The sequence below is a fragment of the Streptomyces sp. NPDC107471 genome (assembly GCF_055582845.1).
This window is the reverse complement of the sequence record NZ_JBVJPC010000002.1, coordinates 506,652-563,132: the sequence shown is the minus strand read 5'-3', so window position 1 is coordinate 563,132 and position 56,481 is coordinate 506,652. Positions and strand designations below refer to the sequence as shown.

The following is a 56,481-nucleotide window of genomic DNA, read 5'->3' as shown; positions in this document are numbered from 1 at the left end:
TTCTTCGTGCAGTTCGTGGACCCCGGCTACGCGTACCCGGCGCTGTCCTTCGTGGTCCTCGGGGCGTTCGCCCAGGCGGCCAGTTTCCTGTACCTCACCGCGCTGATCTTCGGCGGGACGAGGCTGGCGGCCGCGTTCCGCAGGCGCCGGCGCCTGTCCGCGGGGGTGACCTCGGCGGCGGGGGCGCTGTTCCTCGGGTTCGCCGTGAAGCTGTCGCTCGCTAGCGCGTGATTCCCCGGCCGACGTAGGCCGCCAGCTCCGAGGCGTCCTCACCGGCCCAGCCCACGTAGCCGTCCGGGCGTACCAGGAACAGCCCCTTGCCGTAGTACGGCTGCTCGTCGCCGGTGACCACGCGCACCGCCTCCGGCAGTCGGGGTGCCTCGATCCCGACCGCCACCAGCGTCCAGTGCGGGCCCCGGAACGCGTCGAAGAGCCGTACGCCCGCCAGTTGCCCGTCGGGTGCCCGGTCGCCCGCGCGGAGGCCGGCCGGTGCCGTGCGGGTCTCCTCCGTGAGGGAGGAGTCCCGGTATCCGAGGCCCAGTTGGCGGGTCGCCTCGCCCCGGCGGACCTCGCCCCGGTGCACACCGGTCGAGATGCCGAGCATCTGCGCGGCGACGGGGCGGCGCTCCTCCTCGTAGGTGTCCAGCAGGGCGGCCGGGGCACCGCCGCGCAGGACCGCTCCCAGCTTCCATCCCAGGTTGTAGGCGTCCTGCACGCTGGTGTTCAGGCCTTGGCCGCCCGCGGGGGAGTGGACGTGGGCCGCGTCGCCGGCGAGGAAGACCCGGCCGGAGCGGAAGCTGTCCGCGAGGGCCGCGCGGGGCCGGAAGTCGGAGGCCCAGCGGACCTCCGTCACCGACTCGGGGGCCAGGTGGGAGCGGGCCGCGACGACCTCGCGGACGGCGGCCGGGGACAGGTCCACCCGGGTGCCCTCCGGGAACTGGGCCACGACCTGGAAGTCCTCCGTGCCGGCGAGCGGGCAGATCGAGAGGTAGCCGACTTCGCCGCGGGGCGGGAAGATGTGCCAGTTGTCCCGGTCGAGACCGGTGATCCGGACGTCCGCGACGAGCAGCGGATTGGGGTCGACCGTCTCGCCGGTCATGCCGATGCCGAGGGTGCGCCGGACCACCGAGCGGCCGCCGTCGGCGGCGACCACGTACCGGGCCCGGATCTCGGCGCCCGCCGCGCAGCGCACGGTCACGCCGTCGGCGTCGGGACCGTCCTGCTCGATCCCCACGACCTCCCGCCCGAAGGCCACCCGCCCACCCAGCTCCACCAGCCGGGCGAACAGCACCTCCTGGGTGCGCCACTGGGGCACCATCCAGGGCGCGTTGTACGGCGCGTCCTCGGTCGGCTCGGCCGGGTCGAACATCCGGTGCTCGCCGGCCCGTTCGCCGTCCTGCCAGACCATGCCGACCGGGTAGGTCCCGCCGACCGCGAGGATCGCGTCGAGCACGCCGAGGTCGTCGAAGACCTCCATGGTGCGCGGCTGGAGGCCCTTGCCGCGCGAGCCCGGGAACAGCCGGTCCGCCTTCTCCACCACCAGCGCGTCCACACCCCGCCGGGCGAGGTCGATCCCGAGGGCGAGCCCCGTGGGCCCGGCGCCGACGATCAGTACGTCCGTGTTCATACCCATTCCCCTTAACGATGTTAAGTGCCGTCGAGTCCGAGAGTGCCCTTAACGCTGTTAAGCTGTCAAGCGTGAGTACGGAGAAACGCCCGCCCCTCGACCGCGCCCGGGTCGCCGCCACCGCCCTGAAGCTCCTGAACGAGGTGGGCCTCGACGGCCTCACCCTGCGGGCCATCGCCAAGGAACTCGACGTCAAGGCGCCCGCCCTGTACTGGCACTTCAAGGACAAGCAGGCACTGCTGGACGAGATGGCGACGGAGATGTACCGGCGGATGGTCGCCGGGGCCGACCTCGACCCGTCCGACACCTGGCGGGAACGGCTCCTCAAGTCCAACCGGGGACTGCGCACCGCCCTGCTCGGCTACCGCGACGGCGCCAAGGTCTACAGCGGCTCACGCTTCACGGGCCTCGTCCACGTCGAGCAGATGGAGGAGACCCTGCGGCTGTGCACGGACGCCGGGTTCACCCTCGCCCAGGCGGTCCGGGCCATGTCCACGTCGTACCTCTACACCCTCGGCTTCGTCACGGAGGAACAGGGCGTGGAGCCCCTGCCCGGCGAGCGCCGTGACGGCTTCGACGTGGCGGAACGCGCCCGCCTGATGGCCGGCTTCCCCCTGTCCGCGGCAGCGGGCGCGGAGATCTTCCAGGACTTCGACCGGGGCTACGAGGAGGGACTGGCGCTGGTGCTGGCAGGGATCGAGCAGCGATACGGGCCTGGCGGGGCCTGACTTCGCGGCACGACGCGCGGCCGGAGAGGTACCGGCCTGGCGGGCCGTGACCCCCGGGGGCAGGGGAGGCCGGCCTAGCGGGCCGTGACCCTCGGGGGCAGGAGAGGTGCCGGCTTGGCGGGCCTGGCTTTCCGGACCGGGTGTGTGACAACGGGTGGCAGCAGCGGTGTCGGCCTAGCGGGCCCTGGCCTTCCTCACCGCGCGTGTCACCAGTGGCGGTAGTAGGTCCACCGCGATGCGGTGGGCCGGGGAACGGCGGGGCCGTGGGGCGGGGGTCGGGGTGGTCGGGGGTTCCACGTAGTGGCGGGAGCGCGGGAACGGCGGGGCCTGCATCTGCTGTGCGCGCGCCCGCACCAGCCGGTGACCGGCCGCCTCCTGCACGCTCAGGCCCACGTCCGCCCGCCCCCGCAGCATCGCCAGCAACTCCTCCTGGACCGGCTCCGGATCACCCCAGGTCGCGTACAGCTTCTGGGTGCTGAGGCAGACCGGCCGCAGGCCGCGGTTGAGCACCGCCTCCCACACGGCGACCGAGACGCCCGGGGTGTGCTCGGAGCGGAAGTCGTCCAGGACGACGATCCCGTCGGGCAGCAGGATCTCGCGGGCGGCGCCGATGTCGCCGTACACGTGCTCGTACAGGTGCGAGGCGTCGATGTGCACGAACCGGCAGGTGCCTGGCGCGACTTCACCGGGGACGACCGAGGTGGGCCCCTCGATCACCCTCGGCAGGACGTCGTGGAAGGAGAGGTAGTTCCGCTCGAAGGCCTGCCGGGTGAGAGAGGCGTACGACTTCGTGGTCTCCGCACGGTTGGCGCCGTCCGGTGCCTCGCCCCCGAACAGGTCGCAGACCGTGAACCGCTCGCCGTCCCGCAGGTGCCGCCCGAGCAGGATCGCGCTCTTGCCCAGGTACACGCCCAGTTCCAGCAGGTCACCGGGTTTCTCCTGGCGTTGCAGGAACCAGTTGAACAGCACCTGGTCCAGCGGCGGGAACCAGCCCTGGACGTCCTTGAGCTCGCCGGGAAGTTCGGGAGTCTGCTGTGTCTCTGCCATGAATCCATTTCGCTGACAACGGCCTGCCGAATATCGCCGCAGAGCAAACGTCAGGTGAACATGCCGACCCTTGGTCCACGTCAATGGGCCAGGCCGACACCGAAATCCGGGAAAACGAGGAAAACGCCGACCAGGCCCTCCTCACCGCGCCCTGTTCAGTGCCGCCCGCAACCGCGGGGTCAGTGGTTTCTCGACGAGTCGGTGCAACAGCCAGGCCAGCGCCAGCATCGAGGCGACCGTCAGGGCGAAGGTCACCGAGGACGGGACACCCAGACCCCGGTGCAGGGCGCGGACGACCACCCAGCCCAGGTGCTCGTGCACCAGGTAGAAGGGGTACGTCAGCGCGCCGGCCACCGTCAGCCAGCGCCAGTTCGCCCACCTCAGCCAGCCCAGCGCGATCGCCGCGACCGCGACGAAGCCGAAGGCGACCACCGCCACGATGCCCAGCGAGGTGCGGTGGGCGAAGGCGTTCGGGTCGGACACGTTCCACAGCGACGTGACCGCGTAGTGCTGCCCGATCAGGAAGCTGACCACCACGATGCCCCACGCGTACACGTCCCGCCGGTCGAGGTGGACGAGGTAGAGGCCGACACCGCCGATGAAGAAGGAGGCGTACTCGGGCATGAACACCACGTCGAGCAGCGGCTGATGGGCGGCCTGAGTGAGGGCCGCCGCCAGTGTCCAGCCGGCGCAGAACATGATCACCCGGCGCCGGGACGCCCCGGGCAGGACCACGCACAGCGCGAACAGCGCGTAGAAGCGGACCTCCGCCCACAGCGTCCAGCAGACACCGAGCACCCGGTCGACGCCCAACGGCATCTGAAGCATCGTCATGTTGACCAGGACGTCGCTGGGTGACAGCGCCTCGTACGCGACCGCGGGCAGCGCGAACACCGCCGTGACCAGCAGCACGGCCGCCCAATAGGCGGGCAGCAGCCGGGACGCGCGGGAGGCGAAGAACGATGTCAGGGACCGGCCCCAGCCGCTCATGCAGATCACGAACCCGCTGATCACGAAGAAGACCTGGACGCCGAGGCAGCCGTAGGAGAAATAGGTGTGCAGCGTCGGGAACTGATGTTGTGCGGAGCCTCCCCAGGACTGGGTGATCTCGCCGCCGCGGCCGCCGTAGTGGTACGCGGCCACCATCAGCGCGGCCACCAACCGCAGTCCGTCCAGGGCCCGCAGCCTGGTCTCGCGGCGGCGCGGTGCGGGCAGTGGCCCTTCCGGCCGCCGGGGCAGGTCGGGTGCCGGCCGGACGGTCATGCTGGTCACGGAAATCCCCTTCGCAAGCTCTGAAGAGCCTAAGTCACTCCTGTGGATGCGCCCCAGCACGTTAGTCCGAATCACGGTGATGTCTTACTCGCCCGACCAACGATTGGCCTTCTGGTCCCGGTGGGTTCACCTGAATGTCGTTTTGGCTTCCTAAGTTCGCCCAGAATCCCCCCACGTCGCAGTAAACCCATGAACTTGCCTTTGCTTTGGCAAGAAAACAACAGGAGTGCCATGACGACGGTCCAGAAGAGGCGTGCACGCGCGCGTGGAGGGGAGCTGGACGAGTGCCTGCGCGCCTGCGCGGCGCACAGCGGCAAGGTGGTCGGCAGCGTCGACCGTCGTCGCGTCGAACTCGCCGAACAGTTGCGCAGGCTGCTCGTCGTCTGGGGCACCACCGCCACCACCGTCCCGGCCGCGCCCGCCCCCTCCGGTGCGACCGCCCTGCTGAAGCGGGCCGTCAAGGGCGCCCAGGCCCCCGCGGCGAACATCCCGGCCGAACTGCTCGACGCCCTCCTGGCCGTCGGCAACAAGGCCCTGGAGTGCGGCTACGACGACGAGCTGAACCTCGCCCTGGTCATCAGCGACACCGTCCTCGCCCAGCGCAGGAACTCCCGCGCCGGCTGGCGGCTGCGCGCCCGGCTCCTGGAGGCACTCGGCGAGGAGGCCGAGGCGCTGGAGGCGTACGAGAAGTACCTGAGCCTCACCGACGACGACGGCTTCGGCGTCCGCGCCCGGATCGCCGGCCTGCGCATCGCGGGCGAGAAGGAGCGCGAACTCCTCGCACTCCTCGGCCGCCAGGTCCCCGGCGCCCGCGCCTTCGCCGGCCGCCCCGCCACCGACGTGTGGGCCGAGGGCCTGGCCGCGCACGCCGTCGGCGACTGGACCGAGGCCGAGCCCCGGCTGGTGGGAGCGCTCCTCGCACTGCACGCCGAGAACGCCCCGGTGCAGGAGCGGCAGGAACTGCTCAGCCAGTACCTCGACCTGCGCGCCACCGAGGACACCGACGGCCCCGCGCTCACCCGGGCCGTCGAGCTCTACGCCGAGCAGCGCCGCAACCGCATGCGCGGCCCGGTCGACGACCCCACCGTCGGCGGCGTGCAGTGGATCACCCTCGGCGAGTTCCGCAACCAGATCGCCGGCAAGTCGATCTGTCTGATCGCCAACTCCGGCCGGGTGGGCGCGAGTTCGATGGGTTCCGAGGTCGACGCGTACGACCTCGTCGTCCGCTTCAACTCCTACCGGATCGACCCGAGGCACACCGGCGCCCGGACCGACATCCACGTCACGATCCACAAGCACGGCTTCAACTGGGACCAGCAGGTCACCACCCGCCTCGTCTTCGGCGGTGTCTCCGGCGACTGGAAGCACTCGCTGCGCAACCGCCTGGTGCCCGGCGCCCAGACCTACCTCGGCGACGAGTCGCTGCGCTGGCCCCTGCGCAACATCGGCAAGGTCGGAACCGACGTCTGGTCCGGCATCCCGACCTCCGGCTTCAACATGCTGTGGCTGCTGGACTTCCTCGACGTGAGCCCGAAGCTCGACCTGATCGGCTTCGACTTCTACGAGAGCGGCGCCTACCGGGTCCAGGAAGCGATGAAGCTCGCCATCACCTCCGTGCACGAATACACCAGCGAGAAGGCATGGGTCATGGAGCGGGCCCAGAGCATGACCGACATGAGGATATCCCTGCGATGACCACCAACTCCCCGACCGGGACCGCCGCCCCCCTCGCCCCGGTGACCGACGCGCACGCGCTCACCGGCAAGCGCAGGATCGCCTTCGCCAGCTTCGTCGACGAGAACTACCTGCCCGGCTTCCTCGCCCTGCTGCGCAGCCTCGCCCTGTCCAACCCGGGCGTGTGCGAGGACTTCGTCGTCCTCTACGACGACCTGCGGCCCGGCTCGATCGCCCGGATCCGCGCGCTGCACCCGAGGATCGTCCTCCAGCGGGTCGACGCCGACCACTACGACTCGTACAAGAAGGGCGACCAGGACAACTACCTGGTCCGCAAGGCGTACTTCATCCTGGACGTCTTCCGGCTCCGCCAGTACGACACGGTCATCACGCTCGACACCGACATGGTCGTGCTCGGCGACCTCGGTGAGCTCCTCCAGTTGCGCGAGGGCCTCGCGGCCGTCCCGCAGTTCTTCTACGGGCAGCACAAGCTCAACTCCGGTCTGCTGGTCATCCAGCGCGAGTACCTGAGCGACTCCTTCTGCGCCCGGCTCGACGCGTGCGGCCGCTCCGGCGACTACGAGCTCGACAAGCACGACCAGGGCATCCTCAACGCCGTCCTGGACGGCGACTTCGTGCGCCTCGACGCCCGCTACAACTTCGTCAAGCGGCGCCTGTCGGGCGACCTTCCCGTCCCCGACGACACCGCGATCCTGCACTTCACCGGCCGCCACAAGCCCTGGCAGGGCGGCGAGGCGGGGTACAGCCGGGCCGAGGAGCGCTGGCGCGAGTTCGAGCTGTCCGACGCCGAGTTCCAGGCCGCCTACATGGCGCAGCAGGGCGGCCTCCACCACGACCTGCTCGTGCACTACGGCACCCCGCACGTGGCGCGCACCGGGGACGTCGAAGCCGCCCGCAAGGTGGCCGCCGCCCACATCTCCACCGGCGACTACCAGGACGCCGTCGACATCCTCGGCAGCGTCCGCATCCCGCTCGACGAGGCCTGGCCGCACGAGGTCCTCGGCCACGCCCTGATGAGCGTCTCCCGCTACGACGAGGCGAGGACCCAGCTCCTGCTGGCCGCCGCCGCCCCCAACCGGGCCGCCACCGCCTACGCCCGCCTCGCCCAGACGGCCTGGGTGCACGGCGACAACAGCGAGGCCCTGCGATACGCCACCGCCGGCATGTCCGTCGACCCGACCCACCGCTCCAGCCGGCTGTGGGCGCAGCGCGCGGCCGCCGTACCGCCCCAGGAACTCGGCGCCCCCGAGGACCAGTTGGCGCACGTGGCCTTCTACATGGACCGGCAGGGCAACGCCGGCGACAAGCTCCTGCCCGAGAGCGTCCGCTCCGCCTTCGGCCCCGACACCACCTCCCGCCGCTGGCACTCGGTGCACGCCCACCGCCTCTTCGACGAGAACGCCCTCCAGCGCGTCAACCGCCGCCGCGGCCTGGTCATCGGCGGCGGCGGCCTGTTCATCCCGGACACCATGCCCAACGGCAACAGCGCCTGGCAGTGGAACGTCCCGGACGAACTCCTGAAGCGCATCGACGTGCCCGTCGCGGTCTTCGCCGTCGGCTTCAACGCCTTCGACGGCCAGTCCTACCGGGCCAACCGCTTCCGCGACTCGCTCCGGCTGCTCGTCGAGCGGTCCGCCTTCTTCGGACTGCGCAACCACGGCTCCATCGAGAAGGTCCGGGCCATGGTCCCGAACCGCCTGCACGACAAGATCCGCTTCCAGCCCTGCCCCACCACGGTCACCCGCCACCTGGTGCCCGGCTGGCAGGACCCGGCCAGGCGCGACGACACGATCCTGATCAACGCCGCCTACGACCGGGCCGGCCTGCGCTTCGGCCACGACTACGGCTACTTCCTGGCCCAGATGGCCAAGGCCGTCCGTGTCCTCGGCGAGCTGGCCGAGGTCCAGTGCGTGGCGCACTCCCTGGACGACGAGAAGATCGTCTTCGACCTGCGGCGCGAGCACGGCATCTCGATGCCCGTCATCCCGATGTACGACTTCGAGAACAAGGAGATCCTCGACCTCTACGCCCGCACCAAGCTGGTCATCGGCATGCGCGGCCACGCCGGCATGATCCCCTTCGGCTGCGGCACCCCGATCATCAGCCTCATCTCGCACCCCAAGATGGCGTACTTCCTGCGGGACATCGAGCGGCCCGAGTGGGGCGTCTCGGTCCACGACCGCCACCTCGCCGACCGGCTGGTGGAGCGCTCGAAGGAACTGCTCGCCGACCACGACAGGACGGTCGCCGACGTGCACGGCCGCCAGCAGGAGCTGTGGAAGGTCACCGAGGCCAACGCGGCCGACCTGCGGGTCCTCCGCGGCGGCTGAGACCACCATGACGACCACGACGGCCGACGACCTCTCCGTACGGCCCACCGAGCACAACGGCCGCCGCTCACCCCTGTGGTGGGCGGCGGCCGCCGTGCCGTCCGCGGCGACCGTGTTGTACACGGTGCTCACCCGCGGTCTCACCGGCGACCTCCACTACGTCCTGGCCGCCCTGCGCACCGGCCGGGCGGCCGGCTGGTCCCCGTCGGAGGTCTTCACCCACCGCCCGTTCTTCTACCGGTGGTTCGTCGCGCTCCTGGACCGGCTCGCCTTCTTCGGGGGCACGGCGGTGCGCGAGGCGGTGATGAACGCGGCGGGCGTCCTGCTCGCCGCCGCCGCGGCCCACGCCCTGTACGCGGCACTGCTGCGCCGGACCACGCCCCGCGAGGCCGCGCTCACGGCCGGCGCCACCGGGCTCGCCCTGGCCCTCGCGCCCCGCAACGACTTCCTCCAGCCGGAGTGGACGGCCGTCGTCCTCACGGTGTGCGCCGTCGCCGCCGCCCTCGGTCCCCGGCGGCCCTGGCCCGCGGCCCTGTTCGCGGCGCTCCCGCTGGGCCTCGCGGTGATGATGAAGTACTCCACCGCCGCGACCGCCGCGATCGGCGTTCTCCTCGTCTACGCCGTCGACCGGGGCCGGGCGGTACGCGTCACCCTGGTCGGCATCCCGGCCGCGCTGGCGCTGTTCGGCCTGAGCGTCCTCGCGGGCACCCGCGAGTGGCAGTGGACCGAGGACATGCCGCAGATCAACCAGTCCGCACTGAGCCGGACCGGCATCCACCCGCACTTCATCCTCGACCGCACGGTGGACTTCCTGGCCGACCGCGCGGTCACCAGCCCGGTGCTGCTGCTCCTGCCCGGCGCGCTGCTGCTCGTCCTGACCCGGGTGCGGGGCCGGTGGCGCCGCACCGAACTCCTCGTGCTCGCCGCCCTGGCCGGCCTCGCCGCGCAGGCGGTCGTGGTCGTGCAGGGCAACTGGTTCCTGTACCACGGAGCCCAGATGCCCGTGCTGGCGGCGGCCGTCTGGGGCATCGCGGTGGGCGGCGCGCGCAGGTCCCCGCCGTGGTGCTTCGGGGCCGTGTCCCTCCTCTACGGCGTGCTGCCCGTGGTGTACGCCGAGCTGCCCGGCAGGTTCCAGCGGCCGTGGGAGGTCTGGACGGCCGGGCTGGCCGCGCTGCTCGCGGCCGCGGTGGACGTCCTGCGCGCGAGGCGGTCGGGGAAGCAACCTGGGAAGCGGTCGGCGGTGTGGGTCGCCCTGTCCGGGGTCGTGCTGCTGGCCGCGGGCATCTGGCCCGGCTCCCCGCACCTGGTGCTGCACGGCAAGGTCACCGTCACCGGTGCCGGTTACCTGGAGGAGCAGCGGCACACGGCCGAGGAGGTCGACCGGATCGCCGCCGAACTGCCCCCCGGCGCCCCGGTGCTGTACCTGGCCTTCGGCGAGACGGCGTACGACCTCGGCCACCCGGCCCGGTGCCGGTACCCGATCGCCACCTTCCTCCAGCGCACCCGCTACCTGCCGGACGTGGCCGAGCTGAGGTCGTTCCAGGAGAACGCCGACTGCGTCGACCACGACCCGGCCCCGTACGCGGTGCTGGAGCGGCCCTGGTTCCAGCCGGGCCGCGTCGACCCGGAGCTGTGGCGCCGGGTCACCGCGGTGTACGACTGTCCGCCCGGGAGTCCGGGCGAGCGGCTGGTGCTGTGCGTCAGGCGTTGAGCCCGAGCGCGGCAGTGACCTCGCGGGCCATCGCCACCGAGTAGCTCTGCCCCCGGTCCTGCGGGTAGATCTGCGCCATGGTGGCCAGCGTGACCCGGCTCATGGGCGTCTCGTGGGCCGGGATCAGCGCCCGGTACTCCGGCGTCACCACCGGCTGGGCGAATCCGGCCTTCGAGAAGTGCCAGTCCTTGATCCAGGACTTGTCGAAGGCCGGGTTGATCCGCCGCAGATACGGCACGAACTCCTCGAGCAGCTCACCCGGATCCGTGGTGAACCGCCGGTCCTCGCGCTCCACGTAGTTGCCGACGTAGAGGATGTGCCGGCCGCCGTAGACGGACGGGTCGATCATCTTCGTGTGCTCGACCACCGCGAGGAACGGGAAGTCCGGCTCGTTGATGTTGAGCCAGTAGTACGGGATCGCGCTGCGGTCCAGCTCCAGGACGAAGCAGGTCGCGCCCAGGTACTGGTTCCTCCACAGCGAGCTGTCGTCGGGCAGCCCGGCCGCCTTCGCGAAGGCCGGCTGCGGGGTGGTGACGATCAACCGCTCGAAGGCGTACGACGATCCGTCCGCGCAGGTCACGACGGCCTCGTCGGTCCCGTCCTGCCGGATCGACCCGACCGCCTTGCCGAACTCCACCTTCCCGCCGCGCTCCTCGATCCCGTCCTTGAGCGCCGCGTACACCCGCTCGAACCCGCCGTCCACATAGCCGAGTTCGAAGGTCCGGCAGTGGATGCGCGCCCACAGCCACGCCATCGACACCTGTTCGGCACGGTCGCCGAACTTGCCGCGCAGCAGCGGCTCCCAGACCGCGGCGGTGGCCTTCTTCCCGGCCCACCTGCGCAGCCAGGCGAGCGCGGTGAGGTCGTTGTAGCGGTCGCCCTCGCGGACCGCCTTCAGCACCGCCGACGAACCGGCGAAGCGTAGGGCGTCGACCGGGCCGAACTCCGGGAAGCGCAGCATGTCGAGGGGCGTGGTGAAGTCGATCAGCCTCCCGCCCCGGTAGATGCCGGTGGTCGGCCGGTGGAAGCGCAGCGCGTCCCCGAGCCCCAGCTCCTCGATGAGCGCGATCATCGCCTTGTCGCTGCGGAAGATGTGGTGGTAGAAGCGCTCCAGCGGGACCCCGCCGACCTCCAACGACGCGGCCAGGCCGCCGAGTTCGTCGGCCGCCTCCAGGACGGTGACCTGGTGGCCGGCGCGTACGGCGTCCCAGGCGGCGGTGAGGCCGGTGGCACCCGCGCCGATGATGCCGAGGTTCATGCGAAGCTCCACTTTCTGTTGAGCACGAACTGGAGCGCCAGGACCAGCGGCAGCGAACCCGCCTTGATCAGGTCGGCGTCGATCCCCAGGCCGTCGGTGAAGGCGAGGAAGAGCAGGTTCGTCAGGGCGACGCCGGACAGGCCGACGGCGTAGAACCGCAGGAAGCGCACGAGGAGGCGGTCGCGGCGCTCGAAGGTGAACCGGGCGTTCAGCACGAAGTTGTTGACGATGCCGAGCGTGGTGCTGATCGCGTTGGCGACCTGCTCGTCCATCCCGGCCGCGTTGTGCAGCAGCAGGAAGACGACGAGGTCGAGGGCGACCCCGCTGCCGCCGATCAGGGTGTAGCTGAGCAGTTGCCGGGAGAGCCGCCGCCGGGCCGGGGCGGTCGTGGTCCCGGGCGCCGAGGTGTCAGCGCTCACCCTCGCCGCCGATCACATCGCGCACCAGGTACAGCGGGCGGCCCTGCGCCTCGCTGTGGATGCGTCCCACGTACGCGCCGATGACGCCCAGCGACAGCATCTGCGTGCCGCCCAGGAACAGCACCACGCACATCAGCATCGTCCAGCCGGAGACGGTGATGTCGGGGCGGAAGAACTTCATCGCGAGCGCGTAGACGATGCCGAGCAGCGACAGCGCGAGGACCACGAAGCCGAGCCGGGTGATCATCCTGAGCGGGGCGGTGGAGAAGCTGGTCACGCCGTCGACCGCGAGGCGGGCCATCTTGCGCAGCGGGTACTTCGTCTCGCCCGCGAAGCGTTCGTCGCGGTCGAAGGCCACCTCGGTCTGCCGGTAGCCCATCGAGGCGACGATCCCGCGGACGAACCGGCTGCGCTCGCGGTACCTGCGCAGCTCGTCGGCGACCCGCCGGTCCAGCAGCCGGAAGTCCCCGGTGTCCAGCGGGATGTCCACGTCGGTGGAGGAGCGCAGGACCCGGTAGTAGAGGTGGGCGGTGGCCCGCTTGAACGCGGTGTCCTGCCGGGAGCGCCGACGGGCGTGCACGATCTCGGCACCCGCCCGCCAGGCGTCGACCAGTTCCAGGCTGACCCGCGGCGGATCCTGCAGATCGGTGTCCATCACGATCACCGCGTCGCCCCGGGCGACGTCGAGACCGGCGGTGATGGCGATCTGGTGCCCGAAGTTGCGGGCGAAGTCGACGACCCGGACCCGCCGGTCGTCGCGTGCCAGGTCCCGGAGGATCGCCAGGGAGCCGTCCCGGGAGCCGTCGTTGACGTACACCAACTCGAAGTCGAGGTCGGGGCGTTCGTCGAGGGCCGCGGTCAGCTCGGTGTGGAACGCCGCGATGCCGTCCTCCTCGTCGTAGACCGGGAGGACGTACGAGACGAGGGAGCGGCGCACGGGCTGCTGTCCCGGCGGTGTCAACCGTGCCGGGACGACATCGGGTATGCGCGGTCGGATGTCCTGCTGGGGCATCCGGAGAAGCTATGGAAGGACTGTGAACACGCGTCGAACTGGCCGTGGCCGCAAGCCGTCCGCCCTGTCTCGCTTGCCTCTCGCCCCGGCCGGCCGACGGGTCAGTCGTGCGGGGTGAACAGCAGGTTCCGCGTCCTGGCCGGCCGAGGCGCGTACCACGGGACGAGCGTGCCGTCGTGCTCGGTGACCCAGTGGCAGTCGTAGCCGAGGGGATCGAACTCGGCCAGGAGGATCTGCATGTCGGCGTCCCGCAGCGCTTCCAGCAGTACGGTCGGCCGGTCGCGCTCGAGGACCTGGCGGGCCCCCTGGAGGACCGACAGCTCGTGCCCCTCGACGTCGATCTTCACCAGGTCCAGCCGGGTCTCGGCGAACACCTCGTCGAGACGGACCAGGCGGATCCGCTTCCGCTCGGCGTCGGCGGCACCGCCCTCCAGGGTCGAGCCCGTGGACAGGAGGTTGCCCGCGAAACGGACGCTGATCTCGGCCCAGCCCGCCTCGCTGGACACGCCCGCCTGGTACAGCTTCACGTTCTGGGCGGCGTTCGACCGGACGTTCACCGACAGCCGGGCGTGGATCTGGTCCACCGGCTCGAAGGAGTGCACCTTCGCCTTCGGGTTGGCGAGGGCGGCGATCAGCGAGAAGTAGCCGACGTGCGCCCCGACGTCGGCGATCGTCGTGCTCTTCGCGGCGAGCCGGGACCAGGTGGCGAGGCTGCCGGGCTCGTAGCCGAACCGGCCGTTCCACAGCGTGTCCAGACCGACCGCGTCGTCGTTCACGCAGAACATCACGAACGGCGGGCAGTACGGGGAGTCGATCTCCACATAGCCGCGGAAGGGGAACTTCTTCCGGTGGGTGCGGATGATGTCGCTCGTGGCGACCGGCCGGACGGACGGTGCGTGCGCCAGCATGCGGGCGTTGGCTTCTTCGAGCTGGGGGATACGCATCCCGCGATCGTAGGGGCGGGCCGCGGCCTTGTCACAGCTTCCGGGAAGCAGGAAAGACCAGGTCAGAGGCCTTATGACCTGGCCCTTCCCGCAAGGTCGCCCACGGGCCTTCCGCGGTTCACCCGGTGTTCCGGCTAGCGTTTCACGGCCTTCTTCAGCGCCCGTGCCCGCCGCACCATCCGGCGCGCGGTGGCGTTGCGCGGCAGGAAGGTCAGCCGTTCCGGGATCCCGCCCGGCAGCCCCAGCGACGTCAGGCGCTTCTTGCGGAAGTAGCGGCGGGTGCGCGGGCCGAAGTGCTCGGAGAGATAGCGCTCCGCGGCCGGCCGCAGCGCCGAGTGGATCTGCGGTTGCAGGGTGAACCCGAGCGCGGTGATCAGGGGGTCGAGCATGTCCGCAGGGACGGCCTCCTGCCCGGCCCGGCCCTCCAGGTCCGGCAGCACCGCGTCGGCGAGCACCACCGGGACCCGGTTGCTGTTCTGGTACGGCGTCAGCCGCTCCAGGAGCAGCTCGGTGCCGATGCGGGCGGCAGGCAGGTCGTACAGGGCGCAGGCCGTGAACAGCGCCGTGGAGAAGCAGCCGACGACCAGCGCGGGCCGGGCCTTCTCGAACAGCACCTCGGCGAGCACCGGCGTGTCCAGCACGGTGAGGTCCACGCCGAGCTTCTCCGCCTCGGCCTCCAGGGCGCGGCTGAAGCGCGCCGGTGCGCTCGGGTGCGGCTTGAAGACGACCGTGCGGTGCCCCTGGGCGACCGCCCCCTTCAGCATCCGCACGTGCAGGTCCTCCTCCTCCGCGGGGGAGAGGATGTCCAGCGCGGAGAGGTACTGGCCGAGCAGCAGGGCCGCGTCGTCCGGCAGCGGCGGCAACTCCTCGACCGCGGCGGTCAGTTCGCCCATCGCCTTCAGGAAGGCGGAGGTTGGCACCACGACCGGCGGCACGTCGAACTCGGTCAGCAGCATCGGCGTGAGACCCGCGACCAGGTCCAGGTGGAGCAGGCGGCGCACCCGCGTGCCGACCAGCGGGTCGAGCTTGTTGCGGGTGGGGCCGTAGCTCATCAGGCCGTCGGCGTAGACGTCGACGGGGGCGCCGGTGAAGATCTGGGCGACGGTGAGGGCGGGGGCGACCTGGAGGGACTCCAGCACCAGCTCGACGCGGTCGTCGCCGAGGCCCCACAGCAGCCGCAGATAGCGCTCGAACAGGGGGATGTCGTCCGGGCGGGGCGTCCACGAGCCGGGGTGGAAGGGACGGATCGCCTCGTTCCAGGACAGCACCTCGTCGAAGTGCTCGCGCAGCGGCGCGAAGCCCGGCATCTCGTCCAGCGGCGTCGAGATCTCGGGTGTCGCCGTGTTGTTGAACACCAGCAGCACCCGGCGATCCGGCTCCTCGAACAGGTCGGAGTCGATCGCGGCGGCCAGGGTGACCGCGCCGTACAGCGTGGAGGCGCAGAAGATCTGGGTCGTACGGGAACCGGTCGAGGACATCAGGCGACCGCCTTCGCAGTGGTGACCCGCCGCCGCAGCCGCCGCAGCTTGGCGGAGCGGCGCAGGTCCATGGTGTCGAGCACGTCGCCGAGCATGTCCTGCGGCATCCGCCTGATGGCCGCCGCGCTCATCGCCCGCAACTGCCGGGCCACGGACGGCTCCCACTTGGACTCGTCGGACAGATGGTGGGCGATGATCGCGCAGTAGGTGCGCACCGCCTTGGGCAGCAGCCGGTCGGCGTCCCGGTCCGCCGACGTCTCCTCGACGACCTGGTCGAAGGCGCGGATGAAGTCGAGCTGGCGGGCGTCCCCGATCTGGGTGAGGGAGGAGGCCACCCCGCGCCGGTAGAAGACGCCCAGCAGGCTCACCACCGCGAACGACTCGGCCTCGCGGTGCAGCTTCCAGATCCACGGCCGGTCCTCGGCCGTGCGCAGCCCGTCGGTGAAGTGCAGCAGGCCCTTGTCGAGCAGCCGGCGGTGGTAGGCGCCGGCCCACGCGTACGCGTAGTCCACGGACGTCGAGCGGTCGGCCGGCAGGATCGCGTCCCGCGGGTTCATCACCTCGTTCCGCCGGCCGATCGGGACCCGGTGCACGGTCCGGGCGCGCGCCACGGTCTGCACATGGTCGGTGCGGACGAAGTCGCAGCCCAGCCCCTCGATGGCGGCGACCAGTTCCGTGAGGTATCCCGGCGCGAGCCAGTCGTCGCCGTCGAGGAAGGTCAGGTACTCGCCGCGCGCCGCGTCCAGGCCGGTGTTGCGCGCGGTGGCGAGCCCTCCGTTCGCCTCGTGGTGGATGACCCGCACCTGGGCGACGTCCGACAGTTCCTCGGCCGCACGGTCGAGAATGGCTGGGGTTTCGTCCCTTGATTTGTCGTTCACCAGCACGAACTCGAAATCTCGCCGCGCATTCATGCGAAGACTTCTGAGGGTGTCCGGGGCGTATTGCTGCACGTTGTAGAACGGCACGATGACGGAGAGCTTTGGCACCCGGAAAACGCTAGAAGGCGGTCCGGCAGCGGAACTTTCCGGCAAGGGGACTGCGGGTGAACTCCATGTGTCAGAACGGTGCATCCCGTGTACTTCCAGGTCCTCGGCGGGCCAGTTCGGCTCTCGGTGGGCTGTTGTTAACTTTTCGTTGATTCGCGGTTGGGCCGGACCTAGAAATTGCTTCCTAGCGTCGTCGTCGTGCCGCCACGTACAACGAAGTCCCTTCGAATCGCCGTCCTCGCGGACTCCGACACCCGCTGGAAATGGGGTGCGCTGACCGCCGACCGCATCGCGCCGGGCCCCTCCATGGAATCCGGACCGCGCGGCGGAGCGCAAGCAGGCCTCGCGCTGGACGGATACCTGCTGCGCGGCCGGGCCACACCCACCGCACGCCAGCTCGAAGAGGTCGGCGTGCGCTCGGACTCCCTGCGCGAGGTCACCGCCGTCGAGTTCCTGCGCGCCCTGGCCGAGACGTCGTACGACATCGTCGTGCTGGCCCTGGTCGGCGGCGGGGTGCAGGCCATGCTGCACGGCCTGGCGCGGGTCTGGGACGGCCTGGAGAAGCGACCCGTCGTCGTCACCGGCTATGTCGGCGTCGTCTACGAGAAGCTCGCCGACGGCCTGCTCCTGCGGCACGGGGCCGACCTCGTCCTCGCCAACTCCCGCCAGGACGCGGAGCGTTTCCGCGCGGTGTACGAGGGTGTGGGGGCGGACGCCTCGTCGGTCACGGAGGTGGCGCTGCCCTTCCTCGGCGGGACGCCCTACGAAGGGGAGCACGACCCGTACACCGTGGTGTTCGCGGTCCAGCCCTCGGTGCCGGACAACCGCCGGGACCGGGTGTACCTGCTGGACCGCCTCATCCGGCACGCCCGGCTGCACCCCGAGCGCGAGGTGCTGCTCAAGCTGCGCTCCAGGCCCGGCGAACACACCACGCACATCGAGGAGCTGCCGTACCAGAAGCTGGTCCAGCGGCTCGATCCGCCGGCCAACTTCCAGTTGGTGTACGGCAACATGGGCGAGGTCCTGGACCGGACCGACCTGCTGGTCACCATCAGCTCCACCGCGGCGCTGGAGTCCCTGCACCGGCGCATCCCCACGGCGGTCCTGACCGACCTGGGCATCCGCGAGGTCCTCGGCAACCACCACTTCGTGGGCTCCGGCTGCCTCGCCTCCTGGGAGCAACTGGACGCCGGACACCGGCCGTCGCCCGACGAGGAGTGGGTCGCCCGGCAGGGTGTCGTCGCCGACGGATCGTACGCGCACGCCTTCGACGCGGCCCGCGAGCGCATCGCCAAGCTGCTGGCGGCTCCCGAACGGCCCCCGCTGACCCCGTACTACACACCCGTCACCGCCCCCGGCTATCTGCCCGGCATCCTCGCCCGCCACCACCTCGGCCCCGACGGCACCCCGCTGCCCGGCGCCCCCGCCCACGACAAGGCGCCGGGCCCGGTCCGGCAGATCGTGCGCCGGGCGGCCCGGGGGGCGTACCGGCACGGCGTGCAGCGCGTGGCGCCCGTGATCCGCCGGATGGGGGAGCTGTGACCACGTATCAAGGAGAAGACGCCATGTCCCACCCGCACACCGTGCGCCGGGTGCTCGCGGTGATCCCCGCGCGCGGCGGCTCCAAGGGCGTGCCCGCGAAGAACCTCGCCCCCGTCGGGGGCGTGCCGCTGGTCGCCCGTGCCGTGCGCGAGTGCCGTGCCGCCCGGCTGGTGACGGACGTCGTGGTCTCCACCGACGACCAGGCCATCGCGGCCGCCGCCCGTGAGGCGGGCGCCGAGGTCGTGCTGCGGCCCGCCGCCATCGCCGGCGACACCGCCACCTCGGAGGCCGCCGTCCTGCACGCCATGGACGCCCACGAGGCCCTGCACGGCGCCGCCGTCGACGTGGTCGTCTTCGTGCAGTGCACCAGCCCGTTCGTGGTCCGCGAGGACATCGACGGGGTCGCCGCCGCGATCGTCGAGAACGACGCCGACACCGCCGTGACCGTCGCCCCCTTCCACGGCTTCGTCTGGCGCGACGCCGACGACGAGGCGGCCGCCGGTTCCGTCGCGGAGGCCGACGCGGCCACCGGCGGCGGCTACGGCGTCAACCACGACAAGTCCTTCCGCCCCCGCCGCCAGGACCGCCCCCAGGACCTCCTGGAGACCGGCGCCGCCTACGCGATGGACGCGGTCGGCTTCCGCAAGCACCAGCACCGCTTCTTCGGCCGTACCGACCTCGTACGGACCGACCCCGCGCGGGTGCTGGAGATCGACGACCCCCACGACCTGGCCAGGGCACGGGCGTTGGCCCCCCTGCTGGACGCGGGCACCCAGCCCTCCTTCGAGGACGTGGACGCGGTCGTCCTGGACTTCGACGGCACCCAGACCGACGACCGGGTGCTGATCGACGCCGACGGAAAGGAGTTCGTCACCGTGCACCGCGGCGACGGACTCGGCATCGCCGCCCTGCGCAAGTCGGGCCTGCGGATGCTGATCCTCTCCACGGAGCAGAACCCGGTCGTCGCCGCCCGCGCACGGAAGCTGAAGATCCCCGTGCTGCACGGCATCGACCGGAAGGACCTCGCGCTGAAGCAGTGGTGCGAGGAGCAGGGCATCGCGCCCGAGCGCGTGCTCTACGTCGGCAACGACGTCAACGACCTCCCGTGCTTCGCCCTCGTCGGCTGGCCCGTGGCGGTCGCGAGCGCCCACGACGTGGTACGCGGCGCCGCCCGTGCGGTCACCACCGTCCCCGGTGGCGACGGCGCGATCCGAGAGATCGCCCGCTGGATCCTCGGCCCCTCTCTCGACTCCCTCGACAAGTAAGGAACGTCCTCGTATGTCTTCCAACTCCCGCCTGCGCACCTTCGGCACCGAGCGCATCGCAGGCCCCGGCCAGCCCGTCTACATCTGCGGCGAGATCGGCATCAACCACAACGGCGAGCTGGAGAACGCGTTCAAGCTCATCGACGTGGCCGCCGAGGCCGGCTGCGACGCCGTGAAGTTCCAGAAGCGCACCCCCGAGATCTGCACCCCGCGCGACCAGTGGGACATCGAGCGCGACACCCCCTGGGGCCGGATGACCTACATCGACTACCGCCACCGCGTGGAGTTCGGCGAGGACGAGTACCGCCAGATCGACGAGTACTGCAAGGAGAAGGGGATCGCCTGGTTCGCCTCCCCGTGGGACACCGAGGCCGTCGCCTTCCTGGAGAAGTTCGACGTGCCCGCCCACAAGGTGGCCTCCGCCTCCCTCACCGACGACGAGCTCCTGCGCGCCCTGCGCGCCACGGGCCGTACGGTCATCCTCTCCTCCGGCATGTCCACCCCGAAGCAGATCCGCCACGCGGTCGAGGTCCTCGGCTCGGACAACATCCTTCTCTGCCACGCCACTTCGACCTACCCGGCGAAGGCCGAGGAGCTCAACCTGCGGGTGATCAACACCCTCCAGGAGGAGTACCCGAACGTCCCGATCGGCTACTCCGGCCACGAGACGGGCCTGCAGACCACCCTCGCGGCGGTCGCCCTGGGCGCCACCTTCGTCGAGCGCCACATCACCCTGGACCGCGCGATGTGGGGTTCCGACCAGGCCGCGTCGGTCGAGCCGCAGGGCCTCCAGCGCCTCGTCCGCGACATCCGCACCATCGAGGCCTCCCTCGGCGACGGCGTCAAGAAGGTCTACGACTCCGAGCTCGGCCCCATGAAGAAGCTGCGCCGCGTCACCGGCGTGGTCGCCGAGGCGGAGATCGCGGCCGCCGCGGGCGAGCCCGTCTCGGTCTGAGCCACCAGGCACCGGGTCCCCGGCCGCAGTCGGTCCGGGGGCCCGGTGTTCATCACCCGCGCCCCATGAGCGCCCTACGACGGGACGGTCGTACGTCGATGAGCCCCCGTGCCGGGAACACCGGCCCCCACACTCTCGCGTTCGTCGAGAGCCCGGTCCAGCTCCTGAACGTGCTGGAGTGGGCGCACGCGCACGCCCCCGGCGCGGAGCTCACCCTCGTCGTGCTGTCCCCGACCGACCCCATGACCCGCGGCCAGCTCCGCAGGATGGCGGAACTCGCCCGCGAGGAGGGCCACGAGGTCCGCTGGGAGGAGGCGAGGGGCGGCGCCGCGGCCCCCTTCCAGACCATCGGCGGCCTCGCGGGCATGCTCCGCAGGGCGGACCGTGTGGTCCTCGGCGACCCGTTCTCCCGCTATGTGCAGCTTCTTCTGACCATCACCCGCGCCGGCGACCTGGTCGTGGTCGACGACGGCACGGCGACGATGGAGTTCGTGTCCCAACTGGCCCGCGGTGAGCGCCTCGTGCGCTGGCACCGCAAGGGCGGCCGCCCCAGCCCCCGCGACCTCGCCTTCGCCCCGGTCTCGGCGGCGGCCCGCAAGCGCCTGACGCCGGGGGAGGGCCGGGGAGTCGAGATCTTCTCGTCGATGCCGATGGAGGAGACGCCGACGGGAGTGACGGTCTCGGTGAACTCCTTCGCCTGGACCCGCGCCCGCTTCGGCCCGCCGCGCCTCACGAAGGGCGCGGACATGGTCGGCACGTCCCTCGTCGAGACCGGCGTGGTGGACGCCGACCGCTACCTGGAGGCCGTGACCCGCCTGGCCAAGACCCATGGCGCCACCCGCTACTTCGCCCACCGCCGGGAGGCGACGGAGAAGCTGCACCGGCTGGCCGTGGAGACGGGCCTGGAGATCGTCCGCCCGGACCTCCCGCTGGAACTCATCGCCCGCCGGGGCCCGATCGGCCGCACGATCCTGAGCTTCCCCTCGACGGTCGTCCACACGCTGCCCCTGGCCCTGGCCGGCACGGAGGTCCGCGTGGCCGTGTGCGACATCGACCCGGACTGGCTCACGGCGACGGCCTCGCCGCGGGCCCAGGGCTTCCTGTCCGGGGTCACCGGGACGGCCCGGGACGTGCACCGGCTGTCGGCGGTGACGGCGGTACCGGTTGTCTGAAACCCCGGGGGCGCCGCTCAGCCGGATCGTCTAGCATCATCGTTCACTTGTGCGACGTTCGATGAGGTCTACGACGGGGGCGGCTGACGTGCGTGCCGAGGCGTTGCGGGAACGGCGGGCGGAGATCGGGGAGTTCCGGCGCCGGGAGGTGCTGGTGCCGGTGGTCGACGGCGCGTTGCTGTCGGCGGAGGCGTGCGGCATTCGCTGGCTGTTTGCGTTCACGGAACGCGCGGCGCTGGAACGGTTCGCCGAGGCACGCGGTGAGGTCGTGCCCGACTGCGTCCCGGTGTACGGGGCGCGACTGCTGGACCAGGTGGTCCCCGCCGCGGACGGCCCCACCGGCATCGCGGTGGACGCGGGCAGCCCGGGCGGCCTGGTGCTGCCTCCGGTGCCGGGGATCGTGCCGGACGCGGTGGCCGTGGCCGCCGGTCCGGAGGGGGCCGGGGCGGCGTGAGCGACGGCTACCAGGTCGATCCGGAGGCGATGGCACGGATCACCCGCGGCATCGACCAGGCGATGGACGAGCTGAAGAACTTCGGCTTCGACATCGAGGCGAACCTGGGCCGCGGCTTCGACGACCTCTCCCTGACCGGCCTGGAGGCGGGCGACGACGGCCTCCGGCAGGTGTTCGGGGACTTCTGCGACCGCTGGGGCTGGGGCGTGCGCTCCCTGATGCAGGGCGCGAACGAGTTCGCGGGCCGTCTGGGGCTGTCGGCGGGGATCTACCACGAGCAGGAGCAGTACGTCTCCGACACCCTGAAGTCGGTGTGGACGGCCGGCACGGGCAACCCGTACCTCTCCCCGGACGAGGTGAAGGAACGTTCCTGGTCGGAGACGTTGAAGGACAACCCGGTCTCGCAGGGGGCGAACGCGGACTACAGCGCGGAGTCCTTCACGTCCGGTCAGGACGAGGTGGAGGCGGCCTGGTCGCGGACGGCGGAGGACGTCTCGACCTCGACGGCGACGCCGGACGCGTTCGTCGATCCGCGCACGGACTGGCAGTGGAGCGGGCCTCCCTCCGCGGATTCCCCGGCGGGTGAGGGCTGATGGGCTTCGGGGATCTGGTCGACGACTTCGGCGACGGCCTGGAGAGCGCGGCGGACGGCCTGAACAAGGGCGTCGGCGAGGCGGTGGGCTGGGGCGCGGACAAGACGGCGGGCCTGCTGTCGGACGTCGGCGCGGACGGCGCGGCCGAGAAGGTCCGCGACTTCGGCGAGAGCGTCGACAACCGGCTGGGCGGCACGGTCGCCGAACGCGCGCTGGGCGAGAGCGACGACCCGAAGGAACTCATCCACGGCAGCGAGCCGGCCCTGCGCGAACGGGCCGGGCACCTGCGGAAGTTCGCGGCCGCCTTCGAGAACGTCGGCCAGGGCATGCGCTCGCTGGACCCCGGCGAGTGGCGGGGCCGGGCGGCGGACGAGTTCCGCGCGAAGTTCGACGTCCAGCCCAAGCAGTGGCTGACGGCGGCGGACGCGTGTACGTCGGCGGCGGGGGCGCTGGAGTCGTACGCGGACATGGTGACGTGGGCGCAGGGACAGGCCCGGCTGGCGATCGAGAAGTACCGGGCCGCCCAGGACGCCTCCCGGCGGGCGGCGGACGCGTACGACGCCCGGGTGTCGGCGTACGACCAGGCGGCCGAACGCTACAACGCGACCGTCGGGGCGGGCGGCGACCCGGGCCCGAAGCCGACGGAGCCCGGCGCCTGGGTCGACCCGGGTACCGGACTCCGCGAGGAGGCCCGGGAGATCCTGTCCGCGGCCCGCCGCCAGCGCACCGAGTTGGCCGAGGACGCCCGCCGCAGGATAGCCGCGGCCCTGGAAACGGCCCCGCCGAAGCCGGAGTTCACCGACCGCCTGGGCGCGGGCGCGGCGGACCTGTTCGTCGGGACCCAGCTCAACTCGGTCCACGTCCTGGGCGGCCTCCTGCGCGGCGGCACGGACGTCCTGAAACTGGCCCGCACGGTCAACCCCCTGGACCCGTACAACCTGACCCACCCCGGCGAGTGGTCGAAGAACTCCCAGTTGCTCCTGGCGGGCCTGGTCGGCACGGCGGCCCACCCCGAACGCCTGCCGATGTCGATCCTGGGGACGGGGTGGTCCAGGGATCCGGGGGACGCGGCGGGCTACCTGCTCTCGAACCTGATCGGCGGGAAGGGAGCTGGGGGTGTGGGGCGCGCGGCTGCGCGGGATGCCCTGCGCGGGGTCGCCAAGGACGCCGCGACGGGTGCCGCGCGCAGAAGTGTCGGCAAGGGGCTGCGGGACGTTGCCCGGGAGCTGTGGTGCAAGACGCTGGGTGGTGACCCGATTGACATGGCCACCGGGCGTATGTCCCTGCCGCAGACGGACGTGACCCTGCCCGCCCGGCTGCCCCTGGTCTTCACCCGCCAGTTCGAGTCGTCGTACCGGGCGGGCCGCTGGTTCGGCCCTTGCTGGACCTCGACGGCCGACCAGCGGCTGGAGATCGACGCTGAAGGTGTCGTCTTCGTCCGCGAGGACGGCTCCTTGCTGGCATATCCGCACCCAGCCCCCGGCGTTCCGACCCTGCCCCTGGCCGGGGAAAGCCACCCGCTGACTGTGGATGCCTACGGCGATTACACGGTCAGCGACCCGGAAACGGGGCGCGTCTGGGACTTCGCGGGCCCGGGCGGCGACGGCAACGGCATCGCCCTGCTCTCCCAGCTCATGGACCGCTCGGGGCAGTGGCTTACCTTCGAGTACGACGACGAGGGCGCCCCGACGGGGATCGTGCACTCGGCCGGCTACGACCTGCGCATCGAGCGGTCCAGGAACCGGATCACCGCCCTGCGCCTGTCCTCCGACGAGGATGTCGAGCTGGTCCGCTTCGGTTACGACACCGAGGGCCACCTGTCGACGGTCACGAAGTCCTCCGGTCTGCCGACCCGCTTCACCAACGACACCCTCGGCCGCATCATCGCCTGGACGGACACGAACAGCTCGACGTACCGCTACGCCTACGACCACCAGGATCGCTGTACCGCGCAGGGCGGCGAGAAGGGCCACCTGCGGTACGCCTACACATACAGCGATCCCGATCCGATCTCCGGCAATCGGATCGTCACAGCGGTCAACTCTCTCGGCCACAGCACGCGGTACGAGATCAACAGAGACCTGCAAGTGGCAGCGGTGACAGCCCCGGACGGCGCTACGACGTACACCACTTACGACACGGCCAACCGCCCGCTCACCATCACCGATCCGCTGGGCCGCACGCGCAGTTACGCCTACGACGAGGTGGGCCGCACGGTTCTGGCCATCCGTCCCGACGGCCGCTACACCAGCGTCGCCTACAACGACCAGGGTCTGCCCGTCACGGTGACTGGTGCCGATGGCACGCATGTCACGCAACGGTTCGACGCGCGCGGCAACTGCACGGCCGTGACGGACGAGGCCGGGGCCACCACTCACTTCGCCTACGACTACCGGGGCCACCTCGAATCCGTCACCAACGCCCTCGGGGAGGTCACACGGGTCCGCTGCAACGCCGAAGGCCTGACCCTGGAGGTCACCGACCCCTTGGGCGCCGTAACCCGCTACGAACGCGACGCCTTCGGCCGCCCGGTGAGCATCACGGATCCGACCGGAGCGGTGACTCGGCTGGAGTGGACGGTGGAGGGCCGCCTGACGCGCCGTACAGCCGCGGACGGAACAAGCGAATCGTGGACGTACGACGGCGAGGGCAACTGCACCACCCACACCGATGCCCTCGGCGCAGTTTCCCGCTATGAATACACCCACTTCGACTTGATGTCCGCCCGGACCGGCCCGGACGGCACCCGCTACACCTTCGACCACGACATGGAACTACGCCTGACCAGGGTCACCAATCCGCAGGGCCTGACGTGGAATTACACCTATGACGCAGTGGGCCGCCTGACGGCGGAGACCGACTTCGACGACCGGACACTGACCTATGGTTACGACTCGACCGGCCGACTCATAGCCTCGACCACCCTGTCGGGCACCGCCGTTCACCTTGAGCGCGACCTTCTGGGTCAGGTGATCTGCAAGGAAGTGGCAGGAACGACCACAACGTTCGAGTACGACCCGCAGGGGGCCCTGATCCGGGCCGCGGGGCCGGACGCGGTGGTGACCGTGCAGAGGGACAGCATGGGACGTGCGCTGGCCGAAACGGTCAATGGCCGAACCCTCACCTACCGGTACGACGAGTTGGGCCGCTGCGTCAGCCGCACCACGCCGGCCGGCGCCACGAGCACCTGGAGTTATGACGCGGCCGGCAACCGTACGGCCATGGTCGCGTCGGGCCGCGTTCTCACATTCACGCACGACGAGGCAGGACGTGAACTGTCCCGCAGTGTGGCCGAGTCCCTAACCCTGACCCAGGCTTTCGACTCCCTGGGGCGCCTGACGGAACAGGACGTCATGGCCCCGGCCGGCCGCCGTCTCCAGCGTCGCTTGTACACCTATCGGGCGGACGGCAACCTGACGGCCGTCGACGACCACCTGAACGGTGCCCACCACTTCGAGCTCGACGCGGTGGGCCGAGTCACCACAGTGCATGCGGCGAACTGGACGGAGACGTACGCCTACGACGCGGTAGGCAACCAGACACGGGCTGCCTGGCCGGCCACCCACCCGGGCGAGGGGGCGACGGGTGAGCGCTCTTATACCGGCACCCGTGTCACCCGCGCGGGCAATGTCCGCTACGAATACGATGCAGCAGGCCGGTTGCGCCTCCGGCAGAAGACCCGTTTGTCCCGCAGGCCGGACACGTGGCATTACGAATGGGACGCAGAGAACCGCCTGACGTCGGTCACCACACCGGACGGCAGCCACTGGCGATACACCTACGACCCCCTGGGCCGTCGCACGGCAAAGCTGCGCCTCGCAAGCGACGGCAAGACGGTCACCGAACGAGTCGACTTCGTCTGGGACGGCACCACCCTGTGCGAGCAGACCACTACCTCGGCGTCCCTGGCCAACCCTGTCACGTTGACCTGGGACCACCAGGGCCTGCACCCGATCGCTCAAACCGAACGCATCACCGCAGTCGACGCGCCCCAGCAGGAGATCGACTCCCGCTTCTTCGCCATCGTCACCGACCTTGTCGGAACTCCTCAGGAACTGGTGGACGAACGCGGTGACATCGCGTGGCGCAGGCGCTCGACCTTGTGGGGCAGGACAACCTGGCCCACCGACAGCAGCGCGTACACCCCTCTACGCTTTCCCGGGCAGTACTACGACCCCGAAACCAGCCTGCATTACAACTACTTCCGCCACTACGACCCTGAAACCGCCCGTTACGCCACCCCTGACCCGCTCGGCCTCGCCCCCGCTGACAACCCCGTCGCGTATGTCCACAACCCCCATATCTGGACCGATTCCCTAGGTCTTTCGCCGTATCGTGACCTGGGACTGCGGGAAGACGCCATGAAGGCGATCAAGAAGCTGGAAAACATCAAGAAGGATCCGATCGGGGAGATAAACTCTCAACCCAATCACAACCATTACAACGCGGCGAGGCGTGAAGCTCAAGGCGAGGTAGTGGCACGCAAGCCTGACGGCACGCCTTACGATCATATTGCGGATCTGAAGGGTGCTCGAAATGGGCTGGACAAAGTGAGGTTGGCTCTTGAGCGAGAGATTGAGAAGCCGCCCGCAGGTATAACTGAACGTGGCATGGAAATTCTGCTCAAGAAACGCAAGGAAGCCATTGCGGAGCTTGACAGGCTGAACGGCTTCCTGCACTCCATAGGTCATCGGTGACGGAGGATCCGACGATGTCCCAATCTGTCGATCGCAGTAAGTCCCTTGAACAACTGGACGGCGAACGCTGGGGAGAACCGCCTGCCGAAGCGACGTCACTGATCAGAACAGTCCACGAGTGGCGCCGACGACCCATCGGAACGCTGGAACCCGATGAGCTGGCCCGCTTGATCGGCCAGGATGTCGGTTTGCCGTGGTTGCTCCCTCTAGCGGTGCAAATTCTTCGCGACGAAGCACTGGAACAGCCTTCCGGTGGATTTATCGACGGTGACTTGCTGTATGCGGCAGTCACGAGAAACCCGGAAGTGTGGAGGGCTTATCCCGAGCTCGCGCGCGAGCTCAAAAACGCCGTAACCTTGCTATCTGATCTGTCGACCTATGAGAAGCGCGAGGTCGAGGCGTTCCTGGCATCGCTTCCCGAGGGAATGTGAACCGGGAAGGCCGCCCTCTTGTGAGCTTAGGACCACGCCCGTACTAGATCCTCCGGCCCCCAGTGGGCGGCCAGGGGCAGAGCGTCCGTCACCCCGCAGCGCGAGACCGCGACACGTGGCGTGTCGGGGGCCGTGCCAGGGACGGCGAGCATGTCGCGGACGAGGGCGTCGTAGTCGTGGGGGCCGAAGGGCTGGTTCTCGAGCCACTTGATCGACCCGACGAAGTGCACCTGCCTGGCCACCGGCTCCCGGTCCGCGCCGATGAGGTCGACCTCGGGGTTGTTCTGCCGGTTCCACCAGCCGCCCACGGCCTCCGTCTCCGGCCACTCGCCGTCGGGCAGCAGGCGTAGCAGCGAATCCCGGATCAGTGGTTCGACCGCGCGGCCACGCCACGTAGGCCAGGATCGTTCGATGCGTTCCAGTGCCACGTCACCGCGTCCCCGCTCGATCAGCGGGATCGCGCGCTGCAGGAACGCCAGCCAGAAGCGCAGGTACGGGTCGGCGATCCGGTAGCGCTTGTTCTTGCTGTCCGATTTGGCGGACAGCGGGAGATCGGCTGTCACAACCCGCTTGGCTTGCAGGGTGGCCAGGAGCGGGGAGAGGGTCCCGGACGGCAACGCTCCACCACCCCCGGCCTGAGCCGCGATCGCGCTGTACGTCCGCTCCCCACTGCCGACCGCTTCCAGCACGGCCCGTGCGAGTGACGCTTCGGGGAACTCGCCCAGGAGCGACAGTTCGCCGGCCACCAGCAGGGGAGAGAGGGGGTTGGCGACGGAAGTCCGCAGGAAGTCGATACGACTCATTCCCGGACGCCACGACTGCACGATCTCCGGGAATCCACCGGTGATCAGGTGGGCATCAACGGCGTCCGCCGCGTTCGCATCGATCATGGCCTGCACGTCGGCCAGGTTCAGGGGATGGACGGTCATCTTCGCCGCCCGGCCGAAGAACGGTCGCCCGTACGACTGCAGCGCCTCCATCACCGACACGTCGCTGCCGACGAGCAGGAGCAACACGGGCTTGGACGACAGATGGCGGTCCCAGACGGTCTGCAGTGCGCCCTCGAACTCCTGATCCTGCTCGACCAGCCAGGGAACCTCGTCGATCACCACGATGCTCGGGGAGTCGTCGGCGATCGCGAGCGCCAGCGAACGCAGGGCCTGGTTCCAGTCCTGCGGCTGGAGGCCGGCGACCAGCTCCACCTCCGGAAGCGGCGACTGGGCCAGCGTCGCGACGAATTCGGCCCGTTCCGTGACGGGGTTGCGCCCGCGGGTTGCCTGGAACACCGCGTACGGCGCTCCTGATCGGTCGCAGAACTCCTGAACCAGCCGTGACTTCCCCACCCGGCGCCGACCGGTCAGGATCACGGCTCGCCCTCGGGTGGACCCGTTGCCGTCTGTCACGGCCCTGAGCTGATCGGCCAGCAGTTCGAGATCGGCGGCCCGGCCATGGAACTCCACGAGAGCCTCCGCGCAAAGGTAGATTCATTCTTACGTAGATTGAATCTTACTTCAGTCGCTGCTGTCGTGCAGAGGGCAGTCGTCCTACGCCGGCTTCCGTGCCACGAGATACGCCCGGGCCGGCTTCTCCTCGTCGAGGGGCTCTCTGAGGACTCGGAGGATCACCTGGAAGCCTGCCTTGGTCAGGGGCTCGGCCACCGCCTCCGGGGTGCGCAGGTAGTAGTCCAGGGAGATCTTGTGGCCGAAGCGTTCGTCGAGGTGTACGTGGGTGCCGCCCGGCTCGTACTGGAAGCCGATCAGGGCGTGGGCGCCGGGGGCCAGGACGCGGTGGAACTCGGTGAAGGCCGTCGGCAGGTGGTCGTCCGGGACGTGGATGATCGAGTAGAGGGCTGTGACGCCGCCCAGGGTTTCCGACGGTAGGTCCAGCGATGTCATCGAGCCCACGTGGAAGCGGAGCTCCGGGTGGGTCCTGCGGGCCAGTTCGGCCATCCTCGGGGAGACGTCCACGCCGAAGACCCGGAGGCCGAGGTTGTGGAGCGCCACCGTGACGTGTCCCGGGCCGCTGCCGATGTCGGCCACCGGGCCCAGGCCCTGCTCCTTCACCAGCTCCGCGAAGCCGGTGATCTGGGCTCTGTCCAGCGTGGGGATGCGGGCCCAGTCGGAGAACTGTTCGGTGTAGGGCTCGGCGATCGTGTCGTACGCGGTGCGCGTGGCCCGTATGAAGTCGGGAGTCTCGGCGGTCACGGGCTGCACCCTAGTGGGGCGCCACCGGGCGGCGGGGGGAGTTTCCCCGGCCGTCATCGAGGGGCCGCTTGCGGTGGCTGAGGCGAGTCGAGGGAAGCGGGGGCGGACAGCGCCAAGTGGGTGCTGATTGGCCTAGGCGCCGGCCAACCGCCCCCCTCGGCCGAGTCGATCCCCCCGTAGCGTCAGCACCGCGTGGGTGCCGATCGGCTCACGCGCCGGCCCACCGCCCCCCGCCGGGTCGATCTCCCCCATGGCGTCCGCGGCCCTCGTAGCAGACCCCGCGACCCGCCGCCTCACCAGCGGCGCTGCCCCGTCCGGGCCCGTCCCCGCCCCGTCCCGATCCTGTTTCGACAGATGAACAGAACCGCCGGGTGCGAGCCCGGCATGGTATGTGTGGGAAAAGACGTTCCTACCCACCTCACATCACATCCATGCGTCGAGCGGCCAAATTTTCTGCCCTCTGCGGGCTGAAGTTTTGTTGATCGCGGGTCGGTTGGTCGCCCCGGCGTCCTACCCTTTAGAGGGTGAAGCAACTGATGTCACTGGAGTCCGAGGTCGAACTGCCCGGGGAAGCCGTGCTTCCCGGCGTGCTGAGCGACGCGCTGCACGCCGAGCTCGTCCACTTCCGGCGCGACCTGCACATGCACCCGGAGCTCGGGAACCAGGAGTTCCGGACCACCGCGGCGATCAAGGAGCGGCTGGAGCGGGCCGGGCTGAAGCCCCGAGTGCTCGCCGTCGGGACCGGGCTCGTGTGTGACATCGGGGAGTGGGACGGCGAGCGGCCCATGCTCGCGCTGCGCGCCGACATCGACGGCCTGCCCATCCCGGACACGAAGACCGAGTGCTCGTACCGCTCGACCGTGCCCGACCGGGCGCACGCCTGTGGACACGACGTGCACACGACCGTCGTGCTGGGGACCGGGCTCGTGCTCGCCGAGCTCGACCGGCAGGGGCTGCTGCCGCGGCCCGTACGGCTGGTCTTCCAGCCCGCTGAGGAAGTGCTGCCCGGCGGTGCCGCCGACGCCATCGACGGCGGGGTGCTGGAAGGGGTCGGCAAGATCCTCGCCGTGCACTGCGACCCGCGCGTCGACGCCGGGCGGATCGGACTGCGGACCGGTCCCATCACCTCCGCCTGCGACCGGCTGGAGATCGCGCTCGACGGACCCGGTGGGCACACCGCACGGCCGCACCTCACCACCGACCTCGTCACCGCCGCCGCCCGCGTGGTCACCGACGTGCCCGCGATCGTCGGCCGGCGTGTCGACACCCGCGCCGGGCTTGCCGTGACCTGGGGACGCATCGAGTCGGGCCACGCGCCCAACGTCATCCCGCAGCACGCCGAGCTCTCCGGCACCGTGCGCTGCCTGGACCTCGACACCTGGCGCCAGGCCCCGGACGTCGTCGTGGCCGCGATCGACGAGGTCGCCAACCTGCACGGCGCCAAGTCCGAGATCAACTACGTGCGGGGCGTGCCGCCCGTCGTCAACGACGCCGACGTCACCGAGCTGCTCCGCCGGGCGATGACCGCGCGGCGCGGCGCCGACTCCGTCGAGGACACCGAGCAGAGCCTCGGCGGCGAGGACTTCTCCTGGTACCTCCAGCACGTGCCCGGTGCCATGGCCCGCCTCGGGGTGCGCACCCCGGGCGAGCGGACCGTGCGCGACCTGCACCAGGGCGACTTCGACGCCGACGAGTCCGCGATCACCGTAGGCGTGGAGATGTTCACGGCGGCGGCCCTGCTCGACGCCGCGCAGTGACCCGAGCGTGACGGAACGGCCCCGTGAGGGCCGTTCCGCCGACCGGCGCAACATGCTCGTAAGCCAATCGTGCGCTCTTCGCAATCCTGGTGTGCCAGGCCGGTAGACCCTCAGTTCAGACGCTGTTTGCCTCGAATCGATAACGGCTTCGGAAGAGGTCTGTTTCCGACATCTACGCGCGTTACGATGCCGCGAAGCCGACGCCGCAGGGGCGTACAGGCCCGAGCACTGGCATGGTGCTCACATGAAGCGCCGACAAGGCGCTCAGGTCAGGTGAAGGAGCCTCCCGTGCGCCGGGTAGCCAAGCTTTCCGCTGCGTGTATCGCGACCGCAGCTCTCGCACTGACTGCCACCGCGTGTGGCAGCACCTCCTCCGAGAACGACAGCTCGTCCTCCTCGTCCTCGGACGGCGGCAAGGGCATCAAGATCGGCCTTGCCTACGACGTCGGCGGCCGTGGTGACCGCTCCTTCAACGACTCCGCCGCGCGCGGTGCCGACAAGGCGGAGAAGGAGTTCGGCGGTTCCATCAAGGAGCTCACCGCCAAGAGCTCCGACACCGAGGCCGACCGTGAGCAGCGCCTGACCGACCTGGCGGACGCCGGCTACAACCCGATCGTGGCCGTCGGCTTCTCCTACGCCACCTCGGTGGACAAGGTCGCCGCGAAGTTCCCGAAGGTCAGCTTCGGCCTCATCGACTCGGTCGCGACCGCCAAGAACGTCGACAGCATCACCTTCACCGAGGAGCAGGGTTCCTACCTCGCCGGTGTCGCCGCGGCGCTGAAGACCAAGAAGAGCCACGTCGGCTTCATCGGCGGTGTGGACACCCCGCTGATCAAGAAGTTCGCCGCGGGTTACGTCCAGGGCGTCAAGGACACCAAGCCCGGCGTCAAGGTCGACGTCCAGTACCTGACCCACGGCTCCGACCTGTCCGGCTTCGCCAGCCCCGACAAGGGCAAGGAAGCCGCGTCCGGCCAGCTCGACAACGGCGCCGACGTGATCTACACCGCGGCCGGCTCCTCCGGCAACGGCGCCATCGAGGCCGTCTCCGCCGTCAAGGGCGCCTGGGCCATCGGCGTGGACTCGGACCAGTACAACATCCCGGGTCTGAGCAAGTACAAGAACTCGATCCTGACCTCGATGGTCAAGAACGTGGACGTCGGCGTCTACGACTTCGTCAAGTCCGTGCACGAGGGCAAGCCGCTGACCGGCAACCAGGTCTACTCCCTCGCCAAGGGCGGTGTCGGCCTGGCCACCAGCGGTGGCTTCATCGACGACATCCAGCCGCAGCTCGACGCCGCGAAGAAGAAGATCGTCGACGGCACCGTCAAGGTCAAGACGAGCTGACCTGACGGTTCCCGCCGGAACCCGGGCTCGGCGAGGGGGCCTCGACAGACCCCCTCGTCGAGCCATAACAATGTGTCAACTCTACGCGTGTAGCATGGAGTTGCCGCGCTAGCGTCGCCGACGCCTGCCCTCCCCTACGCAGCCCCTTTTCCCCGAGGAGAGTGCGCCATCAACGCGTCCAGCCCTCCCGCTGCCGTCGAACTGCGCGGCATCACCAAGCGATTCCCCGGCGTCGTCGCCAACAAGGACATCGACATCACCGTCCGCACGGGCACCGTGCACGCCCTGTGCGGCGAGAACGGTGCCGGCAAGTCCACCCTGATGAAGATCCTCTACGGCATGCAGCAGCCGGACGAGGGCACCATCACGGTGAACGGCGAGACGGTCACCTTCCACACCCCCGCCGACGCCATCGCCCGCGGCATCGGCATGGTGCACCAGCACTTCATGCTCGCCGACAACCTCACCGTCCTCGAGAACGTCGTCCTCGGCGCGGAGAAGCTGTACGGCATCGGCGGCAAGGCCCGCGCGAAGATCCGGGAGATCTCCGACGCGTACAGCCTGAACGTCCGCCCGGACGTCCTGCTGGAGGAGCTCGGTGTCGCCGACCGCCAGCGCGTGGAGATCCTCAAGGTCCTCTACCGCGGCGCCAAGACGCTGATCCTCGACGAGCCCACCGCCGTCCTCGTGCCCCAGGAGGTCGACGCGCTCTTCGACAACCTGCGCGAGCTCAAGGCCGAGGGCCTCACCGTCATCTTCATCTCGCACAAGCTCGGCGAAGTCCTGTCCGTGGCCGACGAGATCACCGTCATCCGGCGCGGCACCACCGTCGGCACCGTCGAGCCCGAGGGCACCACGACCAAGCAGCTCGCCGAGCTGATGGTCGGCAGTGAACTGCCCACGCCGGCGACCGAGGAGTCCACGGTCACAGATGTCCCGCTGCTCAAGGTGGAGGGCCTGCGCCTGGCCCAGACCGACCTCGACGGCGTCGAGCGGACCATCCTCGACGACATCTCCTTCACCATCCACCAGGGCGAGGTCCTCGGCATCGCCGGCGTGGAGGGCAACGGCCAGTCCGAGCTGGTCGAGGCCATCATGGGCATCCGTGCCCTGAACGCCGGCACGATCGGCCTCGACGGCAAGGACATCTCCCACGTCCCCACCCGCCACCGCCGCGAGGCCGGCGTCGGCTACATCCCCGAGGACCGCCACCGCCACGGCCTGCTCCTCGAGGCCCCGCTGTGGGAGAACCGCATCCTCGGCCACGTCACCGAGAAGCCCAACTCCCGCGGCCAGCTCCTCGACATCAAGGCGGCCCGCAGCGACACCGAGCGCATCATCCAGGCGTACGACGTCCGCACCCCCGGCATCGACGTCACCGCCGCCTCCCTGTCCGGCGGCAACCAGCAGAAGCTGATCGTCGGCCGCGAGATGAGCCACGCGCCCAAACTGCTCATCGCCGCCCACCCCACCCGCGGTGTGGACGTCGGCGCGCAGGCCGCGATCTGGGACCACATCCGCGAGGCCCGCCGCGAGGGCCTGGCCGTGCTGCTGATCTCCGCCGACCTGGACGAGCTCATCGGCCTGTCCGACACCCTGCGGGTGATGTACCGCGGCCGACTGGTCGCCGACGCCGACCCCGCCACCATCACCCCCGAGGAGCTGGGCTCCGCCATGACCGGCGCGGCCACCGGCCACCTGGAGCACGCAGAGGACTCCGCAGCGGTCTCCGCCGAGGACGACGAGGACGACGCCCGATGAACAAGCTGACCCAACGCATCGACAAGGAGCGGCTGCTCCTCGGCATCGCGGCCCCGCTGCTCGCGGTCGTCGCCGCGCTCGTCGTCACCACCCTGGTGATCCTCGCCACCGGCAAGAACCCGGGCGCCGCCTTCAGCGACATGCTGACCTACGGCTCCGCGAGCGACAGCCAGGTCTACATCCTCAACAAGGCGACGACGTACTACCTGGCGGGCGTCTCGGTGGCCATCGGCTTCCGGATGAACCTGTTCAACATCGGCGTCGACGGCCAGTACCGCATCGCCGCGTTCTTCGCCGCGGTCCTCGGCGGCGCGCTGACCACGCCGGGCTGGATCTCCATCCCGCTGATCATCCTGTGCGCCATGGCGACCGGTGCCCTGTGGGCGGCCATCGCGGGTGTCCTCAAGGTGACCCGGGGCGTCAGCGAGGTCATCTCGACGATCATGCTGAACTCGATCGCCACCGCGATCATCGCCTACCTGCTCCAGCCCGGGAAGCTCGCCGAGCTCCAGGCCGGCGGCACCGTCGTCTCCACCAAGCCGCTGCCCGAGTCGTCGTACTTCTTCCAGATCGACACCGGCGCCGCGGGCGAGCTGTGGGGCTTCGTCGTCATCGCCGTGATCGTCGGCATCGCCTACTGGTTCGTGCTCGGCCGCACCCGGTTCGGCTTCGACCTGCGCACCGTCGGCCAGTCCGAGAGCGCGGCCGCCGCGAGCGGTGTGTCGGTGAAGAAGATGGTCGCCACCAGCATGGTGATCTCGGGTGCGGTGGCCGGTCTGATCGGCATGCCGACCCTGCTCAACGACAGCCACCAGTTCAGCAACGACTTCCCGACCGGCATCGGTTTCACCGGTATCGCCATCGCCCTGCTCGGCCGCAACAACCCGGTCGGCATCGCGCTGGGCGCACTGCTGTGGGGCTTCCTGGAGCGCACCACCAACCACCTGGAGTTCGAGGGCTACGACAAGGAGATCCTCGGCGTGATCCAGGGCGTCATCGTCCTGTGCGTCGTCATCGCCTACGAGGTCGTACGCCGTTACGGACTCAAGCGCCAGCAGCAGCGGGTCGGCGCCGAGCTCGCCGCCCAGGCCGCAGCCCCGACCCAGAAGCAGGAGGTGGCGTGATGACTGCCACGATGACCGACACGCCGCCGCCCGCGGCACCCAAGACGGACACCGCCACCCGGTCGGGCCGCTCGCTCGGCCAGATCCTCATGATCGTCGCCGGCGCGCTGCTGCTCGTCGCCGCGGTCCGCGTCATCTCCGGCTCCGACCAGCTCACCTCCGAGGGCCAGGTCTCCGCCGCGCTCAGCCTCGCCGTGCCGATCGGCCTGGCCGGTCTCGCCGGCCTGTGGTCCGAGCGGTCCGGTGTGGTCAACATCGGCCTCGAGGGCATGATGATCCTCGGTACCTTCGGCGCCGGCTGGATCGGCTGGCAGTCCAGCCCCTGGCTCGGACTGCTGTGCGGTGTCGGCTTCGGCGTCCTCGGCGGTCTGCTGCACGCGGTCGCGACCGTCACCTTCGGCGTCGACCACATCGTCTCCGGTGTCGCGATCAACCTGCTCGCGCTCGGCACCACCCAGTACCTCGCCAAGCTGTTCTTCGTGGACGGCAAGGCGGCGGACGCGGGCGGCAACCCCAAGCAGTCCCCGCCCGTGGACTCCCTGCCGCGCTTCGACATCCCGGGCCTGTCCAGCGGTCTGCACTCGATCGAGAAGCACCACTGGTTCCTGATCTCCGACATCGCCGGCATCCTCGGCGGCCTGGTCACCGACCTGTCCGTGGTGACCGTCCTGGCGATCGCGCTGTTCGTCGCGAGCTGGTGGCTGCTGTGGCGCACGCCGTTCGGTCTGCGACTGCGCTCCTGCGGTGAGAACCCGATCGCCGCGGAGTCCCTCGGCGTCAACGTCTACAAGTACAAGTACATGGCCGTGGCCATCTCCGGCGGCCTCGCCGGCCTCGGCGGCGCCTTCCTGGCGCTGGTCACCTCGCACACGTACCTGGAGGGCCAGACCGGCGGCCGCGGTTACATCGGTCTCGCCGCGATGATCTTCGGCAACTGGCGTCCCGGCGGCCTCGCCATGGGCGCGGGCCTGTTCGGCTACTCCGACGCGCTCCAGCTCCGCAACGGCGGCGAGACCGTCCACGCGCTGCTGCTCCTGCTGTTCGTGCTGCTGCTGGCGATGGCCGGCTGGAAGCTCTACAAGAAGGCGCACTGGCAGGGCGGCATCAGCCTCCTGGTGGCCGCGGGCGTCCTGGTCTGGTACCTGGTCACCGACGAGGTCCCGAGCGACTTCGTGGGCGCCACCCCGTACGTCGTCACCCTGCTGGTGCTGTCGCTGTCCGCGCAGCGCCTGCGGATGCCCAAGGCGGACGGCATGCGCTACCGGAAGGGCCAGGGCAAGTGACCCCGCGGTCCGACGTCGACTGGGAGTCGCTGCGCGAGCGGGCCCGGGACGCCATGTCCCGGGCGTACGCCCCGTACTCCGGCTACCCGGTCGGCGTGGCCGCCCGCGTGGACGACGGCCGCACGATCACCGGCTGCAACGTCGAGAACGCCTCCTACGGCCTCGGCCTGTGCGCCGAGTGCGGACTGGTCTCGGAGCTGCAGAACACCGGAGGCGGCCGCCTCACCCACTTCACGTGCGTGGACGGCCGGGGCGAGATCCTCGTCCCGTGCGGCCGCTGCCGCCAACTGCTGTACGAGTTCGGCGGGCCGGACCTGCTCCTGGAGACCCCGGCGGGGATCCTGCCGCTGTCCGAGATGCTCCCGCAGGCCTTCGGGCCGGAGCACCTCACCAAGTAATTCCCGGAAGGAAAGCCCTGCATGGCCATGGACGCCATCTCCGTCATCCGCACCAAGCGGGACCGCGGCGAACTCAGCGACGAGCAGATCGACTGGGTCATCGACGCGTACACCCGCGGAGAGGTAGCCGACGAGCAGATGTCCGCGCTCGCGATGGCGATCCTGCTCAACGGCATGAACCGCCGCGAGATCGCCCGCTGGACCGCGGCGATGATCGCCTCCGGCGAGCGCATGGACTTCTCGTCCCTGTCCCGCCCGACGGCCGACAAGCACTCCACGGGCGGCGTCGGCGACAAGATCACGCTGCCGCTGGCGCCCCTGGTGGCGGCCTGCGGCGCGGCCGTCCCCCAGCTCTCGGGCCGCGGCCTCGGCCACACCGGCGGCACCCTCGACAAGCTGGAGTCGATCCCCGGCTGGCGGGCGCTGCTGTCGAACGAGGAGATGCTGCACGTCCTCGACACCACCGGCGCGGTGATCTGCGCGGCGGGCGACGGCCTGGCCCCCGCGGACAAGAAGCTGTACGCCCTGCGGGACGTCACCGGCACGGTCGAGGCGATCCCGCTGATCGCCTCCTCGATCATGTCGAAGAAGATCGCGGAGGGGACCGGTTCGCTGGTCCTGGACGTCAAGGTCGGCACCGGTGCCTTCATGAAGACCATCGAGGACGCCCGCGAGCTCGCGTCCACGATGGTGGGCCTGGGCACGGACCACGGGGTGAAGACGGTCGCGCTCCTGACCGACATGTCGACCCCGCTCGGCCTCACGGCCGGCAACGCCCTCGAAGTCCGCGAGTCGGTGGAGGTCCTGGCCGGCGGCGGCCCGGCGGACGTCGTGGAGCTCACCGTGGCGCTGGCCCACGAGATGCTGGCGGCGGCGGGTATCCGCGACGCCGACCCGGCGAAGGCGCTGGCCGACGGCTCGGCGATGGACGTGTGGCGCCGGATGATCGCGGCGCAGGGCGGCGACCCGGACGCGGAGCTGCCGGTCGCCCGCGAACAGCACGTCGTCAAGGCACCCTCCGCGGGCGTCCTGACCCGCCTCGACGCCTACGACATCGGCGTCGCCGCCTGGCGTCTCGGCGCGGGACGCGCCCGCAAGGAGGACCCGGTGCAGGCGGGCGCGGGCGTGGAACTGCACGCCAAGCCCGGCGACACGGTCACCGAGGGCCAGCCCCTCCTGACCCTCCACACGGACACCCCGGAGCGCTTCGAGTACGCCCTCCAGTCGATCGAGGGTTCCTACGACGTCGCGGCGGCCGGTACGGCCTTCACCGCGTCGCCGGTGGTGCTGGAGCGCATCGCCTGACCAGCGGGTTCCTCGTACGGGTGAACGGGATCGGTGGACCACCACCGGTCCCGTTCGGCATGCTGGGATCGGTGACGACCGATTGGAGACCGCCATGAGCGCACTCGCCGCCGAGTCCGGGGCCCCTGGGGGCACGGGCTGGGACGAGATCGTCCGTGTCTGGGAGGAGACGGACGCTCCCGAGGGCAGCAAGGTGGAGATCATCGAAGGGATCGTCACCGTGTCGCCTCCGCCGTCCGAAAAGCACAACGACACCTCTGAGCTGGTTCAGCGTCGCCTGTACACAGCGATTCCAGACGACTGGGGTGTCTATCAGACACTCGGTCTCACGTGCCCGGAGACAGGTGGCCTCTTCATCCCCGACCTGTGCGTGGTGCCGAGGGCTGCCCTGCGCCGCGGAACGCGCGTGCATGCGGGCGATGCCGAACTCGTTGTTGAGGTCACGTCCAAGAGCAACGCGAACCACGACCGCATCAAGAAGGCCCATGGCTACGCTGTGGCAGGCGTACCGCTCTACCTCCTGCTGGATGCCTGGCAGTCCGGACGTCCCACGGCGACGCTCTACGGGGAACCGCAGAATGGCACATACCGAGTGCTTGATTCGGTGGAGTACGGCGAGGAGCTGACTCTGCCCGCGCCGTTCAAGTTGGTCATCGACACCGGCGCCTTTCCACTGAGCTGACCCTGTCACCCAAGAACCGCCGCCACCCCCACCAGCACCGGCACCGACAGCACCGTCGACACCAGGATCGAGTCGCGGGCCAGGCGTTCGCCCACGCCGTAGGTCGAGGCGTACGTGTAGAGGTTCTGCGCGGCCGGCAGTGCCGACGTCACCACCACGTCCAGGAGCTGGGCCCTGTGCAGGCCGAAGACCCCGGCCGCCAGCGCCCAGGCCGCCGCGGGCTGCCCCACCGACTTGAGCGCCACCGAGAGCAGCACGAGCTGCCGGTCCGGGCCCCGGCCGGGCAGGGTGCTGCCGCACAGGGAGATGCCGAAGGCGAGCAGGACCGCCGGGACCGACATGCCGCCGATGAGGGTGACGGGGTCCATCACCGCGGCCGGGACGTGCACTCCCGTGGCCGAGACCGCGACCCCGGCCAGCGAGCCGACCGCGACCGGGTTGCGCAGGGGCGTGAGCAGCCGTTGCCACAGCGGGCTCTTCCCGCCCGCGCCCGACGCCAGGTCCAGGACCGTCAGCGCCACCGGGGTCACCCCCACGAGCTGGAACAGCAGCACCGGCGCCACCAGCGAGGCGTCGCCCAGGACGTACACCGCGATCGGGATGCCGAGGTTGCCGGAGTTGACGTACGACGAGCACAGCGCGCCGATCGTCGTCCGGCCCAGCCCCCAGCCCCGTACGACGCCCACCGCCACGAAGACGCCCGCCGCCGCTGTCGTGCTGAGCGCGGTCACCAGCAGGCGGCTGGAGAAGATCACCGACAGGTCGGCCCGGGCCAGCGTGGTGAACAGCAGGGCGGGGGAGGCGACATGGAAGGCGAGCTTGGTCAGGACCTCCCGGCCCTGCTCGCCGAGGTAGCCGCGCAGACCGATGACGTAGCCGACGCCGATGACCACCGCGATGACCGCGAAACCGGTCAGCACTCCCTGCACGGGGACCCCTCAAGGGTGGGAAGGGCGTGGCGTATCCAGGGAGGTGCTGATGGGTGGCGCATACAGGCAACCCTCGGGGGCAGGCGGCACCCAGGTCAACGTGATCCTGACCGCCCGGTCGGGGCGTCGGCCGATGAGTTACGCCGCTCCGCCGGGTCTACCGATCGTGGACGCCATGACACCCGCTGTACTCGTGCTGGCCGGCCCCGTCACCCGGGACGAGGTGACGGAGCTGAGCGAACAGGTCCGGGCCCGGCTGAGGGCGACCGGCGCCGGGGTCGTGGTGTGCGATGTCGCCGGGCTCGGACCACCGGGGCTCGGCACCGTCGACCTGCTCGCCCGGCTCCAGCTCGCGGCCCGGCGCGCCGGGGGCCGGATCAGGCTGCGCGACCCCGACCCGGGGCTACATGCCCTCCTTGAGCTCGTCGGCCTCCGCTTCGAGGTGGAGGGGCAGGCCGAACAGGGGGAACCAGCGCTGGGTGTCCAGGAAGAAGTGGAACCCGGTGAGCCGGCCGTCTGAGATCTCCAGGACCTGGACCGCCCAGGGGGTGTGACCGCCCTTCTCCGGGTCCGGCTTGTACTGCGCGAACCCCGGCAGGCCGTTGACCTGCACCGGCACCAGGCGGGAGCCCTCGCAGGCGGAGCCCAGGGTCGTCATGAAGCCGGTGATGTCGTCGTGGCCCGTGAGCCACAGGTCGAACGGCGGCATCGTCATGATGGCGTCCTCGTGGAGGAGGGCCGTCAGCGCCGTCATGTCGTACCCCTCGAACGCCTTCACATAGCGCTCCAGGAGTTTCTGCTGCTCCTCGTCCAGCGGGTCGGAGACGGCCGCGTCGGCGCCGTGCTCCTCCCGCTCGGCGAGGGTGGCGCGGGCGCGCTGGAGGGCGCTGTTGACCGAGGCGACGGAGGTGTCGAGGAGCTCGGCGACCTCGCTCGCCTTCCAGGCCAGCACCTCGCGCAGGATCAGCACCGCGCGCTGCTTGGGCGGGAGTTGCTGGAGGGCGGCCATGAAGGCGAGCCGCACGGTCTCCTTGGCGACGGCCGCCTCAGCGGGGTCCTCGACGGTCGGCAGGATGCGGCTGTCCGGCATCGGCTCCAGCCAGGTGTGGTCGGGGCGGGGGGAGAGGGCGGCCTGGGCGAGGGGCGTCGACTCGGTGAGGTCCATGGGGCGGGCGCGCTTGTTGCCCGCCGTGAGCATGTCCAGACAGACGTTGGTCGCGATGCGGTACAGCCAGGAGCGGAGGCTGGAGCGGCCCTCGAACTTGTCGTAGCTCCGCCACGCCCGCACCATCGTGTCCTGCACCGCGTCCTCGGCCTCGAAGGAGGAGCCGAGCATGCGGTAGCAGTACCCCGTCAGCTCGGTGCGGTGTTTCTCGAGCCTGATGTCGAGGTCCGTCGTCGCTGTGCTGTCCGTCATCGTCCACCCACCCCTGTGGCCGTGCTGCGTCGCGCCTTTGCGCCCAGTACTCGGAAACTACCGCAGCCCACTGACAACGGCCCCTGGAGCGGACGAATACCCAGGTGGGGGGCGGTGTGAGGCAAACCCTCCGGACAGACCGATCCCCCCGGTCGACCGACCTCGACCGGGGGGAAGCAGAACGTGCGGCTCAGGCCGTCGCGAGCCGCTGCCGGGCCCTAGGGCCGGCCAGGCACATTCCCGTCTGCCGGGCGGCGTCTGGCACGCACGCTCGCCGCGTTGCCGAATCGCCCAAGTGGCTCCGCCACGAGGGCGCTCCGGCGCCTTGCGATCGCACGCACCAGACGCCGCCCGACCGGCCCTTCGGGCCGACGGCGGGAATGTGCCTGGCCGGCCCTTGCCGCACGTGTTCCGAGGGCGGTGATCGTGACCACGCCGAGCACCGCCAGGAGTCCGACCCCGACCGTTCCGGACCAGCCGCCCGCGTGGAAGGCGAGGGCGCCGACCGTGCTGCCCGCGCTGGAGCCGATGTAGTAGGCGGACTGGTAGAGGGCCGAGGCCTGGGCGCGGCCGTGGGTGGCCGTCTTGCTGACCGCCGAGGACGCCACCGCGTGGCCCGCGAAGAAGCCGCCGGTGATCAGGACCAGGCCGAGCAGGACCAGCCACAGGGAGCCGGACAGGGAGAGCAGCAGGCCCGCCGCCGTCGTGCCGCCCGCGGCGTACAGCGCGCCCCGGCGGCCCAGGCGGCCGACCAGCCGGCCCGCGAGGGACGCGGAGACCGTGCCCACCAGGTAGACCAGGAAGATCGAGCCGACGATGCCCTGGGGGAGCGAGAAGGGCGCCTCGGTCAGCCGGTAGCCGATCACCGTGTACACCCCGCCGAAGACCGTCATGAACAGCGCGCCGATGGCGTACAGGCGACGCAGGAGAGGGTCGGAGAGGTGGGTGCGGACCGTGCCCAGCAGGACGACCGGCTTCAGCGAGCCCGCCGTGAAGTGCCGCGGCGCCGGGAGCAGCAGCCGGAACGCCACCGCGCAGGCCACCGCGATCGCGCCGATCACGCCGACGGCGACCCGCCAGCCCCACTCCTGGGCCACCCAGCCCGTGATGACGCGGCCGCTCATCCCGCCGACGCTGTTGCCGGCGACGAACAGGCCGATCGCCGTGACCAGCGCCTTCGGGCGGACCTCCTCGGCGAGGTACGCCGTCGCGGAGGCCGGCAGCCCGGCGAGCGCCGCGCCCTGCACCGCCCGCAGCGCGACCAGCGCGGTCAGCGAGGGCGCGAAGGGGACCAGCAGACCGACGGTCACCGCGACCGCCAGCGAGGCCGTCATGACCGTACGGCGGCCGAAGCGCTCGGAGAGGGCGCTCATCGGCAGCACGAACAGCGCCAGACCGCCGGTCGCCGCCGCCACGGTCCAGCTCGCCTCGCTCGCCGCGACCCCGAACTCGCCCGAGATCAGCGGGAGAAGGGCCTGGGTGGAGTACAGCAGCGCGAAGGTCGCGACACCGGCGAGGAAGAGGGCGAAGCTCATCCGGCGGTAGCCGGGACCGCCCGGGGTCAGACGGGAGTCGACGGCGACGGAGGCGGGGGAGACGGCGCCCACGCGGGTGGACGCCTCGGTACTGGCAGGCATGCCTCGAAGTTACGTACGGCTTCGCTCATCCGTCCAATGCATGGATTCGCCATAATCGTTCCCATGGAGCATCAGCAGAGGTCACAGCCGCGCTTGTCACCGTCCAGTGACACAGAAGACATGGTGACGTTGCTGGCGCCACGGCTGGCCTACTTCGCCGGCGTGGCCAGTACCGAGCACGTCACCCGCGCCGCCCAGGAGATGGACGTACCCCAGTCGACGCTCTCCCGGGCGATGGTCCGCCTCGAACAGGACCTCGGCGTCGACCTGTTCGCCCGCATCGGCCGCACGGTCTCCCTCACCCCCGCCGGCCGCACCTTCCACGCCTCCGTGGAACGCGCCCTCGCCGAGATCCGGCGGGCCGCCGACGAGGTCCGTGCCGACGCCGACCCGGCCACCGGCAAGGTCGCCTTCGGCTTTCTGCACACCATGGGCTCCGAGACGGTCCCCGGCCTCATCCGGGCCTTCCGCGCCGACCACCCCCGCGTCCGGTTCAGCCTGGTCCAGAACTACGGCGAGGCGATGATCGAACGCCTGCGCGCGGGCGAGCTGGACCTGTGCCTGACCTCGCCGGTCCCGGACGCCCCCGACCTCGTCGCCCGCCGCCTCGACGAGCAGAAGCTGCGGCTCGTGGTGCCCGCCGACCACCCCCTCGCGGCCCGCAGGCGCGTCCGCCTCGCCGAGGCCGCCGAGGAGTCCTTCGTCACCCTGGAGCCCGGCTACGGCCTGCGGCGCATCACCGACGACCTCTGCCAGGAGGCCGGCTTCAAGCCCCGGATCGCCTTCGAGGGGGAGGAGGCCGAGACGTTGCGCGGGCTGGTGGCGGCGGGCCTCGGCGTGGCCCTGCTCCCGCCGCCCGCCTTCCCCCGGCCGGGGGTCTCCGAACTGACGGTCACCGCGCCGCGAGCCGCCCGCGAGATCGGTGTCGCCTGGCTCGACGGCCATCCGGACACCCCGCCGGTGGCCGCCTTCAAGAAGTTCCTGCTGTCGAGGAGGGGGAACCTGCTGCCCTGAGCTAGCGCCGGCGCCCGAACCCGGAGGCGAGCGGCATCCGCAGCCCCAGCGGCGGAGGAGCGGCCAGCGCGTCCTGCACCGGCCGGGACAGTACCCGCCCGAACAGCGCCCCCATCACGAAGTCCTCGGCCAGCGCCTGCACTTCGGCCCGGTACTGGTGCAACCCGTGCCCGTCGGAGTGCACCTCGAACCGGCACACCTCCCGGTTCGCCTTCTTCGCCCGGGTGGCCAGCCGGAACGACAACTCCGGGTCCACCCGCTGGTCGTTGGTCCCGTGCACGATCAGCACCCGCCGCCCCACGAGCTGCCTGACCGGCTCGGGCGTGGCCGCCTTGTCCTCCTCGGGCAGCCAAGGGGCCACCGCCACCACGGAGTTGACGGCCTCGTGCCCACCCGCGCGCAGTGCCGCCCGCGCGCCCATGCCGACGCCGACCAGGGCCACGGGGACGTCTCCGTAACGCCGTACGACCTCGTCGGCGGCCCAGGTCGCATCGTGCGCGAGATGTGCCTCGCCGCCGTTCCACCCGCGGTAGCGGTAGTGCACCAGGTGTGCCGCGAGCCCCTCGGCGTGCCCCGCGCGGGCGAGCCGTCGTCCCAACGCCCTTACGGGGGAGGGCAGTCGCATCGAGGCGGGTCTGCGCAGAGAGGTCTCGTCGCCGCCCGGGAGGAGCAGCACCACCCCGCTCACCGCCGCCGGCTCCGGGCCGAGGGTCCTGCCCAGTCGGGCGCTGCGCACCGGCGTCGCTTGCTGTGCCATGACAGAACAGTGTCAGAAGCCGGGGTGTACGACACGGGGCGGGGCGGTCACCGTTACGTATCGGCGGATTCGTACACCGAGCGCTCTACGCGCGTAGGAGTTACAGTGCCAGGATGACGAGCCAGACTGACCGGATGAGGAACTCCCCGAGCCCGGACCAGATCCGCCGGGCCCCCAAGGTTCTGCTGCACGATCACCTCGACGGCGGGCTGCGCCCCGGCACGGTCGTCGACCTCGCCCGGGAGACCGGGTACGCGAACCTCCCCGAGAACGACGCGGACCGGCTGGGCGTCTGGTTCCGCGAGGCCGCCGACTCCGGTTCGCTGGAACGGTACTTGGAGACCTTCTCGCACACCGTCGGCGTCATGCAGACCCGTGAGGCGCTGGTGCGGGTGGCCGCCGAGTGCGCCGAGGACCTCGCCGAGGACGGTGTCGTCTACGCCGAGGTGCGGTACGCCCCCGAGCAGCACCTGGAGAAGGGGCTGACCCTCGAAGAGGTCGTCGAGGCCGTCAACGAGGGCTTCCGGGAGGGCGAGCGCCGGGCCAGGGCGAACGGCCACCGCATCCGCGTCGGCGCGCTGCTCACCGCGATGCGGCACGCGGCCCGCGCCCTGGAGATCGCCGAACTCGCCAACCGCTACCGCGACCTGGGCGTCGTCGGGTTCGACATCGCGGGCGCGGAGGCCGGCTACCCGCCCACCCGGCACCTCGACGCCTTCGAGTACCTGAAGCGCGAGAACAACCACTTCACCATCCACGCCGGCGAGGCCTTCGGACTGCCGTCCATCTGGCAGGCCCTGCAGTGGTGCGGCGCCGACCGGCTCGGGCACGGGGTGCGCATCATCGACGACATCCAGGTCCACGAGGACGGCACGGTCAAGCTCGGCCGGCTCGCCTCCTACGTCCGGGACAAGCGGATCCCGCTGGAGCTGTGCCCCAGCTCCAACCTCCAGACCGGGGCCGCCTCCTCGTACGCCGAGCACCCGATCGGGCTCCTGCGGCGGCTGCACTTCCGGGCCACCGTGAACACCGACAACCGGCTGATGTCCGGCACCAGCATGAGCCGGGAATTCGAGCACCTTGTCGACGCGTTCGGTTATTCACTCGAGGACATGCAGTGGTTCTCCGTCAATGCGATGAAATCAGCGTTCATTCCTTTCGATGAACGACTCGCGATGATCAATGACGTCATCAAACCCGGATATGCCGAGCTGAAGTCCGAATGGCTGTTCCAGCAGACCGCCTCCACCAGCGGTTCTGTGACCGAGGAGGACTGACCGGGGAAAACCCCGGACAGGGAGTGCGGGCGGGTGTTCACAATCCGTCCGCATTTCGATGTTTGCGGCAGGTGGGTTCCCGTGTTTACGGTCGTGGACCGCTGACATCCCGTAAACCCATTTCGAGGACGCATTTCATGAAGCAGTCTGCTGCCAAGACCCTCGGTGTCGCCGCCCTCGGTGCCGCCTTCGCCGCCGCCGGCGCGGGTGCCGCGAACGCCGCTCCGGCGATGCCGGACGCCACCCAGGCGCTCGGCTCCGTCTCCCAGGGGCTCCCCACCGAGAACGTCACCAAGGCGCTGCCGGGCGCCGGTGAGGCGCTGGCGCAGGCCCAGCCGGCGGTCGGCACCGGCCTCTCGGCCGCACAGCCCGCCGTCGAGAAGGTCCTCGCCGACGGCCCGACCGGCCCCGTCGCCGGTCTCCTCGGCGGCCTGCCGGTCGGCCAGGTCCTGCCCGGCAGCGGCACCGGCCTGAACGGTCTGCCGCTCGGCTGAGACCCGCCGCTTCCGCACGCGCCGGTGGGGCGCACCCCGAGATCACGGGGTGCGCCCCACCGGCGTACGTGCACCGGGGTGTCACCAGGCGGTCTGCGCCTTGTCCTCCGAGGGGAACAGGATCCACAGGGCGATGTAGAGCAGGAACTGCGGGCCGGGCAGCAGACAGGACACCAGGAAGATCACGCGCATGGTGGTCGCGGAGGTGCCGAAGCGCCGTGCCAGCGCGGCACACACGCCGCCGATCATGCGGCCGTTGGTGGGGCGGGCGAGGCGGGACATTGCGGCTCCTTCGTGAGCGTCGACGGTCGGGTCCGGGTGACCCTTTCGAGCTGTCTTCAACGCTACGGAGACGAACGCCACAGAACGTCGCTCTACGGTGCGATCCCGACCCTGGGAATCGTCGGGGTACGACCCTGAGCCGGCTCCTCCTGGCGGACGGTCGTACGCCGGTGGCGCTCGGTCCTGCGGCGGAGCGAGCGGCGCACCGCCGGCACCACCGCGAGGTGGGCGAGCGCGACGCCCGCCGTGTTCAGGAACAGGGAGTCGATGTCGACGACCTGGCCCGGCACGCCGGTCTGGAGCAGCTCTATCCCGAGGGAGATCAGCGCCCCCGCGGCACAGGTACGGATCAGGGAGCCGAGGGGGGACGCCTCCAGGCGGCCGTGCACCATCGGGAGCAGCAGGCCGAGCGGGGCCAGCAGCGCGAGCCCTTCGCCGATCCGGCAGGCGGCCGCCCGCCCACCCAGGGCGAGGTCGGCGCGGATGCCGGCGAACGGGTGCAGGTTGGCCGGGACGACCCAGGGCACGTCCAGCGGACGCAGCGTGAACCAGGCGACGAGCGCGAGGTGTGCGACCAGGAGGGCACCTCCTGCCACACGGACGCGAAGGGCGGCACTGCCGCCGACGAAGCCTTGACGCTGCACGATCCCCTAGACGCCCCGCTCGGCACGATCGGTTCCGGAACCCCCCGAGGTACCTGGGTGAGGGCTGCGCCACACGCGGTGGACGCCCCCTCGTCAGCCGCCCGTCACCTCGCTCGACGGCGGCTGGTGGCTGCCCGGCTGGGAGCGCACCTCGTCCGTGCAGTCGTAGCGGCGCAGCGGTGCGGTCGAGGGGCCGCCGAGGATGACGGAGCCGTCGCCCTCGGCCGCGGCCGAGTCGGAGAAGGTGCACACGACCTGGGCGAGGGCGTAGGCGGAGAGCTCGCCGGGCGGGGTGCTCAGCCGGAGCGTGTCCTCGGGGTCCCCGGGACGCGGACCGCCGACGGTCGTGCCGCCGCGCACGTACGTCTGGTAGCCCGCCTCGCGCTCGGCCGTCGACGGTGTCTCGGCGAGCTGGTCGAGGAGCCCCTGCGCGACCAGCACCCGCCGCTCGGAGTCGGCGGTGCCGTCCGGGACCCGCAGGCTCCGGTCGACCGCCACCAGCGACGCCCCGCACAGCAGGAACACCTGCACGGCGAGGCCCGGCGAGGCCTGCTGCGAGACGTCCGGCTCGGACAGCGAGCACCGCACCCGGGAGGGCGCCGGACCGAAGTCGGTGGGCACCTCGGTGGGCCGGATCCCGCACCCGGCGGCCAGCAGACCGAGCAGGGGGAGCGCCAGCAGCCGCCGCGCCGTCCGTCCGGCGCGCGACGCCTGAGCCCTGCGCACCCGTCGTCCGTCCCGGTACATCACGCCTCCCCCTTCTTCGCCGCGTCGGCGTCCTTCTCGGCCTGCGTGAGCTGTTCCGCCAGCGCCGAGGCGTCCCGGGGCAGCCGCAGCGTGAAGACGGCACCCCCGTCGGGGGAGTTCGCCGCCGTGATCCCGCCCCCGTGGATGTGGGCGTTCTCCAGGGCGATCGAGAGGCCGAGGCCGCTGCCCTCGGAGCGCGGGCGGGAGGCGCTGGCCTTGTAGAAGCGGTCGAAGACGTGCGGGAGGACGTCCTCGGGGATGCCGGGGCCGTGGTCGCGGACCCCGATGACCACCTCGTCGTCCGCCGCGCGCACCGCCACCCGCACCGGCGAGCCGCCGTGCTTGAGGGCGTTGCCGATCAGGTTGGCCAGGATCACGTCGAGGCGCCGCGGGTCGAGGCGGGCGTGGATGCCGCGCTCGGCGTCCAGGTCCACCGCGTCCAGCCACGCGCGCGCGTCGATGCACGCGGTGATCTGGTCGGCCACGTCGACGTCGTCGAGGACCAGCCGGGCGGTGCCCGCGTCGAAGCGGGTGACCTCCATCAGGTTCTCGACCAGGTCGTTGAGCCTGCGGGTCTCGCTGACCACCAGCCGCACGGCCGGCTCGATCATCGGGTCCATCGAACCGGACTCGGCCTCCAGCTCCTCCTCCAGGATCTCTGTCACGGCGGTGATCGCGGTGAGCGGGGTCCGCAGTTCGTGGCTCATGTCCGCCACGAACCGCCGGGACGCGTCGTCGCGGGCGGCCATGTCCTCGACCCGTTTCTCCAGCGCCTCGGCCGCGTAGTTGAACGTCCTTGACAGGTCGGCGAGTTCGTCGGTGCCCGACACCCTGAGCCGGGTGTCCAGCCTGCCCTCGCCGAGCCGCCGGGCGGCGACCCCCAGCCGGTGCACCGGCTTCAACACGGTCGTCGCGGCGGCCTGCGCGAGCAGCGCGGAGCCGATCAGGGCGAGCCCGGTGGCGATCCCCAGCGACCAGGCGAGGGAGTTGAGGTCCTTGGCCTCGGGCTCCAGGGACTTGAGCATGTACCCGGTCGGGCCGCCGCCGATCACCCGTGTGCCGGCCACCAGGTACGGGGTGTCGTGGTCCACGGTCCGCTGCCAGTACAGGTGGTAGGCGTACTTGTTGGCGGAGTCGACGTCCTGCTTCTCGTTCACCGCCTCGCGCAGCGCCACCGGCACGTCCTGGAGGGTGAAGCCGTCCAGGGCGCCCGAATTGCCGTACACCGTGCGGCCCTTGGCGTCGGAGGCCACCAGGAGCACGCTGAAGCGCTGGCTGCTGCCCGCCATCTGCCCGGCGGCCTGCTGGAGTTCGTCCTGCGTGGGGTCCTCGGGCAGGGCGCCCGCGCGGTTCTGCATCTCCTGCTGGAAGTCCCGCAGCACCGCGTCCTGGGCGCGGGTGAGGACCGCCTCGCGGTTGAGCCAGTAGGCGATGCCGGACGCGGACACGGCGGCGGTCAGCGCCACCAGGCCGAAGACGACCACGAGACGCAGCCGCAGGCTGGTGAAACGCAGCCGGGACCACGCTCCCTTGCGCGCCGCGAACCAGCCGCGGAGCCCCCCTTGTGCTTCGGTCACTGAGGCGTGTCCAGCCGGTAGCCCACGCCGCGCACGGTACGGATCAGCGTCGGGGACGAGGGCACGTCCTCGACCTTGGCGCGCAGCCGCTGCACACAGGCGTCCACCAGGCGCGAGTCACCGAGGTAGTCGTGCTCCCACACCAGCCGCAGCAACTGCTGGCGGGACAGCGCCTGGCCCGGCCGCCGGCTCAGCTCCAGGAGCAGCCTGAGCTCGGTCGGGGTGAGCTGGAGGTCCTCGCCGTTCTTCGTCACGGTCATGGCCGCGCGGTCGATGACGAGCGAGCCGAAGGACGCCGAGTCGTTCGACTCCCGCTCCCCGCGCCGCAGCACGGCCCGGATCCGGGCGTCCAGCACCCGGCCCTGCACCGGCTTGACGACATAGTCGTCGGCACCGGACTCCAGTCCGACCACCACGTCGATGTCGTCGTTGCGCGCGGTCAGCAGGATGATCGGCAACTGGTCGGTGCGCCGGATGCGACGGCACACCTCGAACCCGTCGATGCCGGGCAGCATCACGTCCAGCACGATCAGGTCCGGCCGCTGCTCACGCAGCAGTGTGAGGCCGTCCTCACCGGTGGCAGCGGTGGCGACCCGGTGGCCCTGGCGCGTGAGGCTCAGCTCCAGGGCCGTACGGATGGCGTCGTCGTCCTCGATCAGCAACAGGGAAGGCACGGGCTCATTCTGGCCCATGGAGGGGGTGCGGTTCGACCTGTGGGGGCAGGGCAGTCCGTACGGCACTCGTCCGTGGGTCCGCTGTGCAATTCCTGGGACGGGGCCCTGTGACAGGTCTGTGACAGTCGGCGGACACGGCCATGAAGGTGCGGAGGCAAGCTTTTCGGCACGGGCAAGGCAGCACCGCCCGGGCAGACCGAACACCGGAAGTCCACGACGGGGGGCGCGAGATGAACACGCTGCACAGCACCAGCACTGGCGCAGTGATCACGCGGCTCCACGACGTGAACGGGGGCCGGGGTTCCGAGAAGTCCGGTGCCGCAAGCGGGCGGGGGTGCGCTCGCGGTACCGGACGTCAGCACACCGCGTACATGTCGGTGGTTGACACCAGCACGGGGGAATCGCACGGGGGACCGACGTACAGGGAGGACACGGGGGAGCGTCGCTCGCTGTCGGAGGCGGAGTTCACCGCCTACGTCCAGGAGCGCCGCGCCTCCCTGTACGCCACCGCCTACCACCTGACCGGTGACCGCTTCGAGGCCGAGGACCTGCTGCAGAGCGCGCTGTTCTCGACCTACCGGGCGTGGGACCGGATCAGCGACAAGGCCGCGGTCGGGGGCTACCTCCGCCGCACGATGACGAACCTGCACATCAGCGCGTGGCGCCGCCGCAAGCTGAACGAATACCCGACCGAGGAGCTGCCGGAGACGCCCGGCGACACGGACGCGATGCGCGGCACCGAGCTGCGCGCGGTCCTGTGGCAGGCGCTCGCCCGGCTCCCCGAACTCCAGCGCACGATGCTGGTCCTCCGGTACTACGAGGGCCGCACCGACCCGGAGATCGCGGAGATCCTCGACATCAGTGTCGGCACGGTGAAGTCCAGCATCTGGCGCTCGCTGCGCCGCCTGCGCGAGGACGAGGTCCTCAGCTTCGGCCGTGACGAGGAGAACGCCTTCGGGGAGCTCGTCGCCTGAGGGTGGGGGGAAAGCAAGGAAAGCGGGGGACCAGGGGTACCGGCTGGGGGGCCGGTACCCGTGGGGGGACCGACGGGGGTCACGGGGGACCACCGAGAAGCGGGACCGGAGGGCCGGGGGGTCCGTCCGGTCCCGCTTTCATGTGTGCGGTCAGCCGGCCTTCATGAACGTCGCCCCGGCTGGGGAGTCAGCGACGGCGATGGCCGCCTTGCGACGGAGAAGAGGCCGTCGGCGTTCAGGTCGCCGGGGTCGTCGCCGGGCGGCGGCCCGTTGCTGCCGCGGTGAGGCGGCCGAGGGCCTCGTCCTTGTCGCAGGGGTGGGCGCCCAGGGCGGTCTGGCGGGCGATGATCGTGCGTTCCTGGCGCATCAGGCGCCAGCCGCGGCGCAACAGGAAGGGCACCGACTTGCGGCCCTCGCGCAGGTCCCGCAGGAACCGGCGACGGAACGTGCGCACCGGGCCCCGGCTCAGGCACAGCGCGTCGGCCAGTACCCCGAGCTCCCGGCAGCGGGTGACGATCTCGGCGGCGAAGATGCCCTCCGCTATGAACAGCGGGGTCCCGTCCATCTCGACGGACTCCTCACCGGTGCGGGCGCTCAGCGAGATGTCGTAGACCGGGATCTTCGTACGGCCCGTGCGGCACAGTTCGACGATCGCCGCCACCGCGGTGTCCGCGTCCCACGAACCGGGGTGGTCCCAGTCGATGTCGGAACTCCCCGCCACCAGCGGCAGCGTCGGGTCGTCGGCCTCCTTGTAGAAGTCGTCCAGCCGGAGGACCGGAAGTCCGGCGCGGGCCGAGAGAAGGGACTTGCCGGAGCCGGAGGGGCCGCAGAGCAGCACGACTCGCGTCGACAGGGGAGGTTGGGAACTCACGGGACACCAGTGTGCGGCATTCACCTGCCGTTCATCGACCCCGCGGGTTGGCTTTGAAGCGCGCGTCACACCTCAACTACCCTTCGTGTCGACACGATTACCCAGTGCACGGAAAAGGTGGCAGAAACGATGGCCCGACAAGCGAACCCGACCGCCCAGCGCACGCTCACCGCCCTCGCCGCCGCGGGTGTCGCACTCGGCGCAGGCGCCGGGGTGGCCGCCGCGGACAGTGAGCCGCTCGTCGACGTGCTGCACACCCGGCCCACCTCGCTCGGCAACATCGACCCCCAGGCCGGCGTCCGCTCCCTCACCGGCACGGTCGGCTACGTCACCGGTCCGGTCGCGGGACTCAAGCCGAACCCGCTGGCCGGCACGGGCGTGGACCCGCTGGACAACGGACTGGGGACCCAGTTGGCCGACTTCCAGCCGCTGACCTCCCAGGCGGTGACCGGGCCGGTCGCGCAGGCGCAGTCGATCGGGAGCATGCCGGTGGTCGGCATGGTCACGGGCCTGACCGGCAACTGAGCCGGACCCGCGGCCCCTACGGCACGGAGCCGCGCCTTCCCCGGACGGGGGGAAGGCGCGGCTCCGCGGTGTCGCGACCCGGTGTCAGTACGCCGAGCCGGACGCGCCCAGCGACCCCGTCGGGTGCCAGACCGTCTTCGTCTCCAGGAAGGCCGTCAGCCGGTCGATACCCGGCGTCGCCGTCCAGTCGTCCACAGGCTGTGGACGCAGCACGCGCTTCAGGTTGTCCGCCGCCGCGATCTCCAGCTCCTTCGCGAGGACCTCGTCCGCGCCCGCCAGATCGATCGCGTTGACGTCCTGGTGGGAGGCGAGCGGGGTCGCGATCTCCGCCGTACGGCCCGAGAGGACGTTGACCACGCCGCCGGGGACGTCGGAGGTGGCCAGGACTTCGCCCAGGGAGAGGGCGGGGAGGGGAGACTCCTCCGAGGCCACCACGACCGCCGTGTTGCCCGTGGCGATCACCGGGGCGACGACGCTCACCAGGCCCAGGAACGACGACTCCTGCGGGGCCAGGACGGCCACCACGCCCGTCGGTTCGGGGGAGGACAGGTTGAAGTACGGGCCCGCGACCGGGTTGCCGCCGCCCACCACCTGGGCGATCTTGTCGGTCCAGCCCGCGTACCAGACCCAGCGGTCGATCGTCGCGTCGACCTGCTCGGCCGCCTTCGACTTCGACAGGCCCTCGGCGTCGGCCACCTCGTGGACGAACTGCGCCCTGCGGCCCTCCAGCATCTCCGCCACGCGGTAGAGGACCTGGCCCCGGTTGTACGCCGTCGCGCCGGCCCAGCCGCCGAACGCCTTGCGCGCGGCCACGACCGCGTCCCGGGCGTCCTTGCGGCTCGACTGCGGTGCGTTCGCCAGCCACTTGCCCTTCGAGTCCGTCACCTCGTACACCCGGCCGCTCTCGGAACGCGGGAACTTCCCGCCGACGTACAGCTTGTAGGTCTTGAAGACAGACAGACGCTGCTGCTCGGACTTATCGGACATCGAGGTACGCCTCCAGGCCGTGGCGGCCGCCCTCGCGGCCGAAGCCCGACTCCTTGTACCCGCCGAACGGCGAGGTCGGGTCGAACTTGTTGAACGTGTTGGACCAGACGACACCGGCCCGGAGCTTGTTGGCCACGGCCAGGATCCGCGAGCCCTTCTCCGTCCAGATGCCCGCCGACAGGCCGTACTGCGTGTTGTTGGCCTTGGCGACCGCCTCGTCCGGCGTGCGGAAGGTCAGGACCGACAGCACCGGGCCGAAGATCTCGTCCCTCGCGATGGTGTGCGCCTGGGTGACGTTCGTGAAGAGCGTCGGGGCGAACCAGTAGCCGGAGGAGGGGAGTTCGCACTCCGGGGACCAGGGCTCGGCGCCCTCGGCCGCGCCCCTGTCGACGAGCGAGGTGATCCGCGCGAGCTGCTCGGCGGAGTTGATCGCGCCGATGTCGGTGTTCTTGTCGAGCGGGTCGCCGAGCCGCAGGGTGGACAGCCGGCGCTTGAGCGAGTCCAGCAGCTCGTCCTGGATCGACTCCTGGACGAGGAGGCGGGAGCCCGCGCAGCAGACCTGGCCCTGGTTGAAGAAGATGCCGTTGACGATCCCCTCGACGGCCTGGTCGATCGGGGCGTCGTCGAAGACGATGTTGGCGCCCTTGCCGCCCAGTTCGAGGGTGAGCTTCTTCCGCGACCCCGCGACCGTGCGCGCGATCTCCTTGCCGACGGCCGTCGAGCCGGTGAAGGCCACCTTGTTGACGTCCGGGTGCGCGACCAGCGCCGCACCCGTGTCGCCGTAGCCCGGGAGGATGTTGACGACACCCCTGGGCAGGCCGGCCTGGCGGCAGACGTCGGCGAAGAACAGGGCGGACAGGGGGGTCGTCTCGGCGGGCTTGAGCACCACCGTGTTGCCGGTCGCGAGCGCCGGGGCGATCTTCCACGCCAGCATCAGCAGCGGGAAGTTCCACGGGATGACCTGGCCGGCCACGCCGAGCGGCCGCGGGCTCGCGCCGAACCCGGCGTGCTCCAGCTTGTCGGCCCAGCCCGCGTAGTAGAAGAAGTGCGCGGCGACCAGGGGGAGGTCCGCGTCGCGGGTCTCCTTGATCGGCTTGCCGTTGTCCAGGGTCTCCAGGACGGCCAGCTCACGGCTGCGCTCCTGGATGATCCGGGCAATCCGGAACAGGTACTTGGCGCGCTCGGAGCCGGGCAGCGCCGACCACTTCTCGAAGGCCCGGCGCGCGGCCTTCACCGCGCGGTCGACGTCCGCCTCGCCCGCCTGGGCGATCTCGGACAGGACCTCCTCGGTGGACGGCGAGACGGTCTTGAAGACCTTGCCCTCGGCCGCCTCCACGAACTCGCCGTCGATGAACAGCCCGTAGGAGGGGGCGATGTCGACGACCGAGCGGGACTCGGGTGCCGGTGCGTACTCGAATGCGGATGCAGATGCCATGGTGATCAGTCCACCGTCACGTAGTCGGGGCCGGAGTAGCGGCCGGTGGCCAGCTTCTGACGCTGCATCAGCAGGTCGTTCAGGAGCGAGGAGGCGCCGAAGCGGAACCAGTGGTTGTCCAGCCAGTCCTCGCCGGCGGTCTCGTTGACCAGGACGAGAAACTTGATCGCGTCCTTGGACGTACGGATGCCGCCCGCGGGCTTCACACCCACCTGGACGCCGGTCTGCGCACGGAAGTCGCGCACCGCCTCCAGCATCAGCAGGGTGTTCGCGGGGGTGGCGTTCACCGCGACCTTGCCGGTGGACGTCTTGATGAAGTCCGCGCCCGCCAGCATCCCGAGCCAGCTCGCGCGGCGGATGTTGTCGTACGTCGACAGCTCGCCGGTCTCGAAGATGACCTTGAGCCGGGCGTCCGTGCCGCAGACCTCGCGCACGGCGACGATCTCGTCGTACACCTTCAGGTACTTGCCCGCGAGGAACGCGCCGCGGTCGATGACCATGTCGACCTCGTCGGCGCCGGCGGCCACGGCGTCGCGCACGTCGGCCAGCTTCACGTCGAGGGCGGCGCGGCCGGCCGGGAACGCGGTGGCGACCGAGGCGACCTTCACGCCGGAACCGGCGACGGCTTCCTTGGCGACGGCCACCATGTCGGGATAGACGCAGACCGCGGCCGTGGCGGGGGTCGTCCGGTCGGTCGGGTCGGGGCGGACCGCCTTGGCGCCGAGCGCCCGGACCTTGCCCGGGGTGTCCGCGCCTTCCAGCGTCG

The 56,481-nt window shown here is 70.7% G+C and carries 51 protein-coding genes (2 of these 51 running past the window's edge); 27 read left to right on the top strand and 24 right to left on the bottom strand.

Annotation, left to right across the window (positions count from 1 at the left end; genetic code table 11):
• On the top strand, window positions 1-231 hold the end of the coding sequence (gene leuE / locus ACZ66S_RS07450; RefSeq protein WP_469900353.1) for a leucine efflux protein LeuE. Its footprint begins 420 nt before the window's first position; 231 of the gene's 651 nt are visible here — the last part of the coding sequence; its start codon lies off the left edge, out of view; the stop codon is at window positions 229-231.
• Here the strand turns inward: leuE and ACZ66S_RS07445 are convergent.
• Window positions 221-1,627: an FAD-dependent oxidoreductase gene (locus ACZ66S_RS07445; RefSeq protein ID WP_469900351.1), complete on the bottom strand. Its 1,407-nt coding sequence runs from the start codon at window positions 1,625-1,627 to the stop codon at window positions 221-223. The genes leuE and ACZ66S_RS07445 overlap by 11 nt on opposite strands.
• A gap of 71 nt (window positions 1,628-1,698) precedes the next feature.
• Here ACZ66S_RS07445 and ACZ66S_RS07440 point away from each other — a divergent pair, with 71 nt between their 5' ends.
• The gene (locus tag ACZ66S_RS07440; RefSeq protein WP_469900349.1) at window positions 1,699-2,355 is read left to right on the top strand and encodes a TetR/AcrR family transcriptional regulator C-terminal domain-containing protein; all 657 of its coding nucleotides are present in this window, start codon (window positions 1,699-1,701) and stop codon (window positions 2,353-2,355) included.
• Between the two features lie 174 nt (window positions 2,356-2,529).
• Here the strand turns inward: ACZ66S_RS07440 and ACZ66S_RS07435 are convergent, their stop codons facing one another.
• Window positions 2,530-3,402, bottom strand: a complete 873-nt coding sequence (locus ACZ66S_RS07435; protein WP_469900347.1) for a class I SAM-dependent methyltransferase — start codon at window positions 3,400-3,402, stop codon at window positions 2,530-2,532.
• A gap of 141 nt (window positions 3,403-3,543) precedes the next feature.
• Entirely contained in the window at window positions 3,544-4,665 is a 1,122-nt protein-coding gene (locus tag ACZ66S_RS07430) for an acyltransferase family protein (protein WP_469900892.1), read from the bottom strand.
• Window positions 4,666-4,905: 240 nt separating this feature from the next.
• Between ACZ66S_RS07430 and ACZ66S_RS07425 the strand changes: the two genes are divergently transcribed.
• From ACZ66S_RS07425 to ACZ66S_RS07415, 3 genes are read left to right on the top strand one after another with little or no spacing between them, the layout of a single operon-like run.
• Window positions 4,906-6,369, top strand: a complete 1,464-nt coding sequence (locus ACZ66S_RS07425; protein WP_469900345.1) for a glycosyltransferase family 29 protein — start codon at window positions 4,906-4,908, stop codon at window positions 6,367-6,369.
• A complete protein-coding gene (locus tag ACZ66S_RS07420; protein ID WP_469900343.1) occupies window positions 6,366-8,699 on the top strand; it encodes a glycosyltransferase in 2,334 nt (777 codons plus the stop codon). The genes ACZ66S_RS07425 and ACZ66S_RS07420 overlap by 4 nt, the downstream gene beginning before the upstream one ends.
• 7 nt (window positions 8,700-8,706) lie before the next feature.
• Window positions 8,707-10,410 (top strand): hypothetical protein, encoded by a 1,704-nt coding sequence (locus ACZ66S_RS07415; RefSeq protein WP_469900342.1) that lies wholly within the window; start codon window positions 8,707-8,709, stop codon window positions 10,408-10,410.
• Here the strand turns inward: ACZ66S_RS07415 and ACZ66S_RS07410 are convergent.
• From ACZ66S_RS07410 to ACZ66S_RS07385, 6 genes are all read right to left on the bottom strand, one after another.
• Window positions 10,400-11,668, bottom strand: coding sequence for an NAD(P)/FAD-dependent oxidoreductase (locus tag ACZ66S_RS07410; protein WP_469900340.1), 1,269 nt, complete (start codon window positions 11,666-11,668; stop codon window positions 10,400-10,402). The genes ACZ66S_RS07415 and ACZ66S_RS07410 overlap by 11 nt on opposite strands.
• Window positions 11,665-12,087, bottom strand: a complete 423-nt coding sequence (locus ACZ66S_RS07405; protein ID WP_469900338.1) for a GtrA family protein — start codon at window positions 12,085-12,087, stop codon at window positions 11,665-11,667. The genes ACZ66S_RS07410 and ACZ66S_RS07405 overlap by 4 nt, the downstream gene beginning before the upstream one ends.
• Complete coding sequence (locus tag ACZ66S_RS07400; RefSeq protein WP_469900336.1) at window positions 12,077-13,099, bottom strand: glycosyltransferase family 2 protein; 1,023 nt, start codon at window positions 13,097-13,099, stop codon at window positions 12,077-12,079. The genes ACZ66S_RS07405 and ACZ66S_RS07400 overlap by 11 nt, the downstream gene beginning before the upstream one ends.
• Window positions 13,100-13,200: 101 nt before the next feature.
• Window positions 13,201-14,043 carry an FkbM family methyltransferase gene (locus ACZ66S_RS07395; protein ID WP_469900334.1) on the bottom strand — a complete coding sequence of 281 codons (843 nt, stop codon included), beginning with the start codon at window positions 14,041-14,043 and terminating at the stop codon, window positions 13,201-13,203.
• 134 nt (window positions 14,044-14,177) lie between these two features.
• Entirely contained in the window at window positions 14,178-15,521 is a 1,344-nt protein-coding gene (locus tag ACZ66S_RS07390) for an alpha-2,8-polysialyltransferase family protein (protein WP_469900333.1), read from the bottom strand.
• Window positions 15,521-16,507, bottom strand: a complete 987-nt coding sequence (locus ACZ66S_RS07385; RefSeq protein WP_469900331.1) for a glycosyltransferase family 2 protein — start codon at window positions 16,505-16,507, stop codon at window positions 15,521-15,523. Before ACZ66S_RS07385 ends, ACZ66S_RS07390 begins: the two co-directional genes overlap by 1 nt.
• Window positions 16,508-16,705: 198 nt before the next feature.
• Between ACZ66S_RS07385 and ACZ66S_RS07380 the strand changes: the two genes are divergently transcribed.
• The 8 genes from ACZ66S_RS07380 (at window position 16,706) to ACZ66S_RS07345 (ending at window position 27,616) form a co-directional block, all read left to right on the top strand.
• A complete protein-coding gene (locus ACZ66S_RS07380; protein WP_469900329.1) occupies window positions 16,706-18,049 on the top strand; it encodes a DUF6716 putative glycosyltransferase in 1,344 nt (447 codons plus the stop codon).
• Between the two features lie 23 nt (window positions 18,050-18,072).
• Window positions 18,073-19,314 carry a cytidylyltransferase domain-containing protein gene (locus ACZ66S_RS07375; RefSeq protein ID WP_469900328.1) on the top strand — a complete coding sequence of 414 codons (1,242 nt, stop codon included), beginning with the start codon at window positions 18,073-18,075 and terminating at the stop codon, window positions 19,312-19,314.
• Window positions 19,315-19,327: 13 nt separating this feature from the next.
• Window positions 19,328-20,269 carry an N-acetylneuraminate synthase family protein gene (locus ACZ66S_RS07370; protein ID WP_469900326.1) on the top strand — a complete coding sequence of 314 codons (942 nt, stop codon included), beginning with the start codon at window positions 19,328-19,330 and terminating at the stop codon, window positions 20,267-20,269.
• Between the two features lie 98 nt (window positions 20,270-20,367).
• Window positions 20,368-21,441 (top strand): hypothetical protein, encoded by a 1,074-nt coding sequence (locus ACZ66S_RS07365; protein ID WP_469900890.1) that lies wholly within the window; start codon window positions 20,368-20,370, stop codon window positions 21,439-21,441.
• Between the two features lie 61 nt (window positions 21,442-21,502).
• The gene (locus ACZ66S_RS07360; RefSeq protein WP_469900325.1) at window positions 21,503-21,895 is read left to right on the top strand and encodes an SseB family protein; all 393 of its coding nucleotides are present in this window, start codon (window positions 21,503-21,505) and stop codon (window positions 21,893-21,895) included.
• Window positions 21,892-22,488 carry a hypothetical protein gene (locus tag ACZ66S_RS07355; RefSeq protein WP_469900323.1) on the top strand — a complete coding sequence of 199 codons (597 nt, stop codon included), beginning with the start codon at window positions 21,892-21,894 and terminating at the stop codon, window positions 22,486-22,488. The genes ACZ66S_RS07360 and ACZ66S_RS07355 overlap by 4 nt, the downstream gene beginning before the upstream one ends.
• Window positions 22,488-27,185, top strand: a complete 4,698-nt coding sequence (locus ACZ66S_RS07350) for a putative T7SS-secreted protein (RefSeq protein ID WP_469900322.1) — start codon at window positions 22,488-22,490, stop codon at window positions 27,183-27,185. Before ACZ66S_RS07355 ends, ACZ66S_RS07350 begins: the two co-directional genes overlap by 1 nt.
• 14 nt (window positions 27,186-27,199) lie before the next feature.
• A complete protein-coding gene (locus tag ACZ66S_RS07345) occupies window positions 27,200-27,616 on the top strand; it encodes a contact-dependent growth inhibition system immunity protein (protein WP_469900321.1) in 417 nt (138 codons plus the stop codon).
• 26 nt (window positions 27,617-27,642) lie between these two features.
• On the opposite strand, the gene ACZ66S_RS07340 is transcribed toward ACZ66S_RS07345, so the two are convergent.
• Together ACZ66S_RS07340 and ACZ66S_RS07335 are read right to left on the bottom strand one after the other, a co-directional pair.
• Window positions 27,643-29,076: an ATP-binding protein gene (locus ACZ66S_RS07340; protein WP_469900319.1), complete on the bottom strand. Its 1,434-nt coding sequence runs from the start codon at window positions 29,074-29,076 to the stop codon at window positions 27,643-27,645.
• An 84-nt stretch (window positions 29,077-29,160) separates the two neighbouring features.
• Window positions 29,161-29,820, bottom strand: a complete 660-nt coding sequence (locus ACZ66S_RS07335; RefSeq protein ID WP_469900317.1) for a class I SAM-dependent methyltransferase — start codon at window positions 29,818-29,820, stop codon at window positions 29,161-29,163.
• Between the two features lie 536 nt (window positions 29,821-30,356).
• On the opposite strand from ACZ66S_RS07335, the gene ACZ66S_RS07330 reads away from it, so the two are divergent.
• The 8 genes from ACZ66S_RS07330 to ACZ66S_RS07295 all read left to right on the top strand — a co-directional run bounded on the left by ACZ66S_RS07330 (window position 30,357) and on the right by ACZ66S_RS07295 (window position 39,474).
• Complete coding sequence (locus ACZ66S_RS07330; protein ID WP_469900888.1) at window positions 30,357-31,577, top strand: M20 family metallopeptidase; 1,221 nt, start codon at window positions 30,357-30,359, stop codon at window positions 31,575-31,577.
• Window positions 31,578-31,865: 288 nt separating this feature from the next.
• Window positions 31,866-32,921 (top strand): BMP family lipoprotein, encoded by a 1,056-nt coding sequence (locus ACZ66S_RS07325; protein WP_469900315.1) that lies wholly within the window; start codon window positions 31,866-31,868, stop codon window positions 32,919-32,921.
• Between the two features lie 201 nt (window positions 32,922-33,122).
• Window positions 33,123-34,682 (top strand): ABC transporter ATP-binding protein, encoded by a 1,560-nt coding sequence (locus ACZ66S_RS07320; RefSeq protein ID WP_469900887.1) that lies wholly within the window; start codon window positions 33,123-33,125, stop codon window positions 34,680-34,682.
• Window positions 34,679-35,806, top strand: coding sequence for an ABC transporter permease (locus tag ACZ66S_RS07315; protein WP_469900314.1), 1,128 nt, complete (start codon window positions 34,679-34,681; stop codon window positions 35,804-35,806). Before ACZ66S_RS07320 ends, ACZ66S_RS07315 begins: the two co-directional genes overlap by 4 nt.
• Complete coding sequence (locus tag ACZ66S_RS07310; protein WP_469900312.1) at window positions 35,806-37,089, top strand: ABC transporter permease; 1,284 nt, start codon at window positions 35,806-35,808, stop codon at window positions 37,087-37,089. The genes ACZ66S_RS07315 and ACZ66S_RS07310 overlap by 1 nt, the downstream gene beginning before the upstream one ends.
• Complete coding sequence (locus ACZ66S_RS07305) at window positions 37,086-37,487, top strand: cytidine deaminase (RefSeq protein ID WP_469900311.1); 402 nt, start codon at window positions 37,086-37,088, stop codon at window positions 37,485-37,487. The genes ACZ66S_RS07310 and ACZ66S_RS07305 overlap by 4 nt, the downstream gene beginning before the upstream one ends.
• A gap of 27 nt (window positions 37,488-37,514) precedes the next feature.
• On the top strand, window positions 37,515-38,792 hold the full coding sequence (locus tag ACZ66S_RS07300; RefSeq protein WP_469900885.1) for a thymidine phosphorylase: 1,278 nt from the start codon (window positions 37,515-37,517) through the stop codon (window positions 38,790-38,792).
• A 94-nt stretch (window positions 38,793-38,886) separates the two neighbouring features.
• Window positions 38,887-39,474 (top strand): Uma2 family endonuclease, encoded by a 588-nt coding sequence (locus ACZ66S_RS07295; protein ID WP_469900309.1) that lies wholly within the window; start codon window positions 38,887-38,889, stop codon window positions 39,472-39,474.
• A gap of 5 nt (window positions 39,475-39,479) precedes the next feature.
• On the opposite strand, the gene ACZ66S_RS07290 is transcribed toward ACZ66S_RS07295, so the two are convergent.
• The gene (locus tag ACZ66S_RS07290) at window positions 39,480-40,403 is read right to left on the bottom strand and encodes an AEC family transporter (protein WP_469900308.1); all 924 of its coding nucleotides are present in this window, start codon (window positions 40,401-40,403) and stop codon (window positions 39,480-39,482) included.
• Between the two features lie 133 nt (window positions 40,404-40,536).
• Between ACZ66S_RS07290 and ACZ66S_RS07285 the strand changes: the two genes are divergently transcribed.
• A complete protein-coding gene (locus ACZ66S_RS07285; protein WP_469900884.1) occupies window positions 40,537-40,923 on the top strand; it encodes an STAS domain-containing protein in 387 nt (128 codons plus the stop codon).
• On the opposite strand, the gene ACZ66S_RS07280 is transcribed toward ACZ66S_RS07285, so the two are convergent.
• Together ACZ66S_RS07280 and ACZ66S_RS07275 are read right to left on the bottom strand one after the other, a co-directional pair.
• Entirely contained in the window at window positions 40,807-41,820 is a 1,014-nt protein-coding gene (locus ACZ66S_RS07280) for a sigma-70 family RNA polymerase sigma factor (protein WP_469900306.1), read from the bottom strand. The genes ACZ66S_RS07285 and ACZ66S_RS07280 overlap by 117 nt on opposite strands.
• Window positions 41,821-42,038: 218 nt before the next feature.
• Window positions 42,039-43,457, bottom strand: coding sequence for an MFS transporter (locus tag ACZ66S_RS07275; RefSeq protein ID WP_469900305.1), 1,419 nt, complete (start codon window positions 43,455-43,457; stop codon window positions 42,039-42,041).
• Window positions 43,458-43,520: 63 nt separating this feature from the next.
• Here ACZ66S_RS07275 and ACZ66S_RS07270 point away from each other — a divergent pair, with 63 nt between their 5' ends.
• Window positions 43,521-44,471 carry a LysR family transcriptional regulator gene (locus ACZ66S_RS07270; RefSeq protein ID WP_469900303.1) on the top strand — a complete coding sequence of 317 codons (951 nt, stop codon included), beginning with the start codon at window positions 43,521-43,523 and terminating at the stop codon, window positions 44,469-44,471.
• Between the two features lies 1 nt (window position 44,472).
• Here the strand turns inward: ACZ66S_RS07270 and ACZ66S_RS07265 are convergent, their stop codons facing one another.
• Window positions 44,473-45,228 (bottom strand): dienelactone hydrolase family protein, encoded by a 756-nt coding sequence (locus ACZ66S_RS07265; protein WP_469900301.1) that lies wholly within the window; start codon window positions 45,226-45,228, stop codon window positions 44,473-44,475.
• A 113-nt stretch (window positions 45,229-45,341) separates the two neighbouring features.
• On the opposite strand from ACZ66S_RS07265, the gene ACZ66S_RS07260 reads away from it, so the two are divergent.
• A complete protein-coding gene (locus tag ACZ66S_RS07260; protein ID WP_469900299.1) occupies window positions 45,342-46,505 on the top strand; it encodes an adenosine deaminase in 1,164 nt (387 codons plus the stop codon).
• 137 nt (window positions 46,506-46,642) lie between these two features.
• On the top strand, window positions 46,643-46,999 hold the full coding sequence (locus ACZ66S_RS07255) for an ATP-binding protein (protein ID WP_469900298.1): 357 nt from the start codon (window positions 46,643-46,645) through the stop codon (window positions 46,997-46,999).
• An 81-nt stretch (window positions 47,000-47,080) separates the two neighbouring features.
• Here the strand turns inward: ACZ66S_RS07255 and ACZ66S_RS07250 are convergent, their stop codons facing one another.
• From ACZ66S_RS07250 to afsQ1, 5 genes are all read right to left on the bottom strand, one after another.
• Entirely contained in the window at window positions 47,081-47,281 is a 201-nt protein-coding gene (locus tag ACZ66S_RS07250) for a PspC domain-containing protein (RefSeq protein WP_123762707.1), read from the bottom strand.
• Between the two features lie 92 nt (window positions 47,282-47,373).
• A complete protein-coding gene (locus ACZ66S_RS07245; RefSeq protein WP_469900296.1) occupies window positions 47,374-47,925 on the bottom strand; it encodes a VanZ family protein in 552 nt (183 codons plus the stop codon).
• Window positions 47,926-48,018: 93 nt separating this feature from the next.
• The gene (locus ACZ66S_RS07240) at window positions 48,019-48,672 is read right to left on the bottom strand and encodes a hypothetical protein (RefSeq protein ID WP_469900882.1); all 654 of its coding nucleotides are present in this window, start codon (window positions 48,670-48,672) and stop codon (window positions 48,019-48,021) included.
• A complete protein-coding gene (locus tag ACZ66S_RS07235; RefSeq protein ID WP_469900295.1) occupies window positions 48,672-50,249 on the bottom strand; it encodes an ATP-binding protein in 1,578 nt (525 codons plus the stop codon). The genes ACZ66S_RS07240 and ACZ66S_RS07235 overlap by 1 nt, the downstream gene beginning before the upstream one ends.
• Window positions 50,246-50,923 carry a two-component system response regulator AfsQ1 gene (gene afsQ1 / locus ACZ66S_RS07230; RefSeq protein ID WP_469900293.1) on the bottom strand — a complete coding sequence of 226 codons (678 nt, stop codon included), beginning with the start codon at window positions 50,921-50,923 and terminating at the stop codon, window positions 50,246-50,248. Before afsQ1 ends, ACZ66S_RS07235 begins: the two co-directional genes overlap by 4 nt.
• A gap of 230 nt (window positions 50,924-51,153) precedes the next feature.
• On the opposite strand from afsQ1, the gene ACZ66S_RS07225 reads away from it, so the two are divergent.
• Window positions 51,154-51,897, top strand: coding sequence for a SigE family RNA polymerase sigma factor (locus ACZ66S_RS07225; RefSeq protein ID WP_469900291.1), 744 nt, complete (start codon window positions 51,154-51,156; stop codon window positions 51,895-51,897).
• Between the two features lie 235 nt (window positions 51,898-52,132).
• On the opposite strand, the gene ACZ66S_RS07220 is transcribed toward ACZ66S_RS07225, so the two are convergent.
• On the bottom strand, window positions 52,133-52,837 hold the full coding sequence (locus ACZ66S_RS07220; protein ID WP_469900289.1) for a uridine kinase family protein: 705 nt from the start codon (window positions 52,835-52,837) through the stop codon (window positions 52,133-52,135).
• A gap of 60 nt (window positions 52,838-52,897) precedes the next feature.
• Here ACZ66S_RS07220 and ACZ66S_RS07215 point away from each other — a divergent pair, with 60 nt between their 5' ends.
• Window positions 52,898-53,293: a hypothetical protein gene (locus tag ACZ66S_RS07215; RefSeq protein WP_469900288.1), complete on the top strand. Its 396-nt coding sequence runs from the start codon at window positions 52,898-52,900 to the stop codon at window positions 53,291-53,293.
• Window positions 53,294-53,377: 84 nt separating this feature from the next.
• On the opposite strand, the gene ACZ66S_RS07210 is transcribed toward ACZ66S_RS07215, so the two are convergent.
• The 3 genes in view from ACZ66S_RS07210 to deoC are tightly spaced (at most 5 nt apart) and all read right to left on the bottom strand, a layout consistent with a single transcriptional unit that may run on beyond the window.
• Window positions 53,378-54,280, bottom strand: coding sequence for an aldehyde dehydrogenase family protein (locus ACZ66S_RS07210; protein ID WP_469900286.1), 903 nt, complete (start codon window positions 54,278-54,280; stop codon window positions 53,378-53,380).
• Window positions 54,270-55,715, bottom strand: coding sequence for an aldehyde dehydrogenase family protein (locus ACZ66S_RS07205; RefSeq protein ID WP_469900284.1), 1,446 nt, complete (start codon window positions 55,713-55,715; stop codon window positions 54,270-54,272). Before ACZ66S_RS07205 ends, ACZ66S_RS07210 begins: the two co-directional genes overlap by 11 nt.
• A 5-nt stretch (window positions 55,716-55,720) precedes the next feature.
• Window positions 55,721-56,481, bottom strand: partial view of a deoxyribose-phosphate aldolase gene (gene deoC, locus ACZ66S_RS07200; RefSeq protein ID WP_469900880.1) — the 3' portion only. The gene runs 199 nt beyond the window's last position; only the last 761 of its 960 coding nucleotides appear in the window; the start codon falls outside the window, past its right edge; its stop codon occupies window positions 55,721-55,723.

What these genes read in the sequence shown, in the direction of transcription:
- ACZ66S_RS07315 (WP_469900314.1), top strand. Translation starts at nt 34,679, where the DNA reads ATGAACAAGCTGACCCAACGCATCGACAAGGAGCGGCTGCTCCTCGGC.
- ACZ66S_RS07390 (WP_469900333.1), bottom strand. Translation starts at nt 15,521, where the DNA reads ATGTCCTCGACCGGTTCCCGTACGACCCAGATCTTCTGCGCCTCCACG.
- ACZ66S_RS07265 (WP_469900301.1), bottom strand. Translation starts at nt 45,228, where the DNA reads ATGGCACAGCAAGCGACGCCGGTGCGCAGCGCCCGACTGGGCAGGACC.
- ACZ66S_RS07225 (WP_469900291.1), top strand. Translation starts at nt 51,154, where the DNA reads ATGAACACGCTGCACAGCACCAGCACTGGCGCAGTGATCACGCGGCTC.
- ACZ66S_RS07295 (WP_469900309.1), top strand. Translation starts at nt 38,887, where the DNA reads ATGAGCGCACTCGCCGCCGAGTCCGGGGCCCCTGGGGGCACGGGCTGG.
- ACZ66S_RS07205 (WP_469900284.1), bottom strand. Translation starts at nt 55,715, where the DNA reads ATGGCATCTGCATCCGCATTCGAGTACGCACCGGCACCCGAGTCCCGC.
- ACZ66S_RS07250 (WP_123762707.1), bottom strand. Translation starts at nt 47,281, where the DNA reads ATGTCCCGCCTCGCCCGCCCCACCAACGGCCGCATGATCGGCGGCGTG.
- ACZ66S_RS07260 (WP_469900299.1), top strand. Translation starts at nt 45,342, where the DNA reads ATGACGAGCCAGACTGACCGGATGAGGAACTCCCCGAGCCCGGACCAG.
- ACZ66S_RS07375 (WP_469900328.1), top strand. Translation starts at nt 18,073, where the DNA reads ATGTCCCACCCGCACACCGTGCGCCGGGTGCTCGCGGTGATCCCCGCG.
- ACZ66S_RS07415 (WP_469900342.1), top strand. Translation starts at nt 8,707, where the DNA reads ATGACGACCACGACGGCCGACGACCTCTCCGTACGGCCCACCGAGCAC.
- ACZ66S_RS07275 (WP_469900305.1), bottom strand. Translation starts at nt 43,457, where the DNA reads ATGCCTGCCAGTACCGAGGCGTCCACCCGCGTGGGCGCCGTCTCCCCC.
- ACZ66S_RS07445 (WP_469900351.1), bottom strand. Translation starts at nt 1,627, where the DNA reads ATGAACACGGACGTACTGATCGTCGGCGCCGGGCCCACGGGGCTCGCC.
- ACZ66S_RS07215 (WP_469900288.1), top strand. Translation starts at nt 52,898, where the DNA reads ATGGCCCGACAAGCGAACCCGACCGCCCAGCGCACGCTCACCGCCCTC.
- ACZ66S_RS07345 (WP_469900321.1), top strand. Translation starts at nt 27,200, where the DNA reads ATGTCCCAATCTGTCGATCGCAGTAAGTCCCTTGAACAACTGGACGGC.
- ACZ66S_RS07400 (WP_469900336.1), bottom strand. Translation starts at nt 13,099, where the DNA reads ATGCCCCAGCAGGACATCCGACCGCGCATACCCGATGTCGTCCCGGCA.
- ACZ66S_RS07300 (WP_469900885.1), top strand. Translation starts at nt 37,515, where the DNA reads ATGGACGCCATCTCCGTCATCCGCACCAAGCGGGACCGCGGCGAACTC.
- ACZ66S_RS07395 (WP_469900334.1), bottom strand. Translation starts at nt 14,043, where the DNA reads ATGCGTATCCCCCAGCTCGAAGAAGCCAACGCCCGCATGCTGGCGCAC.
- ACZ66S_RS07310 (WP_469900312.1), top strand. Translation starts at nt 35,806, where the DNA reads ATGACTGCCACGATGACCGACACGCCGCCGCCCGCGGCACCCAAGACG.
- ACZ66S_RS07410 (WP_469900340.1), bottom strand. Translation starts at nt 11,668, where the DNA reads ATGAACCTCGGCATCATCGGCGCGGGTGCCACCGGCCTCACCGCCGCC.
- ACZ66S_RS07210 (WP_469900286.1), bottom strand. Translation starts at nt 54,280, where the DNA reads ATGTCCGATAAGTCCGAGCAGCAGCGTCTGTCTGTCTTCAAGACCTAC.
- ACZ66S_RS07285 (WP_469900884.1), top strand. Translation starts at nt 40,537, where the DNA reads ATGAGTTACGCCGCTCCGCCGGGTCTACCGATCGTGGACGCCATGACA.
- ACZ66S_RS07370 (WP_469900326.1), top strand. Translation starts at nt 19,328, where the DNA reads ATGTCTTCCAACTCCCGCCTGCGCACCTTCGGCACCGAGCGCATCGCA.
- ACZ66S_RS07255 (WP_469900298.1), top strand. Translation starts at nt 46,643, where the DNA reads ATGAAGCAGTCTGCTGCCAAGACCCTCGGTGTCGCCGCCCTCGGTGCC.
- ACZ66S_RS07240 (WP_469900882.1), bottom strand. Translation starts at nt 48,672, where the DNA reads ATGTACCGGGACGGACGACGGGTGCGCAGGGCTCAGGCGTCGCGCGCC.
- ACZ66S_RS07280 (WP_469900306.1), bottom strand. Translation starts at nt 41,820, where the DNA reads ATGACGGACAGCACAGCGACGACGGACCTCGACATCAGGCTCGAGAAA.
- ACZ66S_RS07435 (WP_469900347.1), bottom strand. Translation starts at nt 3,402, where the DNA reads ATGGCAGAGACACAGCAGACTCCCGAACTTCCCGGCGAGCTCAAGGAC.
- ACZ66S_RS07350 (WP_469900322.1), top strand. Translation starts at nt 22,488, where the DNA reads ATGGGCTTCGGGGATCTGGTCGACGACTTCGGCGACGGCCTGGAGAGC.
- ACZ66S_RS07330 (WP_469900888.1), top strand. Translation starts at nt 30,357, where the DNA reads ATGTCACTGGAGTCCGAGGTCGAACTGCCCGGGGAAGCCGTGCTTCCC.
- ACZ66S_RS07365 (WP_469900890.1), top strand. Translation starts at nt 20,368, where the DNA reads ATGAGCCCCCGTGCCGGGAACACCGGCCCCCACACTCTCGCGTTCGTC.
- ACZ66S_RS07270 (WP_469900303.1), top strand. Translation starts at nt 43,521, where the DNA reads ATGGAGCATCAGCAGAGGTCACAGCCGCGCTTGTCACCGTCCAGTGAC.
- ACZ66S_RS07360 (WP_469900325.1), top strand. Translation starts at nt 21,503, where the DNA reads ATGAGGTCTACGACGGGGGCGGCTGACGTGCGTGCCGAGGCGTTGCGG.
- ACZ66S_RS07420 (WP_469900343.1), top strand. Translation starts at nt 6,366, where the DNA reads ATGACCACCAACTCCCCGACCGGGACCGCCGCCCCCCTCGCCCCGGTG.
- ACZ66S_RS07430 (WP_469900892.1), bottom strand. Translation starts at nt 4,665, where the DNA reads ATGACCGTCCGGCCGGCACCCGACCTGCCCCGGCGGCCGGAAGGGCCA.
- ACZ66S_RS07425 (WP_469900345.1), top strand. Translation starts at nt 4,906, where the DNA reads ATGACGACGGTCCAGAAGAGGCGTGCACGCGCGCGTGGAGGGGAGCTG.